Genomic DNA, 55,773 nt, shown 5'->3' on the forward strand with positions numbered 1-55,773 from the left:
CATCACGGTGGACAGTTGAAGCACATAGCGGCCTTCGTCCAGCACCCGGGCATCGACCCGCCGAAAATTCGGGTTGGGGGTGGGGCGCACCGACACCTCCACTTGCAGCTGGCGACCGGCTTGGGGGCATTCGATGCTGCGGTTGCCGTTGTCCGGCAGTTGTCGTCGCAATCGCAGGGCAATGAGTTCGTTCTCGGCGCAAATTTGGCCCAGCATGCTGACGGTCTGGCGATCGGCGTTGCGCAGCAGCGAGCCGGTGGCCTGCAGCCCGGCCAACAGGGCCACAGCCGTGATGCCCAAAGCGACCAACACCTCGATCAGGGTGAAGCCTTGCGCCGATGGGCCAAAGCGTCCACCGCTGCGGCGGGCTGTTTCAGGCCTGTGGGGGCCGCTGTTGCGCGGGGCACTCATGGTGGGGTGCTGCCGTTGGGGGGAAGGTTTTGTACCCGAAAAGGGCGCAGGCCATCGGTGACCACCCACAAGCGCTGGTCCGGACGTTCGCTGCTGCTCAGGGCCAAAGCTTGGGGTCCGATGAGGGGCTCCGGCCCCAAAATCAGGGTTTGGCCAGGTGCTGTGCGGGTGGTGTCGCTCAGCCATTGGCGGGGCAGCCCGGGGGGCGGCAGGCCTTCAAAAACAAAGGCCGAGCCAGATTCGGCACCTGGCGTCCGCCAAACCACGGGCAAGCCGTTCGCACGGGCTTGGGCACGGCCGGTTTCCAGCAGTGCGGCCAGGCGCTCGGCGTCGCGTTGCAAGGCACTGTCTGCGCTGTCACGCAGCGACAGGCTCACACCCGCCATGGCCAGCACCATCAAGACCATGACCACCAGCAGTTCGAGCAAGGTGAAGCCCCTGCACCGGGCGGCGGGGCCAACGTGTCGCAGGGGGCGCAGTGTGGGCTTATTGCCAGCTGCCGATGTCTGCATTGTTGCCCTCGCCGCCGGCTTGACCGTCAGCGCCAAAGGACAGCACATCCACTTCACCCTTGATGCCGGGGTTCATATATTGGTAGGGGCGTCCCCAGGGGTCATTGGGCAGCTTGTCCAGGTAGGGCTTCCAGTTGCCGGGCACGGGTTCGGTGGTGGGCTTGAGGGTGAGTGCACCCAGGCCTTGAGCCCCCGTGGGGAAACGCTGGTTGTCCAGCTTGTAAAGTTTGAGGGCCTGCATCAGGTTGCCCACATCGGTGCGAGCGGCCGTGATGCGGGCATCGTCGGCGCGGCCCAATACATTGGGCACGATGAGCGCGGCCAGCACGCCAATGATGGCCAGCACGACCATGAGTTCGATCAGGGTGAAGCCCCGCTGACGGCGGGCTGAAGGGGTGGCAGGTGTTTTCATGGCGTCGATCATAATGCGCCCATGTTACTGTCCAATTTTGCATTTGCAGCCCGCCCCTGGTGGCCCGCATTCATGAGCGCCTGCATGGGGTGCGCCGCAGCGGCCAGCGTGGTTTATTGGGTGCTCCAGTTCCCATCGGGCGGGACCGCATCCTCTGTGCCGCTGGTGTCCAACCCTGCTTCCATGGCCCGCCCGGCGGGCGCTGAAGATACCGCTCACTTGCAGCGTGCCTGGGGCGTCAAAGGCCTCGCACCGGTGATGAGTGTGGCGCAGTCCAGTCGCTACCAATTGTTGGGTGTGGTGGCCGGTGCTTCGGGCCAAGGCAGTGCCTTGATCGCCATCGATGGCCAAGCGCCCAAGGCCTACCGCGCAGGACAGGCGCTGTCAGAGGGGCTGTTTTTGCAAAGCCTGAACCAGCGCCAAGCCCAAGTGGGAGCCGCACCGATCGGCCCGTCCTCGTTCACCCTGTCCCTGCCTGCCCTCAACAAAACCCCTTGACCCCCGCCCCCTCTGTAGGAGCGACGCCCCCGTCGCGATCAAGCCTCGCAGACCACCAAGAATCGCCCCGAGGGCGGGGCTCCCACAAAGAGCCAGGCCCCATTGCCCCGAGGGCAGGGCTCCCACAAAGAGGCCGCCCCCATTGCCCCAAGTGCAGGGCCCCCACAAAGAGGCCGCCCCCATCACCCCGAGGGCAGGGCTCTGCATTTCGCCTATGGGTCCTTGCCCTGCAAGCGATCAACTGCGCAAAAACAAACGGTAAACCGGGTTGTCGGTTTCTTCGTTGTAGGGATACCCCAGCGTTTTGAGGAACTTGTCAAACGCTTTGTTGTCTTTCGGGGGCACCTGCAGGCCGACCAAGATGCGGCCGTAGTCGGCCCCTTGGTTGCGGTAATGGAACAAACTGATGTTCCAACCTGGGCGCATCAGGCTCAAAAATTTGAGCAAAGCCCCCGGGCGCTCTGGAAATTCAAAACGCAGCAAGCGCTCGTCTTGTGACAGGGCCGAATGCCCACCCACCATGTGGCGGATGTGCTCTTTGGCCAGTTCGTCGTGTGTCAGGTCAATTGCCTTGAACTGTTGCTTGTTGAACTTGGCCGTGATCTTGCTGCTTTCGCCTTTACCGTGTGTGCTCAGACCCAAAAACACATGGGCCTGGTCGGAGTCGCTCATGCGGTAGTTGAACTCGGTCACGTTGCGGGGGCCGCCCGGCAAGCTGCCAATCAACTCCAAAAAGCGCTTGAAACTGCCGCGCTCTTCGGGAATCGTGACGGCAAACAAGGCCTCTTTTTCTTCACCCACGTCGGCCCGTTCGGCCACAAAACGCAGGCGGTCAAAGTTCATGTTGGCACCACACAAAATGGCGGCGTAGGTTTGCCCTTTGGTTTTGTGGGTGGCCACATACTGCTTGATGGCAGCCACCGCCAATGCACCTGCAGGCTCCACAATCGATCGGGTGTCCACAAAAATGTCTTTGATGGCGGCGCACACCGCATCGGTGTCCACGGTCATGAATTCGTCCACCAAGCCCCGTGCCACGCGAAAGGTCTCTTCGCCCACCAATTTGACCGCTGTGCCGTCCGAAAACAGGCCCACATCGGTCAAGTTGACGCGTTTTTTGGCCGCCACCGACTGCATCATCGCGTTGGAGTCGTTCATTTGCACGCCGATGACCTTGATCCCGGGGCGCACGGCCTTGATGTAGTTGGCCACGCCAGAGATCAAACCGCCCCCGCCAATGGCCACGAACACCGCATCGATCGGCCCCTGATGCTGGCGCAGGATTTCCATGGCAATCGTGCCTTGCCCGGCGATCACATCTGGATCATCAAAAGGATGAACAAAGGTCAGGCCCTGTTTTTTTTGCAAGGTCAATGCGTGGTTGTAGGCGTCGGAATAGCTCTCGCCAAACAACACCACGTTGCCACCCAGGCCTTTGACGGCGTCGATCTTGACTTGCGGGGTGGTGGTGGGCATGACGATGATGGCCCGGGTGCCCAGTTTGCTCGCGCTCAAGGCCACGCCCTGAGCGTGGTTGCCCGCCGAGGCGCAAATCACACCGTTATGAAGTTGCTCAGGCGTGAGCTGCGCCATTTTGTTGTACGCCCCACGCAGTTTGAAACTGTGCACAGCCTGCTGGTCTTCGCGCTTCAAATAAACCTTGTTGCCCAAGCGGCGAGACAGGTGAGTGGCCGACTCCAGAGCCGATTCGGTGGCCACATCGTAGACCTTGGCGTTCAGGATTTTTTTGAGGTAATCGGCAGGAGTGAGGTGTTTTGTCGTCATGACCTAAGCGATGAAAGGCAGCGCACATCGCAGAAAAAAAGAATGACCTTGATGATAACGGGCAAAAAAAATGCCCCAAACCTTGCGGCTTGGGGCAAATCCACCTTTTCAGAGGGTGGAGGAGACAAACGGTGCATGCAAAAAAGCACGCTTGTTCGCAATTGTACGGGTCTTTTGTTGCAACGCAGCAAGTTGAGCCGTGCAAAATGAAAAAAGTTGTAAACGCGAATGTCCTTGAGGAAACTGACAAGCAGGATTGACACTGTCATGGCCCCACATTCCGAGGGGCCGCCGGGATCTTGGCCCGTCCCGCCAATCCCGACGGCCACTGTTGGGTAACATTGCTTGTTGTTTCAGGAGCTGGCCTGTGGGGCCGTTCCCATCACCAAGGATTAAAAATGGAATGCACAGTCACCTGGACCGGCGCGGCCGGCACCCGATCCGGCATGGGTTTTTTGGCGGAAACCGGTTCCGGCCACATGATCGCCATGGATGGCGCACCAGATGCGGTCAAGCCTGAAAACGGGGGCCAAAATCTGGCACCCCGCCCCATGGAAACTTTGCTGGCGGGCACCGGCGGCTGCACCGCCTACGACGTGGTGCTGATTTTGAAGCGGGGCCGGCACGATGTGCGAGGGTGCAGCGTCAAACTCAGCAGCCAACGAGCCGAGGTGGACCCCAAGGTGTTCACGCACATCAACATGCATTTCACCGTCACGGGCAAAGGCGTGCCGGCGCTTGCCGTGGAGCGTGCCATTACCATGAGCCATGACAAATATTGCTCAGCCAGCATCATGCTGGGCAAAACAGCCGAAATCACCACCAGTTTTGAAGTGATCGAAGCCGATTGACGCCGGACAACACTGCAGGCAGGGCCTTGGCTTTTTGTAGGAGCGACGCCCTCGTCGCGAAACCCCCACATTCCACAAGCCTCGCCTTGCAAGTGAGCTTGCTCACTGTTGATCCGGACCTGTGAAGTTTGAAGTGAACAACTTCTCTTGAGCACCGTGATCTGTGTGGGAGCCCCGCCCTCGGGGCGATGGGTGATGGTCCGTGAGGCTCTATCGCGGCGAGGGCACCGCTCCCACAAAAAGCGTTATTGCAAACTTCATCGGGCTGGATCAAAAGGCTCAGCGATCAGCCCCACAATCCCTGTGGGAGCCCCGCCCTCGGGGCGATGGGTGGTGGTTCGTGAGGCTCTATCGCGGCGAAGGCGCGGCTTCCATAAAAAGCGTTCGTGCAAACTTCATCGGGCTGGATCAAAAGGCTCAGCGATCAGCCCCACAAAAAGCGTTCTTGCAAACTTCATCGGGCTGGATCAAAAGGCTCTGCGATCAGCCCCACAAACCCTGTGGGAGCCCCGCCCTCGGGGCGATGGGTGGTGGTCCGTGAGGCTCTATCGCGGCGAGGGCGCCGCTCCCACAAAAAGCGTTCGTGCAAACTTCATCGGGCTGGATCAAAAGGCTCAGCGATCAGCCCCACAATCCTTGTGGGAGCCCCGCCCTCGGGGCGATGGGTGGTGGTCCGTGAGGCTCTATCGCGGCGAGGGCTCCGCTCATACAAAAAGCGTTCTTGCAAACTTCATCGGGCTGGATCAAAAGGCTCAGCGATCAGCCCCACAATCCCTGTGGGAGCCTCGCCCTCGGGGCGATGGGTGGTGGTCCGCGAGGCTCTATCGCGGCGAGGGCGCTGCTCCCACAAAAAGCGTTCGTGCAAACTTCATCGGGCCGAATCTGCCTCAAGGAAGCGCTCTGTTCATGCCCAGCGTCAGACCCGGTAGGCGATGGTGGTCATCAGTTTGGCGGCCACTTTCATCGCTGATTTGACAGGGGCGGGCAGTTCCACCGCGCCAGACTTCATGGCCATCTGGGCGTGTGCTATTTCATCGGCCTTCATTTGAGCCACAACGGCGCGTGATGCCGTGTCTGCAGCGGGCAGTTTGTCCATGTGGCTTTGCAAATGGGCTTCGACTTGACGTTCAGTTTCAACAACAAAACCCAGGCTGATCTTGTCGCCGCCCAATTTGCCGGCTGCATAGCCAATGGCAAACGAGCCCGCGTACCAAAGTGGGTTCAAGAGTGAGGGGCGGTCGTTCAGCTCGTCGAGCCGTTGACGGGTCCAGGCCAAGTGGTCGGTTTCTTCTCGGCTCGCTTCTGACAGTTTGGCTTGGAGTGCCGGGTCGTGGCTGGCCAAGGATTGCCCGGTGTACAGCGCTTGGGCGCACACCTCGCCCACATGGTTGATGCGCATCAGGGCGGCGGCCTCGCGTCGTTCGCTTTCGCTCAGCTCCAAGGTGGCCATGCCTTGGTGGGGCATGGGGCGGCTGGACCGTGCAGGCGAGCACAAGGTGCGCAAAGCGCTGTCGGCGGCCAAAATCAAAGGTGTCAAAGGCATTGGATGAGTGTAATCAATGCCGCCTGGGTCCGCACACTCGAGATCCGGCCGCTCAGGGCCGAGGGTCTGAGCACGTTGATGATTTTCATGTGAAGCTTGCGAGATGTACTAAAAGTGATTGAATTTGTTCAATAAAGCGTTCAATTTCAAAAAATCGAAACTCGCTGAATCTGTGGTGTGTTGTTGGGTTGCAACGAAAAGACCTTTTCTTCGTTAATTTTCTTGGAGAAGCGAGAAGGCTCTGGTGCAATAGATGCAACCTTCCAGATATGGAGGTTGGCTCAGGGTCTCAACAGGTGATGGACACCTTTCTGATTCGGGGCCCTTGTTTAACCTTGGAGAAACTTGCAATGAAAAAATCTCTGATTGCTCTGGCTGTTTTGACAGCTTCTGGCATTTCTTTCGCTCAATCTTCCGTGACTTTGTTCGGCGTGGTTGACCTTGGCTACACACAGTCCAAAACTGGTGCTGCAAAGACATCTTCCATGACCGATTCCGGTCAGGCATCTAGCCGCATCGGCTTCCGCGGTGTTGAAGACTTGGGCGGTGGCTTGAAGGCTTCTTTCTGGCTCGAAGCTGGTACCAACCCTGACAACGGAACTGGCGACGCTACCAACAACAACAACCAGTCTGCTTCAGCTGTCACTGCTCCGCGTGCTGGCACACAAGGTCTGACATTCAACCGCCGTTCCACCGTGAGCCTGGAAGGCTCTTTCGGTGAAGTGCGTTTGGGCCGTGATTACACGCCTCAGTTCTGGAACCATACATTCTTTGATCCGTTTGGCACAAACGGTTCAGGCTCCAACGTTACTGGCGCCGCCTACGGTGATGCCCGTAACTTTACTGGCGTGCGTGCTTCCAACAGCGTTGGTTATTTGTCGCCTAAGTTCAGTGGCTTGCAAGTTCAACTTCAAACTTACATGGGTGAAGTTGCGTCACCTGCCGCCAAAGCTGGCAACGGTACTGCTCTCCGCGTGACTTACGATGCAGGTCCTTTGAGCTTGGCCGTTGCTGATAGTAAAACAACGACTGGTGCTGGTACCGATTGGAAAGCCACTAACTTCGCTGCTTCCTACAACTTGGGCGTTGCCAAAGTCATGATGATGTCTTCTACAGACAAAATCACTGGTGAAGCTGACATGGAAGGCTACCTCGTTGGCGTGACTGCACCCTTGGGTGCTGGCGTTGTCAAGTTTGCCATGTCGAACATCAAGCAGGGCACTACTGTCGATTCCGACAAAACAGCCATCGGTTATGTGTACAGCCTGAGCAAGCGTACAGCGCTTTACACAACTTTCGCCACCACCAAGCCTATGACTGGTGACAAGACAACAGGTTTCGATCTGGGTGTGACCCACTCTTTCTGATCCCCTGCTGTCGTCAGACAGCTTGAGATTTCGAAGAAATAAAAAACCCACCGTGGCAACGCGGTGGGTTTTTTTGTTGTACTTGATTGATCCGGCCCGATGAGGTTTACAAGAACGCATTTTTTGTAGGAGCGGTGCCCTCGCCGCGATAGAGCCTCGCAGACAACCACCCACCATCCACCAGCCATCGCCCCGAGGGCGGGGCTCCCACAAGGATCACTGTGCCCAGGAAGAGCAGCTCACTTCAAACATCACAGGGCCGGATCAAAAGTGTGAAGCGTTCACCCGGAAGGACTCTGCAATAGTCCCCCCCCTTTTACTGAAGCGCAATCCCCGCCTTCTGGATCACGTCGGTCCAGCGGCGGATGTCGTTGTCCAGCAGTTGGGCCAGTTGTGCGGGGGTGCTGGCTTTGGCTTGGACGTTCAGGGCGGCCAGTTTGCCCGCCACTTCGGGGGTGTTCAGCACGCGGGTGATGTCGGCGTTCAGCCGCTCCAGCAGGGCTTTGGGGGTTTTTGCGGGGGCGGCCAAGGCGTTCCACGACGACACCTGAAATGCACTCAGGCCCGCCAGTTCGCGCACAGCGGGGATGCCCGGAAAGTCGGCCGCGCGTTGCTCGCCCATGACGGCCAGCAGGCGCAGGGATTTGGCCTGGATGTGGGGCTTCAAAGGCCCCAAAATTTCGACCGCTGCGTCGATTTGACCGCCCCGCAAGGCGTTCAGCACCGCAGGCGTGCCGTTGTAGGGAATGGTTTGCACTGCCCACTGGGCCTGGCTGCGAAAGAGCTCGGCGGCCAGGTGCTGGGTGCTGCCTGTCTGAATCGTGCCCAGGTTGAGCTGGCCAGGGTGGGCGCGGCCAAAGGCCAGCAGGTCGGCCAGGGTTTTGTGGGGCGAGTTCTCGGGCACCACCACCGCCATGTCAAACAAGCCCAGCAGGGACACCGGCGCAAAGTCGGTGCGGGGGTTGAAGGGCTGTGTTTTGAACAAACCGGCACTCACGGCGGTGGCGTTGGACATGAGCAGCAGGGTGTGGCCATCGGGCTCGGCCCGGGTCACCAGTTCGCCCGCCACCATGCCCCCTGCGCCGGGCCGGTTGTCCACCACCACGGGCTGACCCCAGGCCTGCGCCAGGGCTTGGCCCACGGTGCGGGCCGTCAGATCGGCGACACCGCCCGGGCCAAAGGGCACGATGATGCGCACAGGTTTTGACGGAAAAGGCGTTTGCGCTAAAACCCCCACCCAGGGCGTGGCGCACAAAGCGGCTTGCAAGAGCTGGCGTCGGTGAATCATGGCTGGGAAACTTTCAAATTGATCAATGGCGGGTTCAACATGGTGCAAAGGTTTCGAATGGGGCGCAGCGCATTTTGGCTGGGGTGTTCATTGTGGCTGCTCTGGATGTCACAGTTGACGGGGTGCGCTTTTTGGCCGCCGTCTGATGACCCCGCGCCACAGGCTCAACAAGCGGTGCCACAAGACTTGCCCTTGCAGTTTTCGGCGCAAGACAAGTCGCGCTGGGAGGCCATGACCCTGCCCGGCAAGTTGAGGACCCTGTTCACACTGGAGCGGCGCGGAGACAAAGCGGCGCTGCAAGCGCAAGCCAAGGCGTCGGCCAGCATGCTGCGCCAGCGGCTGAACATCGCGCCAGACAAGCTGGGCAGCTTGCAGTTTGAGTGGCAAGTGGAGCAGTTGATTGCCGGGGCCGACATGAGCCAGCGTGAGACCGAGGATTCGCCCGTGCGCCTGATTTTGGTGTTTGAGGGCGACCGCAGCCGGTTTTCGGCCAAAAACGCCTTGCTCAGCGAGTTGACGCACGGATTGACGGGCGAGCCCTTGCCCTATGCCACCTTGATGTATGTGTGGTGCAATGCCTGCCCGCCGGAGTCGGTCATCGTCAACCCCCGCACCGACCGGGTGCGCAAACTGGCCGTGGAGTCGGGGCCGACCCATTTGGGGCAGTGGCGTTCATACCGCCGCGATGTCAAGGCCGATTTTGAAAAGGCCTTTGGCGAGCCGCCCGGGGCTTTGTTGGGGCTGGCCATCATGACCGACACCGACAACACCCGCAGCTCAGCCCGCGCTTGGTATGGCGCGATTCGCTTGGATTGAATGCACCAGTCTTGTGCGCGACAGGACATTTGGGGGAATTCCCTGCCCTGTCAGCTGGCTTGAATGTTGCATACTCATCAGTTACCCAACTTTTTGTCACCGAGGTATTTTGATGAACAAGATGAGCCCCGTCGCCATGCTGCCCAGCGCCCTGACCGCTTCTTTGGTATTGGCCGGTGTGATGACCGCCGGTCAGGTGCAGGCCAAGCCTTTTAAATGGACCAGCGCCAGCGACATCCCCACGCTCGACATCCATTCGCAAAACAACGCTTTGGGCAACGGCGTGCACGCCGCCATCTTTGACTCGCTGGTCTACTACAACAGCAAAACTTTCAAGATCGAGCCCCGCTTGGCCACCTCTTGGCGCGAAGTGTCGCCCACGCAATACCGTTTCAACTTGCGCAAGGGTGTGAAGTTCAGCGACGGCTCGGCCCTGACGGCGGATGACGTCGTGTTCTCGCTGGACCGTGCCCGCGCCAAAACCTCCAACTTCAACGTCTACACCCAGGGCATGAGCCGCATCGTCAAGGTCGACGCCAACACGGTGGACATCATCTTGAGCGGCCCCAATCCAGTGGTCCTGAACCAGATGACCGAGCTGCGCATCATGAGCAAAGCCTGGGCCGAAAAGAACAAATCGGTGGAGCCCAAGGACGCCAAGACCAAGGAAGAAAACTTTGCCCACCGCAACGCCATGGGCAGCGGCCCTTACATGGTCAAAGACTGGCAGCCTGACCAAAAGTTGACGCTGGTGAAAAACCCCAACTGGTGGGGCTGGTCTGAAGCTGCCACCAACGTGACCGAAATCATCTACACACCCATCAAGAACGAAGCCACACGCGCTGCCGCCTTGTTGTCGGGCGAGATCGACTTTGTGCTGGACCCCAGCCCACAAGACTTGGGCCGCATGCGCAACAACGCCAACCTCAAGGTGGTCGACGGCATTGAAAACCGCACCATCTTTTTGGGCATGGACCAGCACCGCGATGAGCTGCCCGGCTCCAGCGTCAAGGGCAAAAACCCCCTCAAGGACGTGAAGGTGCGCAAGGCGCTGTACCAGGCCATCGACATGGACACCATCCACCGCGTGACCATGCGCGGCCTGTCGCAAAACACGGGCGCTTTGGTGGCCCCACAGGTCAACGGCTGGACGAAGGCTGTAGACACCCGTTTCCCCTATTCGCTGGACGCGTCCAAAAAGCTGTTGACCGAAGCCGGTTACCCCAACGGCTTTGAGGTGGACTTTGCCTGCCCCAACAACCGCTACATCAACGACGAAGAAATTTGCCAGGCCATCACCGCCATGTGGGCCAAGGTGGGCATCAAAGCCAAGCTGCGCACCCAGCCGCTGGTGACCTACTTCCCCATGATCCAGCGCTACGAAGCCAGCATCTACATGCTGGGCTGGGGCGTGCCGACCTTTGACGCGCTGTACAGCCTGCAGTCGCTCACCCGCTCGGTGGGCACGGGTGGCGACGGCAACTACAACGTGGGCCGCTACAGCAACCCGCGCATGGACTACATCGTGGACCGCGTAAAAACCGAGACCGACTTGCCCGTGCGTGACCGCCTGCTGACCGAAGCTTTGCAGTTGTCCAACGACACGGTCTCTCACATTCCGCTGCACAACCAGGTCATCCCCTGGGCCATGAAGAAAAACGTGGAGGTGGTCCATCGTCCCGATAACCGCCTCGACTGGACACTGATCAAGGTCAACTGATGCTCGCCTTCATCTTGCAACGGCTGATTCAGGCCGTGATCGTGATGGTCACGGTCGCTTTCATCGCCTTCTTGCTGTTCCAGTACGTGGGTGACCCGGTGGTCTTCTTGCTGGGGCAAGACGCCACCAAAGAGCAGATCGACCTGTTGCGGGCCGATCTGGGCCTGGACCAGCCGTTCTTTGTGCAGTTCGGCCACTTTTTGTACAACGCCGTGCAAGGTGAGTTTGGACTGAGCCTGCGCCAAGGTGCCAAGGTCTCGCGCCTGATCGCCGAGCGTTTGCCCGCCACGTTGGAGCTGGCCATGGTGGCTGCCTCTTTGGCCTTGGTCATTGGCATTCCGATGGGGGTCTACGCGGCCTTGCGCCGGGGCACCTGGGCCAGCCAGCTCATCATGACGGTGTCGCTGCTGGGGGTGTCGCTGCCCACCTTCCTGATCGGCATTTTGTTGATCCTGGTGTTTGCGGTGATGCTCGGCTGGTTCCCCAGCTTTGGTCGGGGTGATGTGGTGCAGATGGGTTGGTGGTCGAGCGGATTGATGACGGCCAAGGGCTGGCACCACATCGTGCTGCCAGCCGTGACGCTGGCGATTTTTCAGCTCACGCTGATCATGCGCTTGGTGCGGGCCGAGATGCTGGAGGTGCTGCGCACCGACTACATCAAGTTCGCCCGGGCTCGCGGCTTGTCCAACCGCGCCATCCATTTTGGCCATGCGCTCAAGAACACCCTGGTGCCCGTGCTCACCATCACCGGTTTGCAGCTGGGCGGCCTGATCGCATTCGCCATCATCACCGAGACGGTGTTTCAGTGGCCTGGCATGGGCCTGCTGTTCATCCAAGCGGTGACCTTTGCCGACATCCCGGTCATGGCCGCCTATTTGTGCCTGATCGCGTTGATCTTTGTGGTCATCAACCTGATCGTGGACTTGCTCTACTTTGTGGTGGACCCGCGCCTGCGCGTGGGCAAGCCCGGAGGCCATTGAACATGGGCGCTTCTTTGCAATCGGTTTTGGGGCGGGGCGCTGCGTTTGCACGCATCGCTCAGTTCCACCCCGAACTCACCGCCTTCAGGCGCGACCTGCATGCCCACCCCGAGCTGGGCTTTGAAGAGGTCTACACCTCGGGCCGCGTGGCCGACATGCTCAAAGTCTGTGGTGTGGACAGCATCCACACGGGCATTGGCAAAACCGGCGTGGTGGCTTTGGTTCACGGCCAAGGCCGATCGGCGGCCAACCCGGGCCGCATGATCGGTCTCAGGGCCGACATGGACGCGCTGCCACTGACCGAGCACAACGAATGCACCTGGAAGTCGGGCACGCCCGGCCTGATGCACGGTTGTGGCCACGACGGCCACACCGCCATGCTGATGGGCGCGGCGCGTTACCTGGCCGAAACCCGGCGCTTTGACGGCACAGCCGTGTTGATTTTTCAGCCGGGCGAAGAGGGCTACGCAGGCGCCCGCGCCATGATCGAGGATGGTTTGTTCGAGCGATTTCCGTGTGAACAGGTCTATGCCCAGCACAACTCCCCCGAGACGCCCTTGGGTGTGATCGGCATCACCCCCGGCCCCATGCAAGCGGCGGTGGACCGCATCGAGATCCGCATCATCGGCAAAGGTGGACACGGTGCCCGTCCGCACCAGGGTGTGGACCCGGTGCTGGTGGCCGGGCACATCATCACGGCCGCGCAAAGCGTGGTCTCGCGCAACCTGTCGGCGTTTGACCAAGCGGTCATCAGCATCTGCTCGATGCAAGCGGGCCACCCCGGTGCCATGAGCGTGATCCCGGGCGAGGCCACTTTGGTGGGCACGGTGCGCACTTACAGCGAGCGGGTGCAAGACCAGATCGAAGACCGTCTGCGGTCTTTGTGCACGGGCATTGCCCAAGGCTTTGGGGCCTCGGCCGAATTGACCTACGAGCGCGTCTACCCCGCCACCGTGAACACCGTGCCCGAAGCGCAGTTTGCCTGCGACGTGGCTGCGGCTTTGGTGGGCGAAGACAAGGTCTGGCGCGACATGCTGCCCAGCATGGGCGGCGAAGATTTCTCTTTCATGCTGCAGGCCAAACCCGGCGCTTACATCCGCATCGGCCAAGGCCTGCCACACGGCCCGGGTCCACACCCGTTGCACAACAGCCGCTACGACTTCAACGACGACATCTTGCCGCTGGGTGCGGCCCTGCACGCCAGTTTGGTGGAGCAGGCGCTGCCCTTGGCGGCATGATGCTTCGATGTGATTGACAACATTCTTTCAAAAGGAAAACTCCATGGCTTTCAAACTCAATCCTTTCGTGGCCACTTTGGCCGCAGCGCTGGCCTTGTCCGCGGTTTCGGCCTCGGCCGTGACCCTGCGCGTGGGCAATCAAGGCGACGCCTTGTCCATGGACCCGCATTCGCTCAACGAGTCTTTGCAAATTTCGGTGGTCGAAAACGTCTACGAGACCTTGGTCTCACGCGACGCCAACTACAAACTCACGCCCTTGCTGGCCACCAGCTGGAAGCAAACATCGCCCACCGTGTGGCGTTTTGAGTTGCGCAAAGGCGTCAAATTCCATGACGGCACGCCCTTCACCGCTGACGACGTGATCTTCAGCTACGAGCGTGCCAAGGGCGACGGCTCGGACATGAAGAGCTATGTGGGCCAGTTCAAAGAGATCAAAAAGATCAACGATCACACCATCGACATCATCACCAACGCGCCATTCCCCATCGTGCCCGAGTTGATCACGCACTGGGCCATCATGAGCAAGAAGTGGTGTGAAGACAACCAGGCCACCAAGCCGGTGGACCGGCGCAAAGGCATTGAAAACGCCGCCTCTTTCCGTGCCAACGGCACCGGTCCTTTCCGTGTGCGTGAGCGTCAGCCCAGCGTGCGCACCACCTTCACGCGCAACGGCAACTACTGGGGCAAGATTCCCGGCAACGTGGACGAGGTCATCTTCAGCGTGATTGGCAACGACGCCACCCGCGTGGCGGCCATGATGTCGGGCGAACTCGATGTGATGGAGCCCGTGCCGGTGCAAGACGTGGAGCGTTTGAAAGCCAACGACAAACTCAAGGTGCTGCAAGGCCCTGAGCTGCGTGCCATTTTCCTGGGCATGGACCAAAAACGTGACGAGTTGCTGTTCTCGAACGTGAAGGGCAAAAACCCCTTCAAGGACGTCCGCGTGCGCAAGGCCTTCTACCAGGCCATCGACATCGAGACCATCAAGAGCCGTGTGATGCGCGGCGCGGCCACGCCTTTGGCGCTGATGTACCCCCCACAAGTCAATGGCTTCCCCGCCGATCTGGCCAAGCGTCTGCCTTATGACGTGGAAGCCTCCAAGAAACTGCTGGCCGAGGCGGGTTACCCCAACGGTTTCGAAGTCAAGATGAACTGCCCGAACGACCGCTATGTGAACGACGCCGAGATTTGCCAGGCCGTGGCCGCCAACTTGGCCAAGGTGGGGGTCAAGATCAACCTGGAAGCCGAGACCAAGGGCACTTACTTCCCCAAGATTTTGAGCCGCAACACCAGCTTTTACATGCTGGGCTGGACCGCCAGCACGGTGGACGCGCACAACGTCATGTACCCCATCTTGTCCACCCCCGGTGACGGTGGTCGCGGCCAGTTCAACCTGGGCTCTTACAGCAACCCCAAGGTGGACGAGTTGACGGACAAAGTGGCGTCTGAAACCGATCAGAAAAAGCGCAACGAGATGATCCGCGAAGCCATGAAGATCCACCAGGATGACATCGGCCATTTGCCTTTGCACCAGCAAGCGCTGAACTGGGCGGCCAAGAAAAACATCGAGCTGGTGCAGTTTCCGGACAACGGCATGGCTTGGAAATTCATCACAGTGAAGTAATCCATGAACGCCCTGAAACGTTGGCTGCAAAGCGACGTTGGTTACAGCTTCCGCCAATCGCCCACGGCGATGGTGGCTGCTGCCATCGCCTTCGTCTGTCTTTTTTGTTCGGTTTTTGCTGGCTGGGTCTCGCCCACCAACCCCTTTGACCTGGCCACGCTGGAGTTGAGCGACGCCCGCTTGCCGCCAGCTTGGATGGAGGGGGGCTCCAGCAAGTTCCTGCTGGGCTCCGACGATCAGGGGCGCGACATTTTGTCGGCCCTGATCTACGGCTCGCGCATCTCCTTGGTGGTGGGCCTGGCCTCGGTGATTTTGTCGGTGGCCGTGGGTGTGGGTTTGGGCTTGCTGGCCGGCTTCAAAGGCGGCTGGATCGACGCTTTGTTGATGCGTTTGTGCGATGTGATGCTGTCGTTTCCAGCCATCTTGGTGGCATTGTTGATCGCCGGGGTGGGGCGTGCCCTGTTCCCCAATGCCAATGAGTCGCTGGCCTTTGGCGTGTTGATCATCTCGATCTCGCTCACGGGTTGGGTGCAATACGCCCGCACAGTGCGTGGCACGACCCTGGTCGAGCGCAACAAGGAATACGTGCAGGCCGCGCGTGTGACGGGTGTGCCCTCGCTGCGCATCATGGTCAAGCATGTGCTGCCCAACGTGATGGGCCCCGTCATGGTGCTGGCCACCATCCAGGTGGCCACGGCCATCATCACCGAGGCGACGCTGTCGTTCCTGGGTGTGGGTGCACCGCCCACCTCGCCATCGCTGGGCACGCTCATTCGCGTGGGCAACGATTATTTGTTTTCGGGTGAGTGGTGGATCACGATTTTCCCGGGCCTGATGCTGGTGCTGATCGCCCTGTCGGTCAACTTACTGGGTGACTGGTTGCGCGACGCGCTGAATCCGAGATTGCGATGAGTCTTTTACAAGTCAAAAACCTGGTGGTGGAATTCCCCAGCCGCCACGGCACGCTGCGTGCGCTGGACGATATTTCTTTCGACATCGCCCCCGGTGAAATTCTGGGCGTGGTGGGCGAGTCCGGTGCGGGCAAGTCGCTCACGGGCGCGGCCATCATTGGCCTGCTGGAGCCGCCGGGCCAAGTGGCCGGGGGGCAGATTTTGCTCGAAGGCCAGCGCATCGACCACCTGAACAACGACCAAATGCGCCACATCCGGGGCCGCAAGATCGGCGCGATTTTTCAGGACCCGCTGACCTCGCTCAACCCGCTGTATTCCATCGGACGGCAGCTGACCGAAACCATTTTGGCCCACCTGCCGGTGACGCCCCAAGAAGCGCGGCAACGTGCCATCCAGCTGCTCAAGGACACCGGCATTTCGGCCGCCGAAGAGCGCATCGACCACTACCCGCACCAGTTTTCGGGCGGCATGCGCCAGCGTGTGGTGATTGCTTTGGCCCTGGCGGCCGAGCCGCAACTCATCGTGGCCGACGAGCCGACCACGGCGCTCGATGTGTCCATTCAGGCGCAGATCATCAGCTTGCTCAAAAAGGTCTGCAAAGACCGTGGCGCTGCAGTGATGCTGATCACGCATGACATGGGCGTGATCGCCGAGACCTGTGACCGCGTGGCCGTGTTATACGCCGGGCGAGTGGCCGAAATCGGCCCAGTGCACCAGGTCATCAACCACCCGGCCCACCCTTACACCGCAGGCCTGATGGCCTCGATCCCCGACATGGACAGTGACCGCGAACGCCTGAACCAAATTGACGGCGCCATGCCCCGCCTGAACGCCATCCCGCAAGGCTGCGCCTTCAACCCGCGCTGCCCCAAAGCCTTTGACCGCTGCCGCCAAGACCGACCCAATTTGGTCCAAGCGGGCGTGACCCAGGCCGCTTGCTGGCTGCACGACGGGAGCGCGGCATGAGCGAGAAAAAAACACAGCCTTTGGTCGTGGCGCACGACCTGGCCAAGACCTTTGACGTCTCCGCCCCCTGGCTCAACCGTGTGATCGAGCGCAAGCCGCGCCAACTGCTCAACGCCGTGGACGGCGTGAGTTTTGAGATCGAACGCGGCAAAACACTCGCCTTGGTGGGCGAGTCGGGTTGCGGCAAAAGCACGGTGGCCCGTTTGTTAGTGGGCCTGTACGAGCCCACACGCGGCGGTTTGACCTTTGACGGGCAAGACGCGCACGCCGCTTTCAAATCGAACGATGCCAAGGCCATGCGCCAGCGCATCCAGATGATTTTCCAGGACCCCTATGCCAGCCTCAACCCGCGCTGGACGGTGGACAACATCATTGGCGAGCCGCTCAAAGAGCACGGCTTGATCAGCGATGCCGAAGAGCTCAAAGCCCGTGTGGCCGAGTTGCTCAAGTCGGTGGGCTTGTCGCCGCTCGACATGGTCAAGTACCCGCACCAGTTCTCGGGTGGTCAGCGCCAGCGCATCTCGATCGCCCGCGCTTTGGCCACCGCGCCGGAATTTTTGGTGTGTGACGAGCCGACCTCCGCGCTCGACGTGAGTGTGCAGGCGCAGGTGCTCAACATCATGAAGGACCTGCAGCGCGAGCGCGGTCTGACGTATCTGTTCATCAGCCACAACCTGGCCGTGGTGCGCCATGTGAGTGACCAGGTGGGCGTGATGTATTTGGGCCGTCTGGTGGAGTTGGCCGACAAACACACGCTGTTTGGCAACCCGCAGCACCCCTACACCAAGATGCTACTGGACGCGATTCCGAAGATGCACGACACCGGCCGCGCCCGCACCCCGGTGCAAGGCGAGGTGCCCAACCCGCTCAACCCGCCGAGCGGCTGCACCTTCCACCCCCGCTGCCCGCAAGCCACCGACATCTGCCGCGCCGAGCGTCCGCCATTGCGTGACTTCAAAGGCATCAAGATCGCTTGTCACGCGGTGGTGTGATCATTTGGAGATAGGAACAAGGTCTTTAAAGATTAAAATATCAGTCATTCAATGAATTTAATCGGTCAATGACTGAATTTTTAGACTTTGGATTCTCCACGTCTGAAGAAATCGCACTGGTTTTGGCGCAGCGCTTGAAAAGCCTGAGGGTTCAAAAAGATATTCCTCAAGCCGACTTGGCGCAGCGCATGGGCGTGTCTCGCAGCACGCTCAACACGCTCGAAAATACCGGTAAGGGTTCGGTCATCTCCTGGATCAAACTGGTGCAGTGCCTGGGCCAAGAAGGGCAATTGCAGCCGCTTTTCAAACCCGTGACGGCTTCCATCGCCGATATGGTGAAACAACAACAACCCACCCGTCGGCGCGTCACCCGAAATCGCACTCGGCCCGTGGTCAAGCGATGAAAACAGTACAGGTTCGCTACCAAGGCTGGGGGGAAAATTGGCCACTGGGCACCTTGGCTGACAACGGTCAGCAACTGCTGTTTGAATACTCACCTCAAGCCTTGGCTGAAGGCGTGTCTTTGTCCCCGCGGCATTTGCCTTTGCAAAAGCAGGCCATGGGTCATTTCCCGTCGCATCAATGGCGCCTTCCAGGATTGTTTGCAGACTCTTTGCCCGATGGCTGGGGCATGCTGCTCATGGACAGGTTATTTCGAAAGCAAGGTCTTCGGCCAGAACAGTTGTCACCCCTGGACCGATTGAGTTTCATTGGCCAACGCGGCATGGGTGCGCTCACTTACCAGCCTGATTCACAGGGTGATGTCTTGCAGGGTACGGTGGATCTGGTGGCGCTGGCCCATGAAACGGCTTTGGTCTTGCAGGGCGCAGACACAGAAACCCTGCAGCGCTTGGCCTTGTTGGGTGGCTCTCCACAGGGTGCCCGGCCCAAAGTGCTCGTGTTCTTCGATCCAGCGATGGCCCGCATCAGCACAGCACCCATGCCTGCAGGGTCGGGCTGGTTGGTCAAGTTTCAGGCCTTGGGCGAACACAAAGAAGTCTGTGCCATTGAGGCGTTTTATGCCCAACTGGCCAGAGCTTGTGGTTTGGATATGCCCGAGACACATGTGTTTGATTTGAATGCCAAACAGGCCGCACTGGGCATTGAGCGCTTCGATCTGGTGCAAGGCCAGCGTGTGCCGATCCATTCTTTGGCTGCTTTCTTGCACGCCGACTTCAGAATTCCTTATGCGGTGGACTACACGACTTTTTTACGCGCCACTCGAATGATCACTCGGGATGAACGTGAGGTGCAAAAAGCATTTGAGCGAGCGGTGTTCAATGTGCTTTTTCACAACCGGGATGACCATGCCAAAAACCTGGCTTACCGCATGGATGCGCAAAGGCACTGGAAGCTTGCCCCGTGCTTTGACCTGACGTACAGCGAAGGCCCCGGCGGTGAGCACCAAATGGACGTTTGCGGCGAAGGCCTGCACATCACCCGCAGTCATGTGATGAAGTTGGCGCAGCAAGGCGGCATCGACGCAAGGTGGGCAGGGCACAGGCTGGACGCCATGCTGGCCGTGACAGATCAATGGGCTTCGCTTGTCGAATCGTTTGATATCCGTCGAGCGACACGCCAGAAAATGCACCATGAAGTGATTTGCCAGCGCGAAGCCTTGATGCGCTGAGCCAAGTGCATGAAACTCAGAGCACACAGGCCTGAGCTTCTTTCGATCTCTTTGCAAGTATGGGGTCACAACTTCAGAATTTGATGGCGTCAGAAAATGTAACGAGGTCAATAAAAAAACCCACCGTGTTGCCACGGTGGGTTTTTTGACTTCAATCGGTCAACTGGCTTGCGCCAGCGTTCGATCAGAAGGAGTGCTTGACACCGAAGTCATAGCCAGTGGACTTGGCGTTGGCAGCAGTCACAGAACCGTTCAAAGCGACAGCAGCGCCGCCTTTGTTCTTGACCGAAGCGTATGTAGCGTACAAGTCTGTGCGCTTGCTCAGGCTGTAAACATAACCGAGGGCAAACTGGTTGCTCTTGGCGTCGCCCTGTGCTGTGCTGGACATGGCCACGCGGACAGTACCAGCACCCACGGGGGCTGTGGCACCAAACAAACCACCTTTGATGTCTTTAGCACCGTCAATTTTGGTTTTATTGGTTTGAGCAAACAACTTGGCAACGCCCAAGTCATAAGAGCCGCCGATGTTGGAGGTCTTGTTTTTGACGTTCAGACCAGTTTTGGTGCTGGAAGAAGCCAAAGCCACGCTCAATGGGCCGTTGTCATAAGACACACGGAAGGCATTGCCGTCGCCAGCCTTGGCAGCGTCTGTCGAAGCGTTTTCGCCCATGTAAGCCTGAGCCCAGACTTTCACGCCGCTGAACGAAGGCGACAGGTAACCAATGCTGTTGGAAGCACGAACGCCCGTCACACCACCTTTGTTGAAGGCAATGTTGGTGCCCACGCCGTTGGTGCCAAACGGATCGTAAGCGGTTTCAGTCCAGAACTGGGGCGTGTAGTCACGGCCCAAACGCACTTCACCGAAGTTGCCTTCCACGCTGACGGTGGAGCGGCGGTTGAAAGTCAGACCTTGGTTGCGTGCGTTGAGCACTGGGTCGGTTGCACCTGCAGCTTGGTTGTTGTTGTTGGTGCCAGCACCAGAGCCGTCGTCGTTGTTCACGCCAGCTTCGAGCCAGAAGGAAGCCTTCAAGCCACCGCCCAAGTCTTCCACGCCGCGGAAACCGATGCGGCTGCTGTTGTAACCCGAGTTCTTCAATTGGGTTTTGCTGCTCACAGTGCCAGTGCCTTTGGCATAGGCTGCGTCAACCACGCCGAACAGAGTCACGGAAGATTGTGCGAAAGCGCCAGTAGCAGCTGCCAATGTAGCCAGAGCAGTTAGATTGTTTAATTTATTTGCGAATAAAGAGTTAGTTTTGAATTTGTCACTCTATACTTCTCTAGCATGACCGTTCGGCCTTTACTTGCCTCTTTGTGCGCCAGTCTGGATGACTTTTTGGCCCAGCCCCTGAACACCGTGGCGGTGTCCGGGGCGTCGGCCGTGGCCATCCTGGATGCCAACCAGCCGGTGTTTTATGTGGTCAGTCCGGCGTTTTGGCAGCAAATGACCGATTTGGGCCAGGCTGCACCCGCCCAAGGTCTGCGCAAACCCGGACAGCCCCGACGCCCGGCACCGGCGGCCAGGTCAGATCCGGGATTTGACGCGCACGACGAGGACCTGGATGAAGACTTGGGCGATGAAGAAGATGGCGACGAAGGCGGCTCGGGCCATGGTGGTGACGAACCCCGACCTGCAGGGCATGCCCGGCAGGGCGCGGCCACACCAGCAAGCAAATCGCGAAAAGCCGGGTACGGGTCTGGCGATGTGGCGGGCTCGGTGCTGACCCAAGGGGCCATGCGTTTCAACCGTTTTGACGCTTTGGCCGACCAGCTGATGGACCTGGAAAACCAGCGCGTCAAGCGCGGTGAGCTGAGCGCCGCCTCGGTGGGAATTTTGAAAAACCGGCTCGACGCGCATGTGTTGCCGTATTTCAAATACATCCCGCCCTCTCAGGTCACGCCCATGATGATGGACGCCTTTGTGCAGCGCTTGACCGACAGCCACCTGAGCTCGACCACGGTATCGCAATACCTGGTGGTGGTGCGCAAACTGCTCAAGCTGGCGATTCGCCATGGGTTTTTGCGCGAGATCCCCGAGCTGCCCTCTATTAAGGTGGCCAACCGGCCCCGCTCGATGCTGAGCCTGCGCGAATACGCCGCGGTGGTGCGCACGGCCCACCGTTTGTCCAGAAAAGGCGACAAGGCCCCCGAGGTCAAGGCGTCCACCGGCTACCGCGAACGCTTTTGGGTGCAGCCGCGCCACCTGACTTTGCCCCCAGACATGGCCTGGGCCATCCGCTTCATGGTCAACAGCTTTGTGCGCCCCGGCGACTTGCGCCAACTCAAGCACAAGCATGTGCAGGTGGTGCGGGGCACAAGTGTGTATTTGCGCATGACCTTGCCCCAAACCAAAAAGCACGATGCCCCCATGGTGACCTTGCGCCCGGCGGTGCAGGTCTACGAGTCGGCTTTGGCCCAGGCGCGTTTGGACGGCTTTGGCCAACCCGACGACTACGTGTTTTTGCCCGCAGAAAACGACCGCAATTACGCATTGGCGGTGCTGGGCTTTTGGTTCAAGTGGGTGATGCGCGAGGCGGGTGTGCCCTCGGAAGACGTGATGGGCCGCCTGCGCACGCTGTACTGTTTGCGCCACACGTCCATCATGTTCAGGCTGCTGTATGGGCAAGGCATTGACATGCTGACCTTGGCCCGCAATGCCCGTACCTCGGTGCAAATGATCGAGCGCTTTTACGCCTCGGCGCTCGATGGCGAGATGAACGTGGCCATGCTGCAAAGCCGGCGCACGTCCAAGTCTTGAATGGCCTGCTGCTCAGGCCCGCGCCCTCGGTTCGGGTCAGCCGGGTTTGATCTGACCCTTGATGACCACATCTTTCCAGCGGGCCTGTTCTTTGGCGATGAAGGCAGCATATTCGCTGGACGGGCCGCCTCCGGGGATGGCGCTTTCGGCGGCGTATTTGGCCATCACTTCGGGTGATTTCATGACCTTGGCGCATTCTTGCTGGAGTTTCAGCAAGATTTCCGGTGGGGTGCCCGCCCGCGCCGTGATGCCGTACCACTGCACAGTCTCAAAATCTTTGAGCCCGCTCTCGGCCACGGTGGGCACGTCGGGCAACACCGGGATGCGTTCGGTCGTGCCCGTGGCCAGGCAGCGCAAAGCGCCGCTCTTGATGTGGGGCAGCAGGGCCGGGGTGCCGGCCGAGAACAGCTGAATGCGGCCAGCGAGCACATCATTCAGGGCCGGACCCGTGCCTCGGTAAGGGATGTGGGTGATGAACATGCCCGTGGCCAGCTTGAGGGCTTCCATGGCCAAGTGGCCTGCGCTGGCGTTGCCGGCCGAGGCGTAGTTGAGTTGGCCGGGACGGGCCTTGACGTAAGCAATCAGCGATTTGAGGTCGGTCACGGGCACGTCTTTGTGCACCACAAACAAACTGGGCACGCGCGACAACAGGGTCACGGGCACAAAGTCTTTGTTCACGTCGTAGCCGCTGTCGGGGTAGATCAGGGGGTTGACCGCCATCAGGCCGATGTGGCTCATGACGATGGTGTAGCCGTCGGCTGGGGTGCGCATCATCTCTTGCATGGCGGGCACGCCGCCGCCGCCGCCTTTGTTGTCGATGATGAAGGACACGCCCATTTGTTTGGTCAATTCGGCCGCGATGGTGCGGGCCACGATGCTGGAGGTGCCGCCCGGTGCAAAGGGCACGATCCAGCGGATGGGTTTGTTGGGCCAAGCCGATTGGGCGTGGCCGCTGATGCCGGTGGCGGCCAAACCGGCTGCACCCATCCATTTGAGGTAGTCGCGGCGGGGCAGTGTGGGGTTGTTCTGTTCGTTCATGTCATTTGTCTCCCTAAAAATCATGGGTGCTGCATCACACCAAAAAGGTGCTGTGTTTCAAAGAGGGAAACCACGCATCAAGACGTGGCTGGGCGGCGAAACTGTCGCCAAAGTGTCGGGGCCACCAACAACAAAGCCGCCACCAGCATCAAGCCGCCCGACAAAGGCCGCGTGAAGAAGGTGGACCAGTCGCCTTGGCTGATGGTGAGCGCCTGGCGCATGGATTGTTCGCCCAGGGGGGCCAAAATCAAGCCCACGATCAGCGGTGCGGCCGGAAAGTCAAAGCGCCGCATGATGTAGCCCAGCAAGCCAAACACAAACAGCAAGCCCACGTTGAACACCGAGTTGCCTGCGCCGTACACGCCCGCAGTCGAGATGACGATGATGCCCGCATACAGCCAAGGCGGTGGGATTTTGAGCAGCTTGACCCACAGGCTGACCAGCGGCAAGTTGAGCACCAGCAAGATCACATTGCCGATGTAGAGGCTGGCGATCAGCGTCCACACCAGGCTGCCTTGTTGGCTGAAGAGTTGCGGACCGGTCTGGATGCCGTAGCCCTCAAAGGCCGACAGCATGATGGCGGCGGTGGCCGAGGTGGGAATGCCCAGGGTGAGCAGCGGCATCAACACCCCCGCAGCGGCAGCGTTGTTGGCCGCTTCAGGCCCGGCCACACCTTCGATGGCGCCGTGGCCAAATTCTTCGGGGTGCTTGGAGAGTTTTTTCTCGGTGTAGTACGACAGCAGCGTGGGCAGTTCGGCCCCGCCAGCGGGCATGGCGCCGATGGGAAAGCCAAAGAAAGCGCCACGGAACCAGGCTTTCCACGAACGCGCCCAGTCTTGTTTGCTCATCCACAGGCTGCCCGAGAGTTTCATGACTTCGCCGCCTTTGGACTCGCGCCCTTGCCAAGCCAGGTACAGCGCCTCGCCCACGGCAAACAGGCCCACTGCGGCCACGGTCACCTCGATGCCGTCGAGCAATTCGGGGCGGCCAAAGGTGAAGCGGGGCTGGCCGGTTTGCAGGTCCACACCCACCATGCCCAAGAGCAAACCCAGGCCGAGTGCCACCAGGCCGCGCAGCATGGAGTTGCCCAGCACGGCCGACACGGCCACCACCGACAAGACCATGAGGCTGAAGTATTCGGCCGGGCCAAAAGCCAGAGCCGCTTCGACCACCCAAGGGGCCACAAAAGTCAGGGCCAGCGTGCCAATGGTGCCGGCCACAAAGCTGCCGATGGCTGCGGTAGCCAGCGCTTGGCCCGCACGGCCGCGTCGGGCCATTTTGTTGCCTTCCAGCGCGGTGACCACTGCCGCTGATTCGCCCGGGGTGTTGAGCAAGATGGAGGTGGTCGACCCCCCATAGGCTGCGCCGTAATAAATGCCTGCGAACATGACGAACATGCTGGTGGCGGGCACATGGTAGGTCAGGGGCAAAAGCAAGGCGATGGTCAGCGCTGGGCCAATGCCGGGCAGCACGCCGACCAGCGTGCCGACAAAGCAGCCCACAAAGCCCCACATCAAGGTGGTGGGTTGCAAGGCAATGGCAAAGCCACCCATCAGGGCGTCAAAAGCTTCCATGGCAAATCCGATCTATATACATTGTGTGTTGAGTGCAGGGCGTTGATGTCCCCTGTAGGAGCGGCGCCCTCGCCGCGATGAACCCTCGCAGACCACTGCCCATCGCCCCGAGGGCGGGGCTCCCACAAGGGGAAGTCCCCTGTAGGAGCGGTGCCCTCGCCGCGATGAACCCTCGCAGACCACTGCCCATCGCCCCGAGGGCGGGGCTCCCACAAGGGGAAGACCCCTGTAGGATCGGCGCCCTCGCCGCGATGAACCCTCGCAGACCACTGCCCATCGCCCCGAGGGCGGGGCTCCTACAAAGGGAAGACCCCTGTAGGCGCGGCGCCCTCGCCGCGATGAACCCTCGCAGACCACTGCCCATCGCCCCGAGGGCGGGGCTCCTACAAAGGGAAGTCCCCTGTCGTGCGGAACGCTCTCTCAAATCAACCAAGGCAGAGCAGGTCCCAAACCAACACCCAACAGCTGCGCAAACACAAACCAGAAAGTGCTGGCAATGGCGGCGCAGATCAGGGCCGATTTGAGGCCCAAAGGCGCATCAAACGAGCGGGCCACGCCCATGCCGCACAGCGTGCCGGGAATGACAAAGCCCAAGGGAATGACCAGCACGATGAAGGCCACACCACCGCCCAGCAAACTGAGCACGCGGGTGTTGGCACCAGGCAGGGCCGATTGGTCCGGCGCTTGGCTTTCGTCGGTTTGGCGGCCGCGCCAGGCGCTCACGCCGTACAACACGGCAAAAACACTCAGCGCCGCCACGATCACGCCGGGTGCCAGCACAGGCCCCACGGTCATCTGCATCATGGATTCAGGAATGACCGTGACCTGCCAAGCAGCCACTCCGCACAGGGCGATCAGCAAAAGGGCCACGCGAAAAGGCGTCATGCCAGGCCCAGTTCTTTCATCAGGATTTCTTTCTCGGCGATGTCCTTGGCCAGGTCGCGCTCAAACGGGCGCTCGGTCATGAAGGCGTCGGTCCACTTGCGTGTTTCCAACTCTTGCTTCCACTGCGCAGACGCGTTGAGTTTGGTCACGAAATCGATCATGGCTTCGCGCTGGGCGTCCGAGATGCCGGGGGGGCAAACACGCCACGCCAGTTGGACTCGGTCACGTTCACACCCAACTCGCTCAATGTGGGCACGTTCACGCCGGGAATGCGGCGCTTGCCGGACACCGCCAGCGGAATCATGCGGCCGGCCTTGATCTGTTCTTCAAATTCAGAGTAGCCCGAAATACCGGCCGACACCTGGCCGCCCAAGATGGCCGCGTTGGCGGGGCCGCCACCTGCAAACGCCACATAAGCGGCTTCGCGTGGGTTTTTGCCCAAGGCTTTGATCAACATGCCCAAAATCAGGTGATCGGTGCCGCCCGCGCTGCCGCCCGCGACCGACACGGCCTTGGGGTTGGCCTTGATGGCGGCTTCGAGCTCTTTCCAGGTTTTGATCTTGCCGCTGGCAGGCACCACGATCACGCCAGCTTCTTCGGTCAGGCGGGCAATCGGGGTCACGTTCTTGATGGTCACGGGGCTCTTGTTGGCAATGCCCGCACCGATCATGACCGAGCCGCCGACCATCAGGCTGTTGCCCTGGCCTTTGCGCTGGTTCACGTAACGGGGCAGACCCACCATGCCGCCTGCGCCGCCGACGTTTTCAAACTGCATGGTGCCCACCAGGCCAGCGGCTTTGGCGGCGCGTTCGATGGCGCGGGCTGTGCCGTCCCAGCCGCCACCAGGGGCTGCGGGCACGAACATGTTGATGCTGGCGATCAGGGGCTTGGCTTGCGCCCAAGCGGGCAAGGCCATGGATGCGCCAGCGGCAGCGCCGAGGGCCAGAAAGTCGCGTTTGGAAAGGGTCATGCGGGTCTCCTGTGTGAAAATGAAATGTCGTTTCTGCTGGGTGTCAGCCTTGGCCAGGCCCTGTGCAGATGCGTTGATTTTGGTGTGCTGCTGGCGGTGAAACTGTCAAACAGCTGTCAATTGCGTTCAGTGAAAACCCTCGAAACCCCCATGACCCCCCGAATCTTGTTGGTGGAAGATACGCCCGACATTGCCCTGTGGCTGGGCACGGCTTTGCGTCAAGGGGGCATGGCGGTCGAATTTGCCACCGATGGCCATGAAGCCGACCGCTGCCTGCAGACGGGCCATGGTTTTGATGCGGTCTTGCTCGATTTGCAGCTGCCCGGGCAAGACGGCCTGAGCGTGTTGCAGGCCTTGCGGGCGCGGGGCGACACGGTGCCAGTGTTGATTTTGACGGCGCGGGCCAGCGTGCCCGACCGGGTGCTGGGCCTGAACATGGGGGCCGACGACTATTTGCCCAAGCCTTTTGATTTGAGTGAACTCGAAGCCCGCTTGCAGGTCTTGTTGCGCCGCCAAGGCCGCACCAAAACCAGCGCCTTGCGCTGGGGCCCGCTGGAGATGCAGCCCGACACCAGCGAGGTGCAGCTGCACGGCCAGCCGCTGGCGCTGACCCAGCGCGAGGCGGCGGCGCTGCGCGTGTTGCTGGCTTCGCCCCAGCGCACCGTGAGCAAAGAGCAGCTGCACGCCGAGGTGTTTGCCGACGAGTCTGCCGGGTTGGATGCGGTGGAGGTGCTGATTTACCGCTTGCGCAAAAAGCTCGAATCGGCCGCGCTGGTGCCCGGCGCAGGGGCCGGTGTGGCGATCACCACCTTTCGCGGCATGGGTTACATGCTGACCCAGGCGGTCAAGCACTCACAGGCCCCGACGCCATGAGCGCTTTTTCATGAGCGATTCCCCGCAGGTTTGGGCGCCTTCTGCCACGTCCTTGCGCAGGCGCTTGCTCAGCTGGATCTTGTTGCCGCTGGCCGGCCTGATTGGCATCAACGCCTGGGTGGGCTATGGCAATGCGGTGCAGGCGGCCAATGAGGCCTACGACCGGTCTTTGTATTTGGCCGCCCGTACCTTGGCCGAAGAGCTGGAGTGGCGCGAGGGCCGCCTGCAGCTGGATGTGACCAAGGCGGCCGGTTATCTGTTTGAAAACCACACCGGCTCGCGCTTGTTTTACAAAATCACCTCACCCGGTGGCCAGTGGCTGGCGGGCGTGGCCGCCGTGCCCGATGTGCCTGCCCGTGCCCAGTCGGCGGTCAAGTTTTTTGCGCTGGTGCAGTTTGACGATGGCCAATACCTGAGCCAGCCGGTGCGTCTGGCGCAGCTCATGCATGTGGTGGAGGCCGATGCGGGGGGGGCTGGGGCCAAAGCCATGGAGCCGTTGGTCAAGATCACCGTGGCCGAGACCATGGAGGCTCGCCAGCAACTGATTGAACACATTTTGTGGGACACCTTGGGCAGCCAAGGCTTGCTGCTGTTGGCCGCCGCGTTGCTGGTGGTGTGGGGCGTGCAGCGCGGCATTCGCCCACTGGAGGCGTTTCGGCAGCAACTGGCCCAAAAAGCCGATGACGATTTTTCACCCATTGAGCCGCCGGATTTGCCGCGCGAGCTGCGCCCCTTGATCGAGACTCTGAACAGTTATCTGGCGCGTTTGGGGCGTTTGATCGACATCCGCAAACGCTTTTTGGACAACGCCGCACACCAATTGCGCACGCCGCTCACCGCCCTCAAAACCCAGCTGACCTTGGTACAGCGCAGCACAGAGCCTGAACAGGTCCAGACTTTGGTGGGGGCGGCACACCAGACCACCGACGATGCGGTGCGCCTGACCGAGCAGTTGCTGGCCATGACGCGGGTCGAGCATGCCCGCGAAATGCACAGCCCACAGCGTGTGGATTTGGTGGATTTGGCCCGGCGGGTGACACAAGAGCATTTGCTTCGCGCCCACCAGTCGGGCGACGATTTGGGTTTGGAGTTGCAAGCGGACAGCAGTGACGTGCAGGGCGTGGATTTGTTGCTGCACGAAGCACTGAGCAACCTGATCGACAACGCCATGCACCACAGCCCGGTGGGTACACACATCACGGTGCGTGTGGGGCCCGCTTGGGTCGAGGTGGTGGACGATGGGCCGGGCATTGCGCCTGCGCATCAGGCCCATGTGTTTGAACGCTTTTACCGCGCCGCACCCTCAGGCGTGCCGGGCAGTGGTTTGGGCTTGGCCATTGTCAAAGAAATCGCCAGCCAACAAGGTGCACAAGTCGGTTTGCAAAGCCCTGTGGCAGACGGGCGTGGCACCGCCATTCGCTTGAGCTGGCCACTTGCCTGAGCAGGCTCAATCTAACTGCTTAACCCCCCCGTAGGAGCGACGCCCTCGTCGCGATCACCCTCGCAGACCACCACCCATCGCCCCGAGGGCGGGGCTCCCACAAAACCAGGAGCTCCCACAAAACGCTTTTCCCCGTAGGAGCGACGCCCTCGTCGCGATCACCCTCGCAGACCACCACCCATCGCCCCAAGGGTGGGGCTCCCACAAAACCAGGAGCTCCCACAAAACGCTTTTCCCCTGTAGGAGCGACGCCCCCGTCGCGATGAACCCTTGCCGACAGGAACCTTCAGGTGTAACGCTTGCTGCTCAGATTTTTCTTCATGTCGCGCAGCACGGGTTGCAATTCTTCGCCGATGCGCAGGGCCACGGTGGTGGCCAAAATATCGATGATCAGCAGGTGCAACAAACGCGAGACCATGGGGCTGTATTTGTCGTAGCCCTCGGGGTGGTCGGCCGTCAGGTGGATGTGCCCGGCGCTGGCCAGGGGCGAGCCGCTGGCGGTGATGACGATGGTGGTGGCGCCTTGTTTTTTGGCGATGTCGCAGGCGTCCATCAGGTCGCGGGTGCGGCCGGAGTTGGAGATGATGACGGCACAGTCGCCGGGGCGCAGCATGGAGGCGCTCATGACCTGCATGTGGCCGTCGCTGTAGGCGATGGCGTTGACGCCCAGGCGGAAGAATTTGTGCTGCGCGTCTTGCGCCACGATGCCGGAGTTGCCCACGCCATAAAACTCGATGCGGCGGTTGGTTTTTTGCGTGGAGGCCAGGGCTTGTGCGGCGTGTTCCAGCGCGAATGAGCTGGCATCGTTGCGGTATTTCAAGAACGCCGCCACGGTGTTGTCGATCACCTTGACGGCGATGTCGCTGGTTTTGTCGTCCGCGTCCACGCTGCGGTGGATGAAGGGCACGCCTTCGCTCACGCTGCCAGCGAGTTTGAGTTTGAAGTCGGACAGGCCGTCATAGCCCATGCTGCGGCAAAAGCGCACCACCGTGGGTTTGCTCACATGCGAGCGGTCGGCCAATTCGGTGACGGGCAAGTTTGCAAAGGCCCGAGGGTCGGCCAGCACGAGCTTGCCCACACGTTGCTCGGCGGGGGCCAAAGAGGGCAAAGAGGCTTTGATTCGGTCGAGCATCGGGTGTTTCCTATCAAGTCGGCAGCTTGGTGTGTGAAGTTACAGGCAGTAGCTTGGTTTTGAGGTGCAGGTGTGCGGGGCTATCGCGGCGGGGGCGCCGCTCCTACAGGGGGGCAAGTGCGCGTTTGTAGGAGCCCCGCCCTCGGGGCGATGGTTGGTGGTGTGCGGGGCTATCGCGGCGAGGGCGCCGCGCCTGCAGGGGGGCAAGTGCGCGTTTGTAGGAGCCCCGCCCTCGGGGCGATGGTTGGTGGTGTGTGGGGCTATCGCGGCGGGGGCGCCGCGCCTGCAGGGGGGGCGTGCGGGCATCAGATTTCTTCAGACCAGCAATGGCCGTCACGGGCGATCATGGCGCTCGATGCACTGGGGCCCCAGGTGCCTGCGGCGTAAGGGCGTGGGCCGGTGGTGTCGTCTTGCCAGTGCTGCAGGATCGGTTCGACCCAGCGCCAGGCTTCTTCTTGTTCGTCGCTGCGCACAAACAGGTTCAGGCGGCCATCGAGCACATCGAGCAGCAGGCGTTCGTAGGCGCCCACGCGCTGGTTGCCAAAGCGTTTGTCAAAGTCCAGGTCCAGGTGCACCGGGCTCAGGGTGGCACCGCCGCTGCCTTGGCCGCGTTTGCTTTGGCCTTGGGCAAACAGGTGCAGCTCCAGCCCGTCTTTGGGTTGCAGGTGGATGACGAGTTTATTGACCTGGCCCACCGGGCTTTTGAAAATTTCGTGGGGCGTGGGGCGGAAGTTGATTTCGATGTGCGCCTCGCGAGCGGCCATGCGTTTGCCGGTGCGGATGTAAAACGGCACGCCCGCCCAGCGCCAGTTGGCGATTTCGGTGCGCAGGGCCACAAAGGTTTCGGTGCTGCTTTGCGGGTTGACGCCTGTTTCGTCGCGGTAGCCCGGCACAGACTGTCCGAACACGTTGCCCGCGCTGTATTGGCCGCGGATGACGTGTTGGCTCAGCGTCTCGGGCGTCCAGCGTTTCAGGGCCCGCAGCACCTTGAGTTTTTCGTCGCGAATCGCGTCGGCGTGTGCGTTGATGGGCGGCTCCATGGCGATGGCACACAGCAGTTGCAGGGCGTGGTTTTGCACCATGTCGCGCAGCGCACCCGTGGTCTCATAAAAGCCGCCGCGCTTTTCCACACCCAGCTCCTCGGCCATGGTGATCTGGATGTTGGCGATGTGCTCGCGCCGCCACAGGGGTTCAAACAGGGCGTTGCCAAAGCGCATGGCAAACAGGTTTTGCACCGCCGGCTTGCCCAGGTAGTGGTCAATCCGGAAAATTTGCTGTTCTTTGAACACCTTTCCCACCGCGGTGTTGATGCTGCGGTTGGAGGCGAGGTCATGGCCCAGGGGCTTTTCCAGCACGATGCGGGTCTTGGGGGTGTTCAGCCCGTGGGCGGCGAGTTGTTCGCACACGGTGGTGAACAAGCTGGGGGCGGTGGACAGGTACATCACCACGTTGTCGGTCTCGCGCTCGGCCAGGCGGGCCGACAGGGCGGCGTAGGCCTCGGCTTGCGACAAGTCCATGCGCACGTAGCACAGCAGGGCGGCAAAGCGGGCGAACTCTTCGGGTTTGGGGCGCTTGTCGCCTTCGACTTGTTCAAAGCGCGACTGGATTTGCTGGCGGTATTGCTCGTCCGTCAGGTCGTCGCGGCCCACGCCGATGATGCGGCCGCCTTCGGGTAAGGTGTCGTGTCGGAAAGCCTGAAACAGGGCGGGCATGAGTTTGCGCCAAACCAGATCGCCCGTGCCACCGAAAAAAACCAGATCAAAAGCCATGATGTTCTAGAGTTACATGAAAAATTGTTTTGTAATGTAACTTTGTTTCACGGATAATTCAAGCACTTTGCATTTTTTGCTCAGGCCCATGGCTTGGCTGGCGCTGCGTGTGGAGGGGCAGACCCCTTTGACTGCAGACCACGCTGGCCGCACAGGCCTTTGACCCTTGTTTGGCACTCTTGAAACCCACCTGACCATGAACCAACTCGACGCCCTCAAACAATTTACCACCGTGGTGGCCGACACCGGCGACTTCAAGCAATTGGCGCAGTTTCAGCCGCAAGACGCGACCACCAACCCGTCCTTGATTTTGAAGGCCGTGCAAAAGCCCGAATACGCCCCCTTGCTGGCCGAAGCAGTGGCCGCCCACCGTGGCCAGCCGCTGGACGTGGTGATGGACCACTTGCTGGTGCGCTTTGGCTGCGAAATTTTGAAGACCATTCCCGGCCGCGTGTCGACCGAGGTCGATGCCCGTTTGAGCTTTGACACCGCCGCCACCGTGGCGCGTGCGCGTCGCATCATGGCGCTGTTCGAGGCGCAGGGCATTCCGCGTGATCGCGTGCTGATCAAAATCGCTTCGACCTGGGAAGGCATTCAGGCCGCAGCCGAGCTGGAGCGCGAGGGTATCCGCTGCAACCTGACGCTGCTGTTCGCGTTTTGTCAGGCGGTGGCGTGTGGCCAGGCCAAGGTGCAGCTGATCTCGCCTTTTGTGGGCCGCATCTACGACTGGTACAAAAAGTCCGCAGGCGCTGCGTGGGACGAAGCGGCCAAGTCGGGCGCCAACGACCCCGGCGTGCAGTCGGTGCGGGCCATCTTCAACCACTACAAAAAGCACGGCATTGCCACCGAGGTGATGGGTGCGTCGTTCCGCAACATTGGCCAGATCACGGCGCTGGCCGGTTGCGATTTGCTGACCATCAGCCCCGAGTTGTTGGCGCAACTGGCCGCGACCGAGGTCCCGCTGAGCCAGGCGCTGGACGCTGCAGCCGCGCAGGCCATGGATTTGCCTGCTGTGAGCTATGACGAAGCTTCTTTCCGCTTGGCGCTCAATGAAGACGCCATGGCCACCGAAAAGCTGGCCGAGGGCATTCGTGCGTTTTGCGTCGATGCGGTCAAGCTTGAAGAATTGATGAAGAAAGCCTGACATCCCGTGTGACTTTGTAGGTCGGCACCTTCAGGTCCGACATGTGTAGGCTTGGTGCAGGTTCACGTCGGGGCTGAAGTCGCCGACCTGCAACTATTTGGAAAACGTTGTCGATGCTTGCTCTGCAAGCGATCCATTCACTGAAAGATCCTATGCGTTGTGACTTGACCCCCGCCTGGAAAAACCTGCAACACCATGCGCAGGGCTTTGCTGGTTTTGATTTGCGCACGGCTTTTGCGACCGATGCGTACCGTGCGGATGCGTTGAGCCAGGCAGCCCCTTATGTGTTTGCCGACTTGTCGAAAAACCACACCGACGCTGCCACCGAAGCACTGCTGATCGAGCTGGCCAGGCAAACTGGTTTGGCCTCGCACCGCGACGCCATGTTCCGTGGGGAGCCCATCAACAACACCGAGGGCCGTGCCGTGATGCATTGGCTCTTGCGCCAACCCGAAGGCTCGCTCTCGGGTGATTTGGCCGCGCCCTTGCAACAAGTGCACGACACCCTCAAGCCCATGTTGGCGTATGCCGAGCAGGTGCGCGCCGATGTGCAGATCACCGATGTGGTGAACATCGGCATTGGTGGCTCGGACCTGGGGCCGCAAATGGCGGTGCTGGCCTTGCAAGACTTCGTGATCCCGGGCAAGCGTTTTCACTTTGTGTCGAATGTGGACGGTCATGAACTGGCTGGCGTGCTCAAAGGCTTGAAGGCCGAGAACACGCTGTTCCTGATCGCCTCCAAAACCTTCACCACCATCGAGACCATGACCAACGCCCGCTCGGCGCTGGCTTGGTTCCAGGGCCAGGGCGGAGTCGATGTGTCGCGCCATTTTGCGGCGCTGACCACCAATGTGGCCGCTGCGGCCGAGATGGGCACCACCACCACCTTCGGTTTTTGGGACTGGGTGGGCGGGCGTTATTCGGTGTGGTCGGCCATTGGCTTGCCGGTGGCGATTGCCATCGGAGCGCAGGGTTTCAGGGACCTGCTGGCCGGGGCGCATGCGATGGACCAGCATTTTCAGACCGCGCCACTGGAGGCCAACTTGCCGGTGCGGCTGGGCTTGCTTGACGTTTGGTACCGCAACTTTTTGAGCTACACCAGCCGAAGCATTGCGCCCTATCACAGCGCCTTGCGGCGAGTGCCAGCTTATTTGCAGCAGCTGGAGATGGAGAGCAACGGCAAGCGCGTGGACCGCAACGGGCATGCTTTGACCTATGGCACCTCACCCGTGCTGTGGGGCGAGCCGGGCACCAATGGGCAGCACGCCTACTTTCAGATGTTGCACCAGGGCACGGATGTGGTGCCGCTGGAATTCATCGCCGTGAAAAAGCCCACGCACAGCCTGAAAGACCACCACGAGCTGCTGCTGGCCAATGTGATCGCACAGGCACAGGCGCTCATGCTGGGCCAGGCCGACGAGGGTGGTCACAAGCACTTTCCCGGCAACCGGCCCAGCAGCTTCTTGCTGCTGGACGAACTCACGCCCGCCAGCCTGGGCGCACTGATTGCCTTGCAGGAGCACCGCGTGTTTGTGAGTGGCGCGGTCTGGGGCATCAACAGCTTCGACCAGTGGGGGGTGGAGCTGGGCAAAGTGCTGGCCAAAGACATCCATGCCCGCATCGTGTCGGGCGACGTCAACGGACTGGATGCATCCACTGCGGCCTTGTTGAACAAGGTGCGTTGACAAAGCGTATCCATGGCAGCGCTGTTGCCATGAGTCAGCTTTTGTGCAGGAGCGGCGCCCTCAATGCAATGGATTGTTTTTTGTAGGAGCGGCACCCTCGCCGCGATGGATCGTTTTTTGTAGGAGCGGCGCCCTCGCCGCGATGACGCCTCGCAGACCCCCCTCCTCGCACAGGCAGAGGGTCCCCACACCGTTGGCATGGCTGGCCACTGAGCCCAAAACAGGCCTTTCGCTTCAAACCGCGCAGGGCCGACAAGCGCCTGCACCGAAGCGGACACATGTCGGAACTCAAGCGACCGGCCCACCGGGCCGCTGGCTCAATGTTTGTGCGAGCTGTGGTCGTGTGGGTCAGCCGGTTTGCTTGGCGCAGTGGGTGTGGCCAGCACTTGCAAAGTGCCCCGCATGCCCGCTTCGTAGTGCCCGGGAATGAGGCAGGCCATTTGCAAGCGCGTGGCTTGGTCAAAGCTCACCACCAACTCGCCGGTTTGCCCGGCTGCCACACGAATGGCGGCCCCTGTGCCGTGCGGGTGATCGCTGCCATGGGCCGACCCTTGTGCTGCCGCTTGTTTCATCGCCTCGGCGTGAGCGCGTATGTCCTCGTCGCTGCCCAGCACCATTTCATGCGCTGTGCGGCCCGAATTGGTGACGACAAAACGGATGGTTTCTCCGGCGTGCACGTCAATCTGACTGGGTGTGAAACGCATGGTGTCATCCATGTTGACCGTGATGCTGCGACTGACCACTTGCGCGATGACCCCGGCCTTGAGGGAGGCACCATGGTGGTCGTCTGTTGCAGCGGTCTCGCCGTGGCTGTGCCCTGTGACTGCCAAGTCGGGGTGGCGTTCCAGCCACTGCCAAGCGGCCCCACTGCCGGCTGAGACGGCCATGCCAACCACCAGCACATACACCGTGGCCGCCCGTGGCCAGTGGCGGGGCGCACTCAGTCCCAGAGCCAGTACCGAGATGAAAAAGCCCAGCGGCACCACCCAGGCGCTGCGTGCGGGCGAGTCCGGAAAGTGCTGCAAACCGCCCGTGAAAAAGCCCAGGCCAATCGAGAGCAAAGTGCCCAGCACCAAGGTCTGCAGCAAACCCGAGCTTGGTGTGTCATCCGAGTCTGCATTCAGCCGGTGCTCGAGCCAAGCGCCCAGCACAAACAGCACGATGCCAATGGCAGCGGTCCACAGTGAGCGTGTGCCGCTGAAAAAGCCGTGGTTCACGGCGCCCGAAATGAAGCTGATGCCCGAATACTTGAGCAGCATCGCCCCGTGGTGTTGTTGAAAAGAAGAAGTCATGCGTCCATCCTTGCGCGGCTAATGCTCGCGCGTTTTGATCGGTCTGCTGCACGGGTCCAGGCCCGCGCAGCGCGTGAAAAGAGGTGGAGCGTTCAGGGGATGGGCGGGCGCAACACAGGGCGCAGGTTCGCGCTTTGCCAGTCCTGTCGCGGGCTGGTGGGGTGCGCGGCATGTGCACGGTGCAGTGCCATGCAGGGCTCACTGTCCAAACCGACGGCGCAGCAATGGTGACAGTCGATGGGGTTTCCAGAAGGGCCGTCTGTGTCCACTTCAGTGGGGTGGAGCGGGTGCCCCTTGACTTCAAGGTGACGGGTCGCGTGTCCGTGGCATTCGGGCAAAGTGGCCAGAGGCACTGCGTGGTGAACTGTGGGGGATGTAGTGCGGTCTGTTGTGGTCGAGACTTCGCTCACAGTGGGCTCAGCCCATGACCATTGAATGGGCATGGCCATGACCGAGCCCAGGCTCATTTTGAGCACCATCAGCCAGATCAACCACCCAGAGCAAGAACGCATCCAGTCATCTTATCGGTAGTCGCAACAGGCAAGCGGCCCAACATCCAAAAAGCCCCGCAAGCCGTTCACCTTGGGTGGTTTTTGTGTAGAAGCGGTGCCCTCGCCGCGATGGATTTTTTTGTAGGAGCGGCGCCCTCGCCGCGATGATGCCTCGCAGACCCGCCTCCTCGCACAGGCAGAGGGTCCCCACACCGTTGGCATGGCTGGCCGCTGAGCCCAGCACAGGCCTTTCACTTCAAATCTCACTGGGCTGGATCGATGGCTTGAATTTGCCTGTCGGATTCCGGGCCATTTTGATGTGGGCATGATCGGCTTCATCACCTTCCAAGATGGGGGCTCACCATGAGCAATTCACACATCAAAGCCATGCCCAGACGCCAATGGCTTGCAACTGCAGCCGTGTTGGCCGTTACGGGTTTTCATCGCACAGCACTGGCGCAAGCCACCACCATGCAAGTCTGGAAAGACCCCAACTGCGGCTGTTGCCAGTTGTGGGTGGAACACCTGCAGGCCAGTGGCTTCAAGGTCGAGGTGCGCGATGTGGGCAACACCGCCGCCCGCAAGCGCTTGGGCATGCCCGAGCAACTCGGCTCCTGCCACACCGCCAGCGTGGGCGGTTATGTCATTGAGGGCCATGTGCCTGCCGCCGACATCCACCGTCTCTTGAAAGAGCGGCCAGTGGCGCTGGGTTTGTCGGTGCCCGGCATGCCCATTGGCAGCCCGGGCATGGATGGCCCCGAATACAAGGGCCGCAAAGACGCCTATGACGTGCTGCTGGTGCAAAAAGACGGCAGCAGCAAAAGTTTTCAACGCTACCCCGGGCTGCGCCGCATGGCCCAGCGTGAGGGCCTGCAGCGCGTGAATGATGACGCCGCAGCGCTGCCTTGGGCCACGGCCGAGGTGCGGCACATCGACAAGGCCGCAGGCAAGGTGGCGCTCAAACACGGCGAGATCAAAAACCTGGACATGCCGCCCATGAGCATGGTGTTCCAAATCCAAAACCCCAGCCAACTCAACGGTCTGCATGTCGGCCAGAAAGTCCGCTTTCAGGCGGTGCAGGGCCAAGGCGCGTACTGGGTGTTGAAGATCGAGGCATCTGCCCTGTGAGTCTTTGATTCGGACCCCTGAAGTTAGCAGGCGCCCTCGCCTGTAGGCGCGGCACCCTCGCCGCGATCAAGCCTCGCAGACCAACACCGATCCCCCAGGCGGAAGCTGCCGTCCGGCGCAGACCTTGATCCGTCGTCACGAAAAAAAGCCCCGCAAGGCTTTTACCTTGCGGGGCTTTGTGGTTGGCCGGGTGAGGGCGCAAGCCCTCAGTCCAGACAGCGGGGCAATTACATGCCCATGCCGCCCATACCACCCATGCCGCCCATGTCAGGCATGCCGCCGCCAGCGCCGGACTCGTCCTTCGGGGCTTCGGAAACCATGCACTCGGTTGTGAGCATCAAAGAAGCCACAGAAGCGGCGTTCTGCAAAGCAGTACGGGTCACTTTTGTAGGATCCAGAATACCCATTTCGATCATGTCGCCGTAGGTGTCGTTCGCTGCGTTGAAGCCGTAGTTGCCTGTACCGGCCAACACCGCGTTGACCACCACCGATGGCTCGCCGCCGGCGTTGTACACGATCTCGCGCAGAGGCGCTTCGATGGCTTTCAACACCAGCTTGATGCCGGCGTCTTGGTCAGCGTTGTCGCCTTTGATGACACCAGCCATCTGACGTGCACGCAGCAAAGCCACGCCGCCGCCAGCCACGATGCCTTCTTCCACAGCAGCGCGGGTGGCGTGCAGGGCGTCTTCCACGCGGGCTTTCTTCTCTTTCATCTCGACTTCGGTGGCAGCGCCGACCTTGATCACGGCCACACCGCCAGCCAACTTGGCCACGCGCTCTTGCAGCTTCTCGCGGTCGTAGTCAGAAGTGGCTTCTTCGATTTGCACACGCACTTGCTTGACGCGGGCTTCGATGTCACCAGCAGCGCCAGCGCCGTCGATGATGATGGTGTTTTCCTTGCCCACTTCGATGCGCTTGGCTTGGCCCAGATCGGCCAAAGTCACTTTTTCGAGAGTCAGGCCGACTTCTTCAGCGATCACTTTGCCGCCGGTCAAGATGGCGATGTCTTCCAACATGGCTTTGCGACGGTCACCGAAGCCTGGAGCCTTGACAGCGACAACCTTCAAGATGCCACGGATGGTGTTCACTACCAGAGTTGCCAAGGCTTCGCCTTCGACTTCTTCGGCAATGATCAACAAAGGACGGCCAGCTTTGGCCACGGCTTCCAGTGTGGGCAGCAGATCGCGGATGTTGCTGATCTTCTTGTCGAACAACAACACGAAGGGGTTGTCCAGCAAAGCAGCTTGCTTTTCGGGGTTGTTGATGAAGTAGGGCGACAGGTAGCCACGGTCGAACTGCATGCCTTCAACGACGTCGAGTTCGTTGTTCAGGCTCTTGCCGTCTTCCACAGTGATCACGCCTTCTTTGCCCACTTTGTCCATGGCGTTGGCGATGATTTCGCCGATGCTGGTGTCAGAGTTGGCAGAGATGGAGCCGACTTGGGCGATTTCTTTGCTGGTGGTGGTGGCCTTGGTGGCCTTCTTCAGCTCTTCGATCAAAGCAGTCACTGCCTTGTCGATGCCGCGCTTCAGGTCCATGGGGTTCATGCCAGCGGCCACGTACTTCATGCCTTCGCGCACGATGGCTTGAGCCAACACGGTGGCAGTCGTTGTGCCGTCACCCGCGTTGTCAGAAGTCTTGGAAGCCACTTCCTTGACCATCTGCGCGCCCATGTTTTGCAGCTTGTCTTTGAGTTCGATTTCCTTGGCCACGGACACACCGTCCTTGGTCACGGTGGGGGCGCCAAAAGAGCGCTCCAGAACCACGTTGCGGCCTTTAGGGCCCAGAGTCACTTTGACCGCGTTGGCCAAAATGTTCACGCCTTCAACCATGCGTGCGCGGGCTTCGCCGCCGAAAATTACGTCTTTTGCTGCCATTTTTAAGCTCCTAAATTCAGATTAATCAGTTGAGGACAGAGCGAACGGGCGCTTCGCGCGTCGTTCGGTCTGTCCCGCAAATCACTCGACCACTGCGAACAGGTCTTCTTCTTTCATGACCAGCAGCTCGTCGCCAGCCACCTTGACGGTCTGGCCGCTGTACTTGCCGAACAACACGCGGTCGCCGACTTTGACGCTCAGGGCTTTGGTCTCGCCTTTGTCGTTGGTCTTGCCTGGGCCGACGGCCAGGACTTCACCTTGATCGGGCTTTTCAGCAGCCGAGTCGGGGATCACGATGCCCGAGGCTGTTTTGGTTTCGCTTTCGATACGCTTGACGATCACGCGATCGCCCAAAGGACGCAGTTTCATGGAATCTCCTGGATTTGAAACAAGGGTTGAAAAACAAAAGCACCAAAGGGGTGCAGCTGAAATCTGAGGAGAGGGGTGTTGTTAGCACTCATCCCCATCGAGTGCTAATGATAAGGCCATTTCGGTGCATTTCAAGAGGCAGGGTTTTCCGGGAGGCGTCAATGGGTTGGCTTTCGGCTCTCGTGTGCATGGTGGGGGCTGAGCAAATACCCGTCGACCAGATCGGTGCTGATGTCGCCTTCAAACAAGCTCAGGTGTGGCGCTTGGTGCAAGGTGCTGCTGTCGGGCAGGCAGGTGCAGTTGTAAATGACGATGTGTGCTTGCTGCATGCGGGCGTTTTGCAGATGCATGGCCGAGGTGTGCAGCCAGGGAATCCGGGCGTCCATGAAGAAGGCGTCCACATTTTGTGTGATGTCGATCAGGTCCAGTGGGTGGGTCATGACCTTGATGTGGGGCCAGTGCGCCAAGGTGTCCAAGGCCTGTGAGATGTGTTCACCGTCGTGCAAAACGCACACCAGCGAGCGGTCCGGGTGCGCCTCGGGCAGGGGGTAGAGCAGGTTGAAGCCTTGGCCTTTGCAATAGTCGACGACCGATTCGGACAGGATGCGGCGATGGCCACCATGGGTGACGAAGGCCTTGAAGACCCCGCTTTGCACCATGCGCTGAACCGTGCCCACCGACAAGCCCAGGGTTTTGGCCGCTTGGCTGGTGCTGACATAAATTTGTGGATTTTGGGGGTTGTGTGGATTTTTCATCGTGGGGTGCTCGCTTGGATAGGCTTGGGTGTCTTGGGCTTTTTGAGGGTCTTGGCATGGTAGAACGCGCTCGAAGTCTCAGGGTTTCCCAGAACAGGTAGTGCCCATCACACAAACCGGTAAGCGCCTGGCCGGTGTTGCGGTGGTACTGTGGGTTTTGGAGTTCAAGGCAAAATCAGGGTCTTATGCTTCGTTGGTTCAGATTTTTTTCACATTGGCCTTTGTGGGCCTTGCATGTCCTGGGTGTGGCGGGCGGTTGGCTGGCCTGGCTTTTTTCGCCCACTTACCGCCGTCGCATGGGGGCCAATGCCCGTCAAGCGGGGCTGGGTTGGCGCACCTTGGTGGGGGCGGTGGGGCAGGCCGGGCGCATGTCGGCCGAGTTGCCGCGTTTGTGGCTGGGCCAAACGCCTTCGGTGGTTTGGGCCGATGCGCAGGCCGCGGCCGATGCTTATGCTTTGGGGCAAGGGGTGTTGTTTCTCACGCCCCACATGGGCTGCTTTGAAATCACGGCCCAGGCCTTGGCCACGCGGTTTGGTGCGCAATATGGGCCTTTGACGGTGCTCTACCGCCCGGCCAGGCAAGCGGCTTTAGGCGAAGTGATGGCCTTGGCCCGAAACCGCCCGGGTTTGCAGGCGGTGCCCACCAATTTGTCGGGGGTGCGCCAAATGATCAAAGCTTTGCGGGCTGGGCAAGCGGTGGGCTTGTTGCCCGACCAAGTACCGCCCGAGGGCATGGGCGTTTGGGCGCCGTTTTTTGGCAAACCCGCTTACACCATGACTTTGGCGGCCCGTCTGGCTTTGCAAACCGGGGCCAAAGTGGTCTTGATTTGGGGGGAGCGTTTGTCGTGGGGGCGGGGTTATCGGCTGCACACCCAGGCCCTGGACCAGGCCTTGTCAAACGATCTGGAGGCCGCTGTGGTGCAGATCAACCAAGCCATGGAGACGATGATTTTGGCTTGCCCTCAGCAGTATTTGTGGGGCTATGCCCGTTACAAAACCCCTCGCCAGGAGGCTTGATGTCGCAGTTGCTGTTGGTGTTCATGCGCCTTCTTGCGCCTTTGCCCTTGTCTTGGGTCCGAGCCTTGGGGTGGGTTTTGGGCCATGCGCTGTATGCCTTGGCGCACGAAAGAAGACACATTGTTCAGGTCAATTTGGGCCTGTGTTTTCCGCATTTGAGCGGTGCAAAGCGCACCCGCATGGCTCGCCAGCATGTGGTTCGGGTCATGCAGGCCTTGCTGGACCGGTCTTGGTTGTGGCATGGCTCGATGGCGCAGTTGCGTCGGCGTTTGACAGTATTGGGCGACGTGTCGCCACTGCAAGGGGATTCGGCGGTGGTCATGCTGGCGCCGCATTTTGTGGGGTTGGATGCAGGTGGTACCGCGCTCACCATGCTGGGGGGCGTGCGAATGGCCAGCATTTATGTGCCCCAAAGCGCTTTGGCTTTGGACGATTGGGTGCGCGATGGGCGCAACCGTTCGGGGGCTGTGGCTTTGTATTTCAGGCACGGGGGCGTCAAGCCCATCGTGTCTGGCTTGCGCCAGGGCGACAAGCTGTATTTGTTGCCCGACATGGATTTTGGGCGTCAAGAGTCCTTGTTTGTGCCCTTTTTTGGCGTGCAAACGGCCACTGTGCCTTCGTTGTCGCGCTTTGCCCGCTTGGGCCGGGCGCAGGTGCTGTCGGTGGTCACGCGCATGACGGCTTCGGGCTACAGCACCGAGATCGGACCGGTTTGGGCAGATTTTCCCAGCAGCGATGTGCAGGCTGACACCTTGCGCATGAACCAGGCGTTGGAGTCATTGATCCGCACCATGCCCGAGCAGTATTACTGGGTGCACAAACGGTTCAAAACCCGGCCCGAGGGCGAGCCTGGGGTTTATGACGGTGTCGGCGTCAAAAAGGCCTGAATTTCGCCGATCACGCGTGCGGTTTGCTCATGCACCACCCAGTGGGTGGCGTGCTCGATGGGCACCAGCTTCAAGTCGTTGATGTGCTCGTTCAGACCTTCGGTCAGGCAGGGCAGCAGGGCCACATCATTTTGTGCCCACAGCACCAAGGTGGGCACCGTGATGCGCATGGCTTCGGGCGGTATTTGAACGGCCGAGGCCCCCGGGTCGGTGGCCGTGGGTGGGCGCAGGGGCGAGGCGCGGTAGTAATTGAGGCCGCCCTGCAGGCCGTGCTGCCAAACGGATCGGTATTTCTCCCGAACCTGTGAATTGAGCCAGTGGGCTTGGTCGGGTGGACTGGGCCGAGCGGTGAGGGATTGGAGGCTGTGGTCTTGTCCGTCCAAGAAGCCAAACAGGCGCTCAAAATCATGGGCCGCCAATTGTTCGGCGGCATCGTCCTGCACCAAAAAGTTCATGTAAGCACTGGCGGCTTGCTGCTCTGGGTTGTCTTGCAAGGCCTTGAGCAATGGGCCGGGGTGGGGCGAGTTGATGATGACCAACTGGCGCAGGCGCTCGGGTTGTTGGTTGGCCAGGTTCCAGGCCACGGCTCCGCCCCAGTCGTGGGCGATCAGGGCAGCCAGTGGGGCGGAGCCGCATTCGTGCGCGATCAGGGCCAAGATGTCTTGCACCAGGTGTTTGGCGCGGTAAGCCTTGACGTCCTGTGGTGCACTGGAGCGTTCATAGCCCCGCAAATTGGGGGCCACGCAGCGATAGCTCCCGTTTTCAGGCAGAGCAAAGAACGCCATCAAGGGGTCCCAAACCCAGGCACCTTCGGGAAAGCCGTGCAAAAACAGCAACACCGGACGACCCGACTCGCCAAAAGCGCGACAACTGAGCGTGATGCCATGGGGCAGCTCTTGCTGCCAAGTTTGTAAATCTGGGGGCACTGCAGGTCACTCCTTGAGGGACGGTGATGCAGAGCTGTCACCAGCGCCGCCTCACTCGTCCAGGGCTTCGGGTTCTTCTTCGATGGGCGCAGGGGGCTTGGGGGCGAGCACTTCGCCTTGGGCGGGATGCGTCCAGTCCCACAGCAGCTTGGCGACATCGTCCACGCCTTGTTTTTTCAAGGCAGAAAAGAGTTTCACTTCCCCGCCACCGGCTTGCAGTCGCGCAATCGACAGGGCCTTGGCTTGCTCGGCGCGGGTCAGTTTGTCGGCTTTGGTCAGGATGATCAAAAACTTCAAGCCCTCTTCGACACGGGGGCGGATCACTTCGAGCAAGATGTCATCGAGTTCGGTCAGCCCGTGGCGCGGGTCGCACATCATGACGATGCCTTTGAGGTTCTCGCGGCTGACCAGGTAATTGGCCATGACTTGTTGCCAGCGCAGCTTGTCCATTTTGGCGACGGCCGCATAGCCATAGCCGGGCAAATCCGCCAGCACCGCATCGGTGACGCCCTGTTTGCCCAGTGCAAACAGGTTGATGTGCTGGGTGCGCCCTGGCTTTTTGGAGGCAAAAGCCAGCTGTTTTTTTTGCGTCAAGGTGTTGATGCAGGTGCTCTTGCCGGCGTTGGAGCGGCCCACAAAAGCAATTTCAGGGGTGTCCATGGCGGGCAGGTGGTGCAGCTGTGCGGCGGTGGTCAAAAACCGGGCAGTGTGCATCCAGCCCATGGGGGTGACCTGGTGGGGTGCGGCAGGCGAGGTGGCGTCGGTGCTCGCTGCAGCCTCGCTGACCGAGGGGGCTGTGGGACGGGTGGTCCGGGCGGCCAACCGCTTGGCTGGGGTTCTGGCGGGGGCGCGAACGTGGGGGCGGGAGCTCATAAATCAGGGATACCTCAGGTCGTCAGGAAACTGACGCGGACCTCATTGTAGAATCCTTGAGTTTTGCGCCAACTCTTGGATCACGCCATGAAGTCGATTTCCTCTTTCCTGATCACTGTTTTGTCGGCCTCTTTGATGGCCGGTTCTGTTTTGGCCGCCGACCCGGCACCCAAAGCTGCCAAGCCCGATTTGGCCAAAGGTGAAGCCATTTACACAGCTGCTTGTGTGGCCTGTCACGCAGCCGACGGCAACTCTGGCACACCGGTCAACCCCAAGTTGGCCCAGCAGCACCCCGAATACCTGATGAAGCAATTGGCCGAATTCAAATCCGGCAAACGCGCCAACGCTGTCATGAGCGGCATGGTGGCGGGTTTGAGCAGCGACGACATGCGCAACATCAGTTATTGGCTGGCCTCCAAACAAGCCAAACCTGGCTTTGCCAAAGAAAAAGACACGGTGGCATGGGGTGAGCGCATCTACCGTGGCGGCATTCCTGACCGTCAGATCGCCGCTTGCGCCAGCTGCCATTCGCCCAACGGGGCCGGCATGCCATCGCAATACCCCCGTTTGTCGGGTCAGCATGCCGAATACACCGCTTCGCAGTTGGTGCAGTTCCGTGAAGGCGTTCGCAAGAACAATGTGCAAATGACCCAAGTGGCCGCCAAGATGAACGACCGCGAAATCAAGGCGGTGTCCGACTACATTGCCGGTTTGCGCTGAGGTTCTTGCCGGGAGATGACCCGGGTGTGTGTCGCTTTTGCCCTGTGGACTTCAGGGGGTTTTAGGGCCTGAATCACATCATTGGGGCACAATTAAGAACCGGCTGATATGACATGCACCAAGGCCGGTTTTCCGGCCTTGAACGTTTTTGGCGGGCTCTGTCCCGCCATTTCCTTGTCTGCTTCATTTTGATACACCCCATGACGACTGTTGCACCCCGCCTTGAATCCGAGCGCGGCTCGCCCCGAGGGCAGGCCGTGATCGAGTTGCTGTCGTCCATGCGGTTTGCCATTTCTTTGTTGACGATCATCTGCATTGCTTCGGTGATTGGCACGGTGCTCAAACAAAACGAGCCCAGCAACAACTACGTCAACCAGTTCGGCCCCTTTTGGGCCGAAGTGTTCACCACCCTCAAGCTCAACACGGTTTACAGCGCTTGGTGGTTTTTGCTGATTCTGGCCTTTTTGGTCATCAGCACCAGCCTGTGCATTGCCCGCAACACGCCCAAAATCCTGGTAGACCTTAAAAACTACAAGGAAAACATCCGCGAACAAAGCCTCAAGGCGTTTCACAACAAGGCCGAAGGCTCGCTCAACGAGTTGCCCCAAGCTGCCGCCCATCGTTTAGGGGCCTTGCTGGCCACGGGGGGCTGGAAAGTCAAACTGCAAGAGCGAGACACCCCGGCGGGCAAGGGGTGGATGTTGGCGGCCAAGGCCGGTGCAGCCAACAAAATCGGCTACATCGCGGCGCATTCGGCCATTGTGTTGGTGTGTGTCGGGGGCTTGCTGGACGGCGACCTGATGGTCCGTGCCCAGATGTGGTTTGGTGGCAAGGAAATTTACAACGGCGGCGGCCTGATTGCCGATGTGCCCGCGCAGCACCGACTGTCTGAACGCAATCCGGCTTTTCGGGGCAATTTGCTGGTGGCTGAAGACACGGCCTCGGGTACGGCCATCCTGAACCAGTCCAATGGCATTTTGTTGCAGGATCTGCCCTTTGTGATTGAGCTCAAAAAGTTCATTGTGGAGTACTACTCGACCGGCATGCCCAAGTTGTTTGCCAGCGACATCATCATCCACGACAAAGCCACGGGCGAGAAACAAGAAGCGCGTGTCGAGGTCAATCACCCGGCCAGCTTCAAGGGCATCAACATTTACCAGTCCAGTTTTGACGATGGGGGCTCCACGGTCAAATTGCAAGCCGTGCCCATGTCAGCGGCGACCCGCCCCTTTGAGGTGGAAGGCACCATTGGCAGCAGCACCGATCTGAGCAACGGGACTGAAAAATTGAGCCTGGAGTTCACCGGCTTGCGTGTCATCAACGTGGAAAACCTGTCGGGTGGTCAAGGACCCAATGGCCAAGCGGTGGATGTGCGCAAAGTCGACTTGGGCAGTGCGATTGAGCAGCGACTGGGGGCTGGTCACAAAACCACCCAAACCAAGTCTTTGCAGAACGTGGGTCCCAGTGTGAGTTACAAGCTGCGTGACGCCGCTGGCCAAGCTCGCGAGTACAACAACTACATGTTGCCGGTGGATGCGGGCGATGGTGTGCCCGTGTTTTTGCTGGGCATGCGCGAAGTGCCCAGCGAGCCCTACCGCTATTTGCGTCCACCCGCCGATGAGAATGGCGAATTGCTGGGCTTCATTCGCTTGCGGGCGGCTTTGGACACGCCCGAGTTGCGCAACCGCGCAGTGCAGCGATATGCCAGCAAAGCCGTGGACCCCAAACGCCCTGAGTTGACCCAGCAACTGGCCGATTCGGCGGCCCGTGCCTTGGGCCTGTTTGCTGGTTTGGAGAAAGTCAACGGCAAGTCGTCTTCGGGTTTGCAGGCCTTGGCCGATTTCCTGGAAAGCAATGTGCCGCAAGACGAGCGTGCCCGGGCGGGTGAGATGTTTGTGCGCATCCTGAACGGGGCCTTGTTTGAGCTCGATGCCGTGGCACGCGAACAAGCGGGAGCTAAGTCGATGCCTGAAGACAAGGTGCAAGGATTCATGTCGCAGGCCGTGCTGGCTTTGTCCGATGCGCCTCTTTATCCAGCACCCATGACCTTCTTGCTCAAAGATTTCAAGCAGGTCCAAGCCAGCGTTTTTCAGGTGGCGAGAGCCCCAGGCCAGTCGATCGTTTACTTGGGCTGTGCCCTTTTGATTTTGGGTATTTTTGCAATGTTGTATGTTCGTGACCGACGCTTGTGGGTGTGGCTGTCACCCCATGGCGATGGCACCCATGCGACGATGGCTTTGTCATCCAACCGCAAGACGATGGATGTTGACCGCGAATTTGACCAATTGACCACCCGCTTGTTGGGTCGTTCCGAGAAAAAATCATGACCACTGTCACCTTGAATCCCGGTTATTTTTCGACGCGCTCTGCCCTGGACTGGGGTTTTGCTTTGCTGGCCTTGCTGGGCACGGTCTTTGCATTTTTGCGCTACCAGCCGTCGATGGATGTTTACGAGCAAGCCATTTTGTTGTTCAGCTGGCCTGCTGTGGTGTGGCTGGCCTGGTTCTGGCGGCCCTTGCGCACGCTGATGCTGGTGGTGACCGGCCTGTCCTTGTTTGCCATTTACCTGTACCAAGGTGATTTGGCTCGGGCTGAGCAGGTGTTCTTTTTGAAATACTTTTTGTCCAGCCAGTCGGCCATCTTGTGGATGAGCATGGTGTTTTTCATCAGCACCGTTTTTTACTGGGCTGGGGTCTTTGTCCGCGGTCAAAGTGACTCCTTGGAGTCCTTGGGGTCGCGCATGGCTTGGGTGGCCGTGGCATTGGCCTTGATTGGCACCTTGGTGCGTTGGTACGAAAGCCATCAGTTAGGCCCAGACATTGGTCACATTCCTGTCAGCAACTTGTACGAAGTGTTCGTGATGTTTTGCTGGATGACAGCTGCTTTTTACCTGTATTACGAAGCCCAATACAAAACACGCGCATTGGGGGCTTTTGTCATGCTGGTGGTCAGCGCCGCCGTGGGATTTTTGCTGTGGTACACCTTGGTGCGTGAGGCGCACGCCATTCAACCTTTGGTGCCTGCCCTCAAAAGCTGGTGGATGAAGCTGCATGTGCCCGCGAACTTCATTGGTTATGGCACCTTCGCCTTGGCGGCGATGGTCGCTTTTGCCTACCTGATCAAACAACAGGCGACCGAAACAAGTTGGTACAAGCTGGCACCATTGTGGGTGCTGGGCATTGTGTTGTGCTTTGAGCCGGTGGTGTTTCGCAAGGCACCAACCGAGGAGGGCAGCGGCTATTGGATGGTGTATTTCGGCATTTCGGCCTTGATCGTGGCGGGGATTTTGGCTGGGCGTCGTCGCATTGCTGAGCGTTTGCCGTCTTTCGAGATCTTGGACGATGTGATGTACAAGTCCATCGCCGTGGGCTTTGCCTTTTTCACCATTGCCACTGTGCTGGGGGCTTTGTGGGCTGCTGAGGCTTGGGGGGGTTACTGGAGCTGGGACCCTAAAGAAACCTGGGCCTTGATCGTTTGGTTGAACTATGCAGCGTGGCTGCACATGCGGCTCATGAAGGGTTTGCGCGGCACGGTTGCCGCTTGGTGGGCCTTGGTCGGTTTGGGCATCACCACATTTGCCTTTTTGGGCGTCAACATGTTTCTGAGCGGTTTGCACAGCTACGGCACCCTGTGATGCCAGAGTCGGCTTGACTCAGGTTGGCTTGTTGCTGACCTGAATTTGTTTTTCCAGGCCCGCTTCGATGGCCTTCAACAACTCCATGGTGTGAAAAGGCTTGGACAGGAAGGCGATGGCGTCAGAGCGCTGAGCAGCCTGCGTTTCATGGGGCAGGCTTTCTCCGCTCATGAAAATCACGGGAATGTCATCGCCCGTTTCCCTCAAGCGAATTTGCAGTTCAATGCCTGACATTTGCGGCATGCGCACATCGAGCAGCATGACCCGGGGGGCACTCGCTTTGGAGGATTTCAAATACGACGCGCCTCCGTCATGGGCTCTGACCTTGAAGCCATGCGACTCCAACACCATCACCATCATTCGGCGCACGTCCTCGTCATCGTCGACGACTTCAATGAGGGCAGGAGGTGACATAGGGATAGAGGATAACTAAAAATCAATTTTAGCGAAATAAAGATTCAATTTTTTTGACTTGTTGGTTTTTGATTATTCATGTTTGGCGAAAGTGATGGACTGGAAAAGTCAGGGCAGAAGGCTTTTGAGGCAGTAGGCTGCACAAGGTGACGATACCGTTCAAAATCAAGCAATCGCTTCATTTCTTCGGCAAGATCATGCTCATCATAAATTCAGATAACGGTTTTCAACACCCTGTAGCCAGCGAGATCACACCAGTTGATGTTTATCGCTCGCGCCGCGAGGTGGTGCGAAACATGGCACTGGGCACAGCGGGGCTGGCTCTGGCCGGTTGGGGGCAGCGCGAGGCCCATGCGCAAACGGCGCGGCCTGGCAAGTTGTCAGTTTTTGCCGCCGGCAAGTCCGCAGTGCTGGGGGCCAACACCATGGAGAAACCCACTCCGTATGAGGATGCCAGCACCTACAACAACTTTTACGAATTTGGCACCGACAAGGCCGATCCAGCCAAGCGTGCCCATACCCTCATCACCGACCCATGGAGTGTGGACATCGAGGGCCTGGTCAAGAAGCCGGGTCGTGTTTCGCTGGAAGAGCTTATGAAGTGGGGAGCCATGGAAGAGCGCATTTACCGATTGCGCTGCGTGGAAGGCTGGTCGATGGTGATTCCATGGGTGGGCTATTCACTGGCCGACCTCATTCGGCGTGTGGAGCCCTTGCCAGGGGCCAAATTTGTGGAATTTGTCACACAGGCCGACCCCAAGACCATGCCGGGTTTACGCTCTAGCGTGCTGGATTGGCCCTATGTGGAAGGCCTGCGCTTGGATGAGGCCATGCACCCGCTGACCTTGCTGGCCTTTGGCATGTATGGCGAAGTCTTGCCCAAGCAAAACGGCGCACCGCTGCGCCTGGTCGTGCCTTGGAAATACGGTTTCAAGAGCGGCAAGAGCCTGGTCAAAATCCGATTCACCGACAAACAACCCGTGTCTTCGTGGGAAAAGGCAGCGCGTCAAGAGTATGGGTTTTATTCCAATGTGAACCCGCTGGTGGACCACCCCCGCTGGAGCCAGGCCACCGAACGCCGGATTGGCGAAGACGGCCTGTTGGCCAAAAAACGCAAAACGCTCATGTTCAATGGCTATGAGCCGCAGGTTGGTCAGCTCTACGCCGGCATGGATTTGAAGAAATTTTTCTGATGACCATGAGGGCTGCATTGCGCCACCCTGCGGCCTGGTGGGCGCTGCTGTGGGTAGGGCTGATGCCCCTGGCCTGGCTGGTGTTGCAGACGCTGCAAGACCAGTTGGGCCCCAACCCCGCCGAAGCCTTGATCCGCGCCACAGGCGATTGGACCCTGCGCAGCCTCTGTGTGGTGTTGGCCGTGAGCCCTTTGCGCACCTGGCTGGGCTGGCCCGAACTGCTGCGCTTTCGGCGCATGCTGGGTTTGCTGGTGTTTGCTTATGCCAGCCTGCATCTGCTGTGCTACGCCTGGTTTGACATGGGATTTGACCTGGCCGACACCTTGCAAGACCTCTTCAAGCGCCCCTTCATCTGGCTGGGTTTCAGTGCCTTTGTGATCTTGCTGGCGCTGGCCGCCACCTCTTTCAACCGTGCTGTGCGATGGCTGGGCGGTAGGCGTTGGCAGCTGCTGCATCGGGGCGTTTATGCGGTGGCCGTGCTGGCCGTGATGCACTTTTGGTGGATGCGCGCGGGCAAACAGGACTTTGATGAGGTGCTGGTCTACGCGGGCATTTTGGCGGTTTTGCTGGGCTGGCGCGTGCTGCGTTTTGCACGGCGAGCCTGAGTGCGCCATCGGACGCTGTACAGCCGGTTCAGGCTGCACAGGGCATTTCAGACCAGCTGCTCCAGCGCAAAGGTGTCAAACGCCGATTCGCGCTGGCGAATCAGGTGGGCCTGTGTGCCATCGACCAGGATTTCGGCAGCGCGGCCCCGCGTGTTGTAGTTGCTGGCCATGCTCATGCAGTACGCGCCTGCCGACAGCACGGCGAGCGCATCACCCGCTTGCACCAGCATCTGACGGTCGCGGCCGATCCAGTCGCCGCTTTCGCACACGGGGCCAACCACGTCATAGACTTCGCCATCACCTGAGCGTGGCGTCACCGGCACGATCTGGTGGAAGGCCTGGTACATGGCCGGGCGGGGCAGATCGTTCATGGCGGCGTCGACGATGCAAAAGTTCTTTTGCTCGCCGGGCTTCAGATACAGCACTTCGGTCAGGCAAACGCCCGCATTGCCCACCAGTGAGCGGCCGGGTTCGATCATGAGCTGGCGCTGGCCGTAGCCGCGTGCATCCAGCTTGGCCAGCAGCTGCGCCCACAGCGCATCGGCCTCAGGCGGGGTGTCGCCGTTGTAGTTGATGCCCAGGCCGCCGCCAAAGTCGATGTGGTGGATGGGGATGCCCGCTGATTCGACCTCGGCCACCAGGTCCAGCACGCGGTCCATGGCGTCCAGATAGGGCGTGCTGTCGGTGATTTGCGAGCCGATGTGGCAGTCGATGCCCACCACCTTCAGGCCGGGCAGGCTGGCCGCGTGGCGGTATGCCCGCAGCGCGTCTTCGTGGGCGATGCCGAATTTGTTGCCTTTGAGGCCGGTTGAGATGTAGGGGTGGGTTTTGGGGTCCACATTGGGGTTGACGCGCAGGCTGACCGGGGCTTGTTTGCCCAGGCCCATGGCCACGTCACTCAGCACATCGAGTTCGGCTTCGCTTTCGACGTTGAAGCAGCCAATGCCCACTTGAAGGGCCTGCTTCATTTCGGCGCGGGTCTTGCCCACGCCAGAAAAGATCACCTTGGCCGGGTCGCCGCCCGCAGCCAGCACGCGCGCCAGCTCGCCGCCCGAGACGATGTCAAAGCCGCAACCGGCATCGGCAAACACCTGCAAGATGGCCAGGCTGGAGTTGGCCTTCATGGCGTAGCAAATTTGCGCCTGACGTCCGGCAAAACCGCGCTGGTAGGCGGCCAAGGCCGAGAGCATGGCGGCTTTGGAGTACACAAACAAGGGCGTGCCGTGTTCACGGGCCAGCTCAGACAGGCGCACGCCTTCCACATGCAGCTGGTCGCCCAGAAAAGCGATGTGGGGTTGGCCGGGCAAAGTAGCGTTGATGGGGGTGTTCATGGCGCAGGCGTGGGGCAGTGTGAAGATGGACGGGGTGGTGGCCGGTCAGAGTTTGATTCAGCGCACAGGTGAGGCAGGTGTTGGCAAGGCCGGGGCGGGGGCAGGTGGAGATGATGTCGCAGGTGCTTGCCCAGAGGGTCCGGGTGTGACGGTGTGCCAGGGGTTCAAGCTTTGGGGCAAGCTTGCACGGCCCGCCGACTCCGGTGCAGTGGGCAAAAACAAAGGGCCTTTTTGCCCGCAGGCGCTCAGCACAGCCGCACCGCCAACAAGGACATGCAGCATGACTAGAATCTTCATTACCTTCAACATCCTGCGATTGTAATGACCGACCTTGAATTCATGGACCAAGCCGAGCGCCTTTTGAGTGGCATAGAGCAATCTTGCGATCGGCTGAACGACGACACGGATGCCGATGTGGACAACCAGCGCGTGGGCGGCATGGTCACCCTCACTTTTCCAAACCGCAGCCAGATCGTGGTCAACCTGCAAAAGCCGCTGCATGAGGTGTGGTTGGCCGCGCGTTGCGGCGGTTTTCATTACCGCTTTGATGGCGCTCAGTGGATGGACACCAAGGGCCAAGGGGAGTTTTGGGACAGCTTGTCACGCTACGCCAGTGAGCAAGCGGGGCTGCCTTTGAAATTTGCCGCTTGAGGGCTGTCTAAGCCCTTTGGCGGTGTCCGATGTCGGGCCATGGCAGGCCTGACGGCTTGCCGTGGCCTGGGGTCAGTTTCTGAAGAGGTCGAGAATCCGGTTTCTTTCTTCAGCGGGTGGCAAGGATGCCGGTGTTTTGGGGGTCGATTCCGTATTGGTGCCCAGTGAGTTGACGCCGCCACCCCGTGCGTATTCATCGTAAAGCCATTCGCCGCCGATGTTCACCAGGCCCTCGGGAGCCATGGGTTCAGCTTGGGGCAAAGTGCGCAGGGCTGTCTCCATGAAATTGATCCACACAGGCAGACTCAAGCCACCACCGGTTTCACGGTCGCCCAGCTTTCTGGGGGTGTCGTACCCAATCCAGACCACAGCAGCCAATTGTGGATGGTAGCCCGCGAACCACGCGTCCATGGCATCGTTGGTGGTGCCTGTTTTGCCGTAAATGTCGCTGCGATGGAGGGTGGCTTGTGCTTTGGCCGCCGTTCCTGAGCGGGTAACTTCCTGCAGCAAACTGGTCATCACGTAAGCGTTGCGTGACGAGATGGCGTGGGGCGTGTCAGGCGTGATGGCTTGTGGTGGGCTGTCCACCAAAATACGGTCTTTGTAATCGGTGATGCGGGTGATCAGGTGCGGTTGTACACGGTAGCCGCCATTGGCAAACACGGAGTAGCCCGTGGCCATTTGCATCACGGTGACCGAGCCGGCCCCCAGTGCCATGGTGAGGTAGGGGGGGTGCTTTTCGGCATCAAAACCAAAACGACTGACCCATTCTTGGGCGTTGCGTGCACCCACTGATTGCAGCACACGGATGGACACCATGTTTTTGGACTTGGCCAAGCCTTTGCGCAAGCTCATGGGGCCGTCAAAGGTGCCGTCGTAGTTTTTGGGCTCCCAAGGTTGGCCACCGGTGACGCCACCATCAAAAAACAAGGGCGCATCGTTGACAACCGTGGCTGGCGTGAACCCTTTTTCGAGGGCCGCAGAGTAAATGAAGGGCTTGAAACTGGAGCCCGGTTGACGCCAAGCTTGGGTGACGTGGTTGAACTTGTTTTTGGTGAAGTCAAAGCCACCCACCAGCGCCCGAATGGAGCCGTTTTGTGGGGTCACGGCCACAAAAGCGCCTTCGACTTCAGGCAGCTGCGTGATCTCCCAGCCCCCTTTGGCCATTTGCACAATGCGGATGACCGCACCTTTGCGGATTTGTTTGGCCGCCGGGGCTTTGTCGGCCAAACCCGATTGAACGGGTTTGAGTCCATCGCCCGTGATGGTGATCTGTTCACCGTTTTGGCGGATGACCACCACTTTTTTGGCCGACGCTTCCAGCACCACCGCAGACATGACGTCACCGTTGTCTGGATGGTCGTCCAAAACATCGTCGATGGCCTCTTCGGCCTTTTTGGGGTCGCTGGGCAGGTCGATGAATTTTTCCGGGCCCCGGTAGATTTGACGTCGCTCAAAGTCCATGAGGCCTTGGCGCAGGGCCCTGTAGGCGGCCATTTGCTCACCCGATTGGATGGTGGTGTAAACGTTCAAGCCCCGGGTGTAGGTGTCTTGTCCGTATTGGGCAAAAACCATCTGGCGCACGGTTTCTGCCACATGTTCGGCGTGCAAAATTTTCTTGTCACCCGAGGACCGCAATTTCAGGGGCTCGGCTTTGGCTCGCAAGGCTTGCGATGCCGTGATGAAGCCGTTTTCTTCCATGCGCTCAATGATGTAGAGCTGCCGAGAGCGTGCGCGTTTGGGGTTGTTGATCGGGTTGAGTGCAGAGGGCGCTTTGGGCAAACCTGCCAGCATGGCCGCTTCGGCAATGGTGATGTCCTTGAGGGGCTTGCCGAAATAAGTTTCGCTGGCGGACGCAAATCCATAGGCCCGATGGCCCAGGAAAATCTGGTTCATGTAGATTTCCAGAATTTGGTCTTTGCTCAGCAGGTGTTCGAGTTTGTAAGTCAGCAAAATTTCGTAAATTTTGCGGGTGAAGGTTTTTTCGGATGACAGGTACACGTTGCGTGCGACCTGCATGGTGATGGTGGATGCGCCCTGACTTTTGGCGCGTCCAATGTTGGCGATGCCCGCTCGCAAAATGCCCAGATAGTCCACGCCCCCGTGCTCATAAAACCGGCTGTCTTCAATGGCCAAGACGGCGTCTTTCATGACGCGGGGTATGTCCTTGATGGGGGTCAGGTTGCGGCGTTCTTCGCCAAATTCGCCAATCAGCTGACCGTCCGCGGTCAGCACGCGAAGCGGCAACTTGGGTTTGTATTCGGCCAGATCGGAAATGTCCGGCAAATTCGGGTAGGCCACCACCATGGCCACCCCCACGACCATCAGCAAGCAAAACAACGCCGCTGAGGCCAGGGTGGCAACCCAAATGGCCAATTGAGCGAGCCAAGCAAACAGGCTCTTGGAGCCTTTGTTTGGGCCGGCCTTGGTGGAGGAGGGCTGGTGTGAGTCGGTGGTGGGCATGAAAGATTGGAGGCTTGCCCAGCGGGTTGCCGAACTGAGCGCATTATAAAAATCTCTGGTCCCAGGTGTGGATGGGTTGTTTGATTTGTGCGTACTTTTATTTTAAAAAAACAAGCTTGAACTTGTGATTCATGTTACAAAAGCTTCATTGACGCAACTTTTGAGGCTTTGAGCCGAGGAAATTCATGCAAGCCTGGTCCATGTTTTGGCGAGGGATGTCGGTGAGACCCGTAAGGCAGGCCTGGGGTTTGGCCAGCCATGGGCCGTCTTGGAGCTTGGTGGGTTTGAACTTGCTCACGCCTGAGTTGATCAGTGTTCACACCAGTATTCAATGGTCT

Annotated in this window: 53 protein-coding genes (2 of these 53 running past the window's edge); 28 read left to right on the top strand and 25 right to left on the bottom strand. The window is 60.0% G+C overall.

The window, feature by feature from the left end; all coding sequences use genetic code 11:
• The 3 genes in view from gspI to gspG are tightly spaced (each overlapping or abutting the next) and all read right to left on the bottom strand, a layout consistent with a single transcriptional unit that may run on beyond the window.
• On the bottom strand, positions 1–411 hold the 5' portion of the coding sequence (gene gspI / locus B9Z48_RS00185; protein ID WP_089963727.1) for a type II secretion system minor pseudopilin GspI. It extends 12 nt beyond the left edge of the window; the window shows 411 of its 423 coding nt (coding positions 1–411); the start codon lies at positions 409–411; the stop codon falls past the left edge of the window.
• Complete coding sequence (locus B9Z48_RS00190) at positions 408–923, bottom strand: prepilin-type N-terminal cleavage/methylation domain-containing protein (RefSeq protein WP_108376779.1); 516 nt, start codon at positions 921–923, stop codon at positions 408–410. The genes gspI and B9Z48_RS00190 overlap by 4 nt, the downstream gene beginning before the upstream one ends.
• Positions 898–1,335 carry a type II secretion system major pseudopilin GspG gene (gspG, locus tag B9Z48_RS00195; RefSeq protein ID WP_228769384.1) on the bottom strand — a complete coding sequence of 146 codons (438 nt, stop codon included), beginning with the start codon at positions 1,333–1,335 and terminating at the stop codon, positions 898–900. The genes B9Z48_RS00190 and gspG overlap by 26 nt, the downstream gene beginning before the upstream one ends.
• A 21-nt stretch (positions 1,336–1,356) precedes the next feature.
• Between gspG and B9Z48_RS00200 the strand changes: the two genes are divergently transcribed.
• Positions 1,357–1,833: a general secretion pathway protein C gene (locus B9Z48_RS00200; RefSeq protein ID WP_108376780.1), complete on the top strand. Its 477-nt coding sequence runs from the start codon at positions 1,357–1,359 to the stop codon at positions 1,831–1,833.
• A 237-nt stretch (positions 1,834–2,070) separates the two neighbouring features.
• On the opposite strand, the gene ilvA is transcribed toward B9Z48_RS00200, so the two are convergent.
• On the bottom strand, positions 2,071–3,618 hold the full coding sequence (gene ilvA, locus B9Z48_RS00205; protein ID WP_108376781.1) for a threonine ammonia-lyase, biosynthetic: 1,548 nt from the start codon (positions 3,616–3,618) through the stop codon (positions 2,071–2,073).
• A 398-nt stretch (positions 3,619–4,016) separates the two neighbouring features.
• Between ilvA and B9Z48_RS00210 the strand changes: the two genes are divergently transcribed.
• Positions 4,017–4,469 carry an OsmC family protein gene (locus tag B9Z48_RS00210; RefSeq protein ID WP_108376782.1) on the top strand — a complete coding sequence of 151 codons (453 nt, stop codon included), beginning with the start codon at positions 4,017–4,019 and terminating at the stop codon, positions 4,467–4,469.
• 916 nt (positions 4,470–5,385) lie between these two features.
• Here the strand turns inward: B9Z48_RS00210 and coq7 are convergent.
• Complete coding sequence (coq7, locus tag B9Z48_RS00215; RefSeq protein WP_108376783.1) at positions 5,386–6,012, bottom strand: 2-polyprenyl-3-methyl-6-methoxy-1,4-benzoquinone monooxygenase; 627 nt, start codon at positions 6,010–6,012, stop codon at positions 5,386–5,388.
• A gap of 350 nt (positions 6,013–6,362) precedes the next feature.
• Between coq7 and B9Z48_RS00220 the strand changes: the two genes are divergently transcribed.
• The gene (locus B9Z48_RS00220; RefSeq protein ID WP_108376784.1) at positions 6,363–7,379 is read left to right on the top strand and encodes a porin; all 1,017 of its coding nucleotides are present in this window, start codon (positions 6,363–6,365) and stop codon (positions 7,377–7,379) included.
• A gap of 316 nt (positions 7,380–7,695) precedes the next feature.
• Here B9Z48_RS00220 and B9Z48_RS00225 read toward each other — a convergent pair whose 3' ends face one another.
• Positions 7,696–8,667: a tripartite tricarboxylate transporter substrate binding protein gene (locus B9Z48_RS00225; RefSeq protein WP_199233427.1), complete on the bottom strand. Its 972-nt coding sequence runs from the start codon at positions 8,665–8,667 to the stop codon at positions 7,696–7,698.
• 105 nt (positions 8,668–8,772) lie between these two features.
• Here B9Z48_RS00225 and B9Z48_RS00230 point away from each other — a divergent pair, with 105 nt between their 5' ends.
• The 10 genes from B9Z48_RS00230 to B9Z48_RS00275 all read left to right on the top strand — a co-directional run bounded on the left by B9Z48_RS00230 (position 8,773) and on the right by B9Z48_RS00275 (position 19,544).
• On the top strand, positions 8,773–9,483 hold the full coding sequence (locus B9Z48_RS00230; RefSeq protein ID WP_108377144.1) for a DUF3047 domain-containing protein: 711 nt from the start codon (positions 8,773–8,775) through the stop codon (positions 9,481–9,483).
• A gap of 121 nt (positions 9,484–9,604) precedes the next feature.
• Positions 9,605–11,203: an ABC transporter substrate-binding protein gene (locus tag B9Z48_RS00235; protein ID WP_233261006.1), complete on the top strand. Its 1,599-nt coding sequence runs from the start codon at positions 9,605–9,607 to the stop codon at positions 11,201–11,203.
• Positions 11,203–12,183 (top strand): ABC transporter permease, encoded by a 981-nt coding sequence (locus B9Z48_RS00240; protein ID WP_089953518.1) that lies wholly within the window; start codon positions 11,203–11,205, stop codon positions 12,181–12,183. Before B9Z48_RS00235 ends, B9Z48_RS00240 begins: the two co-directional genes overlap by 1 nt.
• 2 nt (positions 12,184–12,185) lie before the next feature.
• The gene (locus tag B9Z48_RS00245; RefSeq protein WP_108376785.1) at positions 12,186–13,421 is read left to right on the top strand and encodes a M20 aminoacylase family protein; all 1,236 of its coding nucleotides are present in this window, start codon (positions 12,186–12,188) and stop codon (positions 13,419–13,421) included.
• Positions 13,422–13,464: 43 nt separating this feature from the next.
• Complete coding sequence (locus B9Z48_RS00250) at positions 13,465–15,045, top strand: ABC transporter substrate-binding protein (RefSeq protein WP_108376786.1); 1,581 nt, start codon at positions 13,465–13,467, stop codon at positions 15,043–15,045.
• Positions 15,046–15,048: 3 nt separating this feature from the next.
• Positions 15,049–15,957, top strand: a complete 909-nt coding sequence (locus B9Z48_RS00255; protein ID WP_108376787.1) for an ABC transporter permease — start codon at positions 15,049–15,051, stop codon at positions 15,955–15,957.
• Complete coding sequence (locus B9Z48_RS00260) at positions 15,954–16,922, top strand: ABC transporter ATP-binding protein (RefSeq protein ID WP_108376788.1); 969 nt, start codon at positions 15,954–15,956, stop codon at positions 16,920–16,922. The genes B9Z48_RS00255 and B9Z48_RS00260 overlap by 4 nt, the downstream gene beginning before the upstream one ends.
• On the top strand, positions 16,919–17,914 hold the full coding sequence (locus B9Z48_RS00265) for an ABC transporter ATP-binding protein (RefSeq protein ID WP_108376789.1): 996 nt from the start codon (positions 16,919–16,921) through the stop codon (positions 17,912–17,914). The genes B9Z48_RS00260 and B9Z48_RS00265 overlap by 4 nt, the downstream gene beginning before the upstream one ends.
• A gap of 68 nt (positions 17,915–17,982) precedes the next feature.
• Positions 17,983–18,318, top strand: a complete 336-nt coding sequence (locus B9Z48_RS00270) for a helix-turn-helix transcriptional regulator (protein WP_108376790.1) — start codon at positions 17,983–17,985, stop codon at positions 18,316–18,318.
• Complete coding sequence (locus B9Z48_RS00275) at positions 18,315–19,544, top strand: type II toxin-antitoxin system HipA family toxin (RefSeq protein ID WP_108376791.1); 1,230 nt, start codon at positions 18,315–18,317, stop codon at positions 19,542–19,544. Before B9Z48_RS00270 ends, B9Z48_RS00275 begins: the two co-directional genes overlap by 4 nt.
• 184 nt (positions 19,545–19,728) lie before the next feature.
• On the opposite strand, the gene B9Z48_RS00280 is transcribed toward B9Z48_RS00275, so the two are convergent.
• Positions 19,729–20,745 (bottom strand): porin, encoded by a 1,017-nt coding sequence (locus B9Z48_RS00280; RefSeq protein WP_368664959.1) that lies wholly within the window; start codon positions 20,743–20,745, stop codon positions 19,729–19,731.
• Positions 20,746–20,826: 81 nt separating this feature from the next.
• Here B9Z48_RS00280 and B9Z48_RS00285 point away from each other — a divergent pair, with 81 nt between their 5' ends.
• Positions 20,827–22,299: a phage integrase SAM-like domain-containing protein gene (locus tag B9Z48_RS00285; RefSeq protein ID WP_233260966.1), complete on the top strand. Its 1,473-nt coding sequence runs from the start codon at positions 20,827–20,829 to the stop codon at positions 22,297–22,299.
• Between the two features lie 36 nt (positions 22,300–22,335).
• On the opposite strand, the gene B9Z48_RS00290 is transcribed toward B9Z48_RS00285, so the two are convergent.
• The 5 genes from B9Z48_RS00290 to B9Z48_RS00305 all read right to left on the bottom strand — a co-directional run bounded on the left by B9Z48_RS00290 (position 22,336) and on the right by B9Z48_RS00305 (position 26,766).
• Positions 22,336–23,337 (bottom strand): tripartite tricarboxylate transporter substrate binding protein, encoded by a 1,002-nt coding sequence (locus B9Z48_RS00290; protein ID WP_108376792.1) that lies wholly within the window; start codon positions 23,335–23,337, stop codon positions 22,336–22,338.
• A 77-nt stretch (positions 23,338–23,414) separates the two neighbouring features.
• A complete protein-coding gene (locus tag B9Z48_RS00295) occupies positions 23,415–24,911 on the bottom strand; it encodes a tripartite tricarboxylate transporter permease (RefSeq protein ID WP_108376793.1) in 1,497 nt (498 codons plus the stop codon).
• Between the two features lie 420 nt (positions 24,912–25,331).
• Entirely contained in the window at positions 25,332–25,796 is a 465-nt protein-coding gene (locus tag B9Z48_RS00300) for a tripartite tricarboxylate transporter TctB family protein (RefSeq protein WP_108376794.1), read from the bottom strand.
• Complete coding sequence (locus B9Z48_RS21740) at positions 25,793–25,957, bottom strand: hypothetical protein (RefSeq protein WP_233260967.1); 165 nt, start codon at positions 25,955–25,957, stop codon at positions 25,793–25,795. Before B9Z48_RS21740 ends, B9Z48_RS00300 begins: the two co-directional genes overlap by 4 nt.
• Complete coding sequence (locus B9Z48_RS00305) at positions 25,954–26,766, bottom strand: tripartite tricarboxylate transporter substrate binding protein (RefSeq protein WP_233260968.1); 813 nt, start codon at positions 26,764–26,766, stop codon at positions 25,954–25,956. Before B9Z48_RS00305 ends, B9Z48_RS21740 begins: the two co-directional genes overlap by 4 nt.
• Before the next feature lie 150 nt (positions 26,767–26,916).
• Between B9Z48_RS00305 and B9Z48_RS00310 the strand changes: the two genes are divergently transcribed.
• Together B9Z48_RS00310 and B9Z48_RS00315 are read left to right on the top strand one after the other, a co-directional pair.
• On the top strand, positions 26,917–27,639 hold the full coding sequence (locus B9Z48_RS00310; protein WP_108377147.1) for a response regulator transcription factor: 723 nt from the start codon (positions 26,917–26,919) through the stop codon (positions 27,637–27,639).
• A gap of 10 nt (positions 27,640–27,649) precedes the next feature.
• Complete coding sequence (locus tag B9Z48_RS00315) at positions 27,650–29,080, top strand: sensor histidine kinase (protein ID WP_108376795.1); 1,431 nt, start codon at positions 27,650–27,652, stop codon at positions 29,078–29,080.
• Between the two features lie 286 nt (positions 29,081–29,366).
• Here the strand turns inward: B9Z48_RS00315 and B9Z48_RS00320 are convergent, their stop codons facing one another.
• Both B9Z48_RS00320 and zwf read right to left on the bottom strand, forming a co-directional pair.
• The gene (locus B9Z48_RS00320; protein ID WP_108376796.1) at positions 29,367–30,212 is read right to left on the bottom strand and encodes a MurR/RpiR family transcriptional regulator; all 846 of its coding nucleotides are present in this window, start codon (positions 30,210–30,212) and stop codon (positions 29,367–29,369) included.
• 305 nt (positions 30,213–30,517) lie between these two features.
• Entirely contained in the window at positions 30,518–31,981 is a 1,464-nt protein-coding gene (zwf, locus tag B9Z48_RS00325; RefSeq protein WP_108376797.1) for a glucose-6-phosphate dehydrogenase, read from the bottom strand.
• Positions 31,982–32,177: 196 nt separating this feature from the next.
• On the opposite strand from zwf, the gene tal reads away from it, so the two are divergent.
• Together tal and pgi are read left to right on the top strand one after the other, a co-directional pair.
• Positions 32,178–33,125 carry a transaldolase gene (gene tal / locus B9Z48_RS00330; RefSeq protein WP_108377148.1) on the top strand — a complete coding sequence of 316 codons (948 nt, stop codon included), beginning with the start codon at positions 32,178–32,180 and terminating at the stop codon, positions 33,123–33,125.
• Positions 33,126–33,277: 152 nt separating this feature from the next.
• The gene (gene pgi / locus B9Z48_RS00335) at positions 33,278–34,810 is read left to right on the top strand and encodes a glucose-6-phosphate isomerase (RefSeq protein WP_108376798.1); all 1,533 of its coding nucleotides are present in this window, start codon (positions 33,278–33,280) and stop codon (positions 34,808–34,810) included.
• A gap of 317 nt (positions 34,811–35,127) precedes the next feature.
• Here pgi and B9Z48_RS00340 read toward each other — a convergent pair whose 3' ends face one another.
• Positions 35,128–36,102: a plastocyanin/azurin family copper-binding protein gene (locus tag B9Z48_RS00340; protein WP_108376799.1), complete on the bottom strand. Its 975-nt coding sequence runs from the start codon at positions 36,100–36,102 to the stop codon at positions 35,128–35,130.
• A 92-nt stretch (positions 36,103–36,194) separates the two neighbouring features.
• Positions 36,195–36,614, bottom strand: a complete 420-nt coding sequence (locus B9Z48_RS00345) for a hypothetical protein (protein WP_146186211.1) — start codon at positions 36,612–36,614, stop codon at positions 36,195–36,197.
• A gap of 342 nt (positions 36,615–36,956) precedes the next feature.
• Here B9Z48_RS00345 and B9Z48_RS22070 point away from each other — a divergent pair, with 342 nt between their 5' ends.
• Positions 36,957–37,721 carry a DUF411 domain-containing protein gene (locus B9Z48_RS22070; protein ID WP_158273179.1) on the top strand — a complete coding sequence of 255 codons (765 nt, stop codon included), beginning with the start codon at positions 36,957–36,959 and terminating at the stop codon, positions 37,719–37,721.
• Between the two features lie 227 nt (positions 37,722–37,948).
• Here the strand turns inward: B9Z48_RS22070 and groL are convergent, their stop codons facing one another.
• From groL to B9Z48_RS00365, 3 genes are all read right to left on the bottom strand, one after another.
• On the bottom strand, positions 37,949–39,598 hold the full coding sequence (gene groL, locus B9Z48_RS00355; RefSeq protein ID WP_089953464.1) for a chaperonin GroEL: 1,650 nt from the start codon (positions 39,596–39,598) through the stop codon (positions 37,949–37,951).
• 81 nt (positions 39,599–39,679) lie between these two features.
• Entirely contained in the window at positions 39,680–39,967 is a 288-nt protein-coding gene (groES, locus tag B9Z48_RS00360; protein ID WP_089953461.1) for a co-chaperone GroES, read from the bottom strand.
• A 158-nt stretch (positions 39,968–40,125) separates the two neighbouring features.
• Positions 40,126–40,722, bottom strand: a complete 597-nt coding sequence (locus B9Z48_RS00365) for a helix-turn-helix domain-containing protein (protein WP_108376801.1) — start codon at positions 40,720–40,722, stop codon at positions 40,126–40,128.
• Between the two features lie 185 nt (positions 40,723–40,907).
• Here B9Z48_RS00365 and B9Z48_RS00370 point away from each other — a divergent pair, with 185 nt between their 5' ends.
• A complete protein-coding gene (locus B9Z48_RS00370) occupies positions 40,908–41,738 on the top strand; it encodes a lysophospholipid acyltransferase family protein (protein ID WP_108376802.1) in 831 nt (276 codons plus the stop codon).
• Positions 41,738–42,625: a lipid A biosynthesis acyltransferase gene (locus tag B9Z48_RS00375; RefSeq protein ID WP_228769091.1), complete on the top strand. Its 888-nt coding sequence runs from the start codon at positions 41,738–41,740 to the stop codon at positions 42,623–42,625. Before B9Z48_RS00370 ends, B9Z48_RS00375 begins: the two co-directional genes overlap by 1 nt.
• Here B9Z48_RS00375 and B9Z48_RS00380 read toward each other — a convergent pair.
• Complete coding sequence (locus B9Z48_RS00380) at positions 42,595–43,551, bottom strand: alpha/beta fold hydrolase (RefSeq protein WP_108376803.1); 957 nt, start codon at positions 43,549–43,551, stop codon at positions 42,595–42,597. The genes B9Z48_RS00375 and B9Z48_RS00380 overlap by 31 nt on opposite strands.
• Positions 43,552–43,602: 51 nt before the next feature.
• Positions 43,603–44,274, bottom strand: a complete 672-nt coding sequence (gene yihA, locus B9Z48_RS00385; protein WP_108377149.1) for a ribosome biogenesis GTP-binding protein YihA/YsxC — start codon at positions 44,272–44,274, stop codon at positions 43,603–43,605.
• 237 nt (positions 44,275–44,511) lie between these two features.
• On the opposite strand from yihA, the gene B9Z48_RS00390 reads away from it, so the two are divergent.
• From B9Z48_RS00390 to ccsB, 3 genes are all read left to right on the top strand, one after another.
• Positions 44,512–45,144 carry a cytochrome c gene (locus tag B9Z48_RS00390; protein WP_089953449.1) on the top strand — a complete coding sequence of 211 codons (633 nt, stop codon included), beginning with the start codon at positions 44,512–44,514 and terminating at the stop codon, positions 45,142–45,144.
• Positions 45,145–45,344: 200 nt separating this feature from the next.
• Positions 45,345–47,471, top strand: a complete 2,127-nt coding sequence (locus tag B9Z48_RS00395) for a cytochrome c biogenesis protein ResB (RefSeq protein ID WP_108376804.1) — start codon at positions 45,345–45,347, stop codon at positions 47,469–47,471.
• On the top strand, positions 47,468–48,778 hold the full coding sequence (ccsB, locus tag B9Z48_RS00400) for a c-type cytochrome biogenesis protein CcsB (RefSeq protein WP_089953445.1): 1,311 nt from the start codon (positions 47,468–47,470) through the stop codon (positions 48,776–48,778). Before B9Z48_RS00395 ends, ccsB begins: the two co-directional genes overlap by 4 nt.
• An 18-nt stretch (positions 48,779–48,796) precedes the next feature.
• Here the strand turns inward: ccsB and B9Z48_RS00405 are convergent, their stop codons facing one another.
• On the bottom strand, positions 48,797–49,192 hold the full coding sequence (locus tag B9Z48_RS00405; protein WP_108376805.1) for a response regulator transcription factor: 396 nt from the start codon (positions 49,190–49,192) through the stop codon (positions 48,797–48,799).
• A gap of 197 nt (positions 49,193–49,389) precedes the next feature.
• Between B9Z48_RS00405 and msrP the strand changes: the two genes are divergently transcribed.
• Positions 49,390–50,385, top strand: a complete 996-nt coding sequence (msrP, locus tag B9Z48_RS00410; protein ID WP_108377150.1) for a protein-methionine-sulfoxide reductase catalytic subunit MsrP — start codon at positions 49,390–49,392, stop codon at positions 50,383–50,385.
• 5 nt (positions 50,386–50,390) lie between these two features.
• Positions 50,391–50,990, top strand: a complete 600-nt coding sequence (locus tag B9Z48_RS00415) for a sulfite oxidase heme-binding subunit YedZ (protein WP_108377151.1) — start codon at positions 50,391–50,393, stop codon at positions 50,988–50,990.
• Positions 50,991–51,037: 47 nt separating this feature from the next.
• Here the strand turns inward: B9Z48_RS00415 and lysA are convergent, their stop codons facing one another.
• A complete protein-coding gene (lysA, locus tag B9Z48_RS00420) occupies positions 51,038–52,321 on the bottom strand; it encodes a diaminopimelate decarboxylase (protein ID WP_108376806.1) in 1,284 nt (427 codons plus the stop codon).
• A 57-nt stretch (positions 52,322–52,378) separates the two neighbouring features.
• Positions 52,379–52,618, bottom strand: a complete 240-nt coding sequence (locus tag B9Z48_RS00425; RefSeq protein ID WP_233260969.1) for a lipoprotein — start codon at positions 52,616–52,618, stop codon at positions 52,379–52,381.
• A 24-nt stretch (positions 52,619–52,642) separates the two neighbouring features.
• Between B9Z48_RS00425 and cyaY the strand changes: the two genes are divergently transcribed.
• Positions 52,643–52,972 carry an iron donor protein CyaY gene (gene cyaY, locus B9Z48_RS00430; protein WP_108376808.1) on the top strand — a complete coding sequence of 110 codons (330 nt, stop codon included), beginning with the start codon at positions 52,643–52,645 and terminating at the stop codon, positions 52,970–52,972.
• A gap of 72 nt (positions 52,973–53,044) precedes the next feature.
• Here cyaY and B9Z48_RS00435 read toward each other — a convergent pair whose 3' ends face one another.
• The gene (locus B9Z48_RS00435; protein ID WP_233261007.1) at positions 53,045–55,297 is read right to left on the bottom strand and encodes a penicillin-binding protein 1A; all 2,253 of its coding nucleotides are present in this window, start codon (positions 55,295–55,297) and stop codon (positions 53,045–53,047) included.
• A gap of 353 nt (positions 55,298–55,650) precedes the next feature.
• Between B9Z48_RS00435 and pilM the strand changes: the two genes are divergently transcribed.
• Positions 55,651–55,773, top strand: partial view of a pilus assembly protein PilM gene (gene pilM, locus B9Z48_RS00440; protein WP_233260970.1) — the start only. 591 nt of this gene lie beyond the right edge of the window; the window shows 123 of its 714 coding nt (coding positions 1–123); it begins with the start codon at positions 55,651–55,653; the stop codon falls past the right edge of the window.

The sequence above is a fragment of the Limnohabitans sp. WS1 genome, assembly GCF_003063265.1.
Classification (GTDB): Bacteria; Pseudomonadota; Gammaproteobacteria; order Burkholderiales; family Burkholderiaceae_C; genus Limnohabitans_A.

Coding starts and splice junctions, on each gene's coding strand:
- B9Z48_RS00190 (WP_108376779.1), bottom strand. CDS start 923: ATGCAGACATCGGCAGCTGGCAATAAGCCCACACTGCGCCCCCTGCGA.
- gspG (WP_228769384.1), bottom strand. CDS start 1,335: ATGAAAACACCTGCCACCCCTTCAGCCCGCCGTCAGCGGGGCTTCACC.
- B9Z48_RS00200 (WP_108376780.1), top strand. CDS start 1,357: ATGTTACTGTCCAATTTTGCATTTGCAGCCCGCCCCTGGTGGCCCGCA.
- ilvA (WP_108376781.1), bottom strand. CDS start 3,618: ATGACGACAAAACACCTCACTCCTGCCGATTACCTCAAAAAAATCCTG.
- B9Z48_RS00210 (WP_108376782.1), top strand. CDS start 4,017: ATGGAATGCACAGTCACCTGGACCGGCGCGGCCGGCACCCGATCCGGC.
- coq7 (WP_108376783.1), bottom strand. CDS start 6,012: ATGCCTTTGACACCTTTGATTTTGGCCGCCGACAGCGCTTTGCGCACC.
- B9Z48_RS00220 (WP_108376784.1), top strand. CDS start 6,363: ATGAAAAAATCTCTGATTGCTCTGGCTGTTTTGACAGCTTCTGGCATT.
- B9Z48_RS00225 (WP_199233427.1), bottom strand. CDS start 8,667: ATGATTCACCGACGCCAGCTCTTGCAAGCCGCTTTGTGCGCCACGCCC.
- B9Z48_RS00230 (WP_108377144.1), top strand. CDS start 8,773: ATGTCACAGTTGACGGGGTGCGCTTTTTGGCCGCCGTCTGATGACCCC.
- B9Z48_RS00235 (WP_233261006.1), top strand. CDS start 9,605: ATGAGCCCCGTCGCCATGCTGCCCAGCGCCCTGACCGCTTCTTTGGTA.
- B9Z48_RS00240 (WP_089953518.1), top strand. CDS start 11,203: ATGCTCGCCTTCATCTTGCAACGGCTGATTCAGGCCGTGATCGTGATG.
- B9Z48_RS00245 (WP_108376785.1), top strand. CDS start 12,186: ATGGGCGCTTCTTTGCAATCGGTTTTGGGGCGGGGCGCTGCGTTTGCA.
- B9Z48_RS00250 (WP_108376786.1), top strand. CDS start 13,465: ATGGCTTTCAAACTCAATCCTTTCGTGGCCACTTTGGCCGCAGCGCTG.
- B9Z48_RS00255 (WP_108376787.1), top strand. CDS start 15,049: ATGAACGCCCTGAAACGTTGGCTGCAAAGCGACGTTGGTTACAGCTTC.
- B9Z48_RS00260 (WP_108376788.1), top strand. CDS start 15,954: ATGAGTCTTTTACAAGTCAAAAACCTGGTGGTGGAATTCCCCAGCCGC.
- B9Z48_RS00265 (WP_108376789.1), top strand. CDS start 16,919: ATGAGCGAGAAAAAAACACAGCCTTTGGTCGTGGCGCACGACCTGGCC.
- B9Z48_RS00270 (WP_108376790.1), top strand. CDS start 17,983: ATGACTGAATTTTTAGACTTTGGATTCTCCACGTCTGAAGAAATCGCA.
- B9Z48_RS00275 (WP_108376791.1), top strand. CDS start 18,315: ATGAAAACAGTACAGGTTCGCTACCAAGGCTGGGGGGAAAATTGGCCA.
- B9Z48_RS00285 (WP_233260966.1), top strand. CDS start 20,827: ATGACCGTTCGGCCTTTACTTGCCTCTTTGTGCGCCAGTCTGGATGAC.
- B9Z48_RS00290 (WP_108376792.1), bottom strand. CDS start 23,337: ATGAACGAACAGAACAACCCCACACTGCCCCGCCGCGACTACCTCAAA.
- B9Z48_RS00295 (WP_108376793.1), bottom strand. CDS start 24,911: ATGGAAGCTTTTGACGCCCTGATGGGTGGCTTTGCCATTGCCTTGCAA.
- B9Z48_RS00300 (WP_108376794.1), bottom strand. CDS start 25,796: ATGACGCCTTTTCGCGTGGCCCTTTTGCTGATCGCCCTGTGCGGAGTG.
- B9Z48_RS21740 (WP_233260967.1), bottom strand. CDS start 25,957: ATGATCGATTTCGTGACCAAACTCAACGCGTCTGCGCAGTGGAAGCAA.
- B9Z48_RS00305 (WP_233260968.1), bottom strand. CDS start 26,766: ATGACCCTTTCCAAACGCGACTTTCTGGCCCTCGGCGCTGCCGCTGGC.
- B9Z48_RS00310 (WP_108377147.1), top strand. CDS start 26,917: ATGACCCCCCGAATCTTGTTGGTGGAAGATACGCCCGACATTGCCCTG.
- B9Z48_RS00315 (WP_108376795.1), top strand. CDS start 27,650: ATGAGCGATTCCCCGCAGGTTTGGGCGCCTTCTGCCACGTCCTTGCGC.
- B9Z48_RS00320 (WP_108376796.1), bottom strand. CDS start 30,212: ATGCTCGACCGAATCAAAGCCTCTTTGCCCTCTTTGGCCCCCGCCGAG.
- zwf (WP_108376797.1), bottom strand. CDS start 31,981: ATGGCTTTTGATCTGGTTTTTTTCGGTGGCACGGGCGATCTGGTTTGG.
- tal (WP_108377148.1), top strand. CDS start 32,178: ATGAACCAACTCGACGCCCTCAAACAATTTACCACCGTGGTGGCCGAC.
- pgi (WP_108376798.1), top strand. CDS start 33,278: ATGCGTTGTGACTTGACCCCCGCCTGGAAAAACCTGCAACACCATGCG.
- B9Z48_RS00340 (WP_108376799.1), bottom strand. CDS start 36,102: ATGACTTCTTCTTTTCAACAACACCACGGGGCGATGCTGCTCAAGTAT.
- B9Z48_RS00345 (WP_146186211.1), bottom strand. CDS start 36,614: ATGCGTTCTTGCTCTGGGTGGTTGATCTGGCTGATGGTGCTCAAAATG.
- B9Z48_RS22070 (WP_158273179.1), top strand. CDS start 36,957: ATGAGCAATTCACACATCAAAGCCATGCCCAGACGCCAATGGCTTGCA.
- groL (WP_089953464.1), bottom strand. CDS start 39,598: ATGGCAGCAAAAGACGTAATTTTCGGCGGCGAAGCCCGCGCACGCATG.
- groES (WP_089953461.1), bottom strand. CDS start 39,967: ATGAAACTGCGTCCTTTGGGCGATCGCGTGATCGTCAAGCGTATCGAA.
- B9Z48_RS00365 (WP_108376801.1), bottom strand. CDS start 40,722: ATGAAAAATCCACACAACCCCCAAAATCCACAAATTTATGTCAGCACC.
- B9Z48_RS00370 (WP_108376802.1), top strand. CDS start 40,908: ATGCTTCGTTGGTTCAGATTTTTTTCACATTGGCCTTTGTGGGCCTTG.
- B9Z48_RS00375 (WP_228769091.1), top strand. CDS start 41,738: ATGTCGCAGTTGCTGTTGGTGTTCATGCGCCTTCTTGCGCCTTTGCCC.
- yihA (WP_108377149.1), bottom strand. CDS start 44,274: ATGGGCTGGATGCACACTGCCCGGTTTTTGACCACCGCCGCACAGCTG.
- B9Z48_RS00390 (WP_089953449.1), top strand. CDS start 44,512: ATGAAGTCGATTTCCTCTTTCCTGATCACTGTTTTGTCGGCCTCTTTG.
- B9Z48_RS00395 (WP_108376804.1), top strand. CDS start 45,345: ATGACGACTGTTGCACCCCGCCTTGAATCCGAGCGCGGCTCGCCCCGA.
- ccsB (WP_089953445.1), top strand. CDS start 47,468: ATGACCACTGTCACCTTGAATCCCGGTTATTTTTCGACGCGCTCTGCC.
- B9Z48_RS00405 (WP_108376805.1), bottom strand. CDS start 49,192: ATGTCACCTCCTGCCCTCATTGAAGTCGTCGACGATGACGAGGACGTG.
- msrP (WP_108377150.1), top strand. CDS start 49,390: ATGCTCATCATAAATTCAGATAACGGTTTTCAACACCCTGTAGCCAGC.
- B9Z48_RS00415 (WP_108377151.1), top strand. CDS start 50,391: ATGAGGGCTGCATTGCGCCACCCTGCGGCCTGGTGGGCGCTGCTGTGG.
- lysA (WP_108376806.1), bottom strand. CDS start 52,321: ATGAACACCCCCATCAACGCTACTTTGCCCGGCCAACCCCACATCGCT.
- B9Z48_RS00425 (WP_233260969.1), bottom strand. CDS start 52,618: ATGAAGATTCTAGTCATGCTGCATGTCCTTGTTGGCGGTGCGGCTGTG.
- cyaY (WP_108376808.1), top strand. CDS start 52,643: ATGACCGACCTTGAATTCATGGACCAAGCCGAGCGCCTTTTGAGTGGC.
- B9Z48_RS00435 (WP_233261007.1), bottom strand. CDS start 55,297: ATGGTCGTGGGGGTGGCCATGGTGGTGGCCTACCCGAATTTGCCGGAC.